This is a genomic window from Bacillus fungorum (assembly GCF_002746455.1).
Taxonomy (GTDB): domain Bacteria; phylum Bacillota; class Bacilli; order Bacillales; family Bacillaceae_G; genus Bacillus_A; species Bacillus_A fungorum.
This window is the reverse complement of record NZ_NWUW01000003.1, coordinates 173015-230685: the sequence shown is the minus strand read 5'-3', so window position 1 is coordinate 230685 and position 57671 is coordinate 173015. Positions and strand designations below refer to the sequence as shown.

At 34.6% G+C, this 57671-nt stretch carries 59 protein-coding genes, 8 pseudogenes and 1 riboswitch (2 of these 68 running past the window's edge); of the genes and pseudogenes, 16 read left to right on the top strand and 51 right to left on the bottom strand.

Translation table 11 applies throughout. The annotated features are described in order from the left end of the window. On the bottom strand, positions 1–315 hold the 5' end (the start) of the coding sequence (locus CO726_RS05835; protein WP_099683627.1) for an aspartate aminotransferase family protein. It extends 903 nt beyond the left edge of the window; 315 of the gene's 1218 nt are visible here — the first part of the coding sequence; the start codon lies at positions 313–315; its stop codon lies beyond the left edge, outside the window. Between the two features lie 271 nt (positions 316–586). Here CO726_RS05835 and CO726_RS05830 point away from each other — a divergent pair, with 271 nt between their 5' ends. Beyond that, on the top strand, positions 587–1966 hold the full coding sequence (locus CO726_RS05830; RefSeq protein WP_099683626.1) for a catalase: 1380 nt from the start codon (positions 587–589) through the stop codon (positions 1964–1966). 124 nt (positions 1967–2090) lie between these two features. Here CO726_RS05830 and CO726_RS05825 read toward each other — a convergent pair whose 3' ends face one another. The 7 genes and pseudogenes from CO726_RS05825 to CO726_RS05795 all read right to left on the bottom strand — a co-directional run bounded on the left by CO726_RS05825 (position 2091) and on the right by CO726_RS05795 (position 8181). Further along, positions 2091–2618 (bottom strand): hypothetical protein, encoded by a 528-nt coding sequence (locus CO726_RS05825; protein ID WP_099683625.1) that lies wholly within the window; start codon positions 2616–2618, stop codon positions 2091–2093. Between the two features lie 113 nt (positions 2619–2731). Beyond that, positions 2732–4395, bottom strand: a pseudogene (locus CO726_RS05820) (adenine deaminase C-terminal domain-containing protein). A 368-nt stretch (positions 4396–4763) separates the two neighbouring features. Continuing rightward, on the bottom strand, positions 4764–5930 hold the full coding sequence (locus CO726_RS05815; protein WP_099683624.1) for a serine hydrolase domain-containing protein: 1167 nt from the start codon (positions 5928–5930) through the stop codon (positions 4764–4766). Positions 5931–6372: 442 nt separating this feature from the next. Then, positions 6373–6618, bottom strand: a pseudogene (locus CO726_RS05810) (AAA family ATPase); the annotation flags it as partial. Positions 6619–6763: 145 nt separating this feature from the next. Then, positions 6764–7057 carry a putative quinol monooxygenase gene (locus CO726_RS05805; RefSeq protein WP_099683623.1) on the bottom strand — a complete coding sequence of 98 codons (294 nt, stop codon included), beginning with the start codon at positions 7055–7057 and terminating at the stop codon, positions 6764–6766. A 38-nt stretch (positions 7058–7095) separates the two neighbouring features. Beyond that, positions 7096–7734 carry a nitroreductase family protein gene (locus CO726_RS05800; protein ID WP_097915397.1) on the bottom strand — a complete coding sequence of 213 codons (639 nt, stop codon included), beginning with the start codon at positions 7732–7734 and terminating at the stop codon, positions 7096–7098. An 18-nt stretch (positions 7735–7752) separates the two neighbouring features. After that, positions 7753–8181 (bottom strand): MarR family winged helix-turn-helix transcriptional regulator, encoded by a 429-nt coding sequence (locus CO726_RS05795; protein ID WP_099683622.1) that lies wholly within the window; start codon positions 8179–8181, stop codon positions 7753–7755. A gap of 410 nt (positions 8182–8591) precedes the next feature. Here CO726_RS05795 and CO726_RS05785 point away from each other — a divergent pair, with 410 nt between their 5' ends. Then, the gene (locus CO726_RS05785; RefSeq protein ID WP_099683621.1) at positions 8592–10535 is read left to right on the top strand and encodes an elongation factor G; all 1944 of its coding nucleotides are present in this window, start codon (positions 8592–8594) and stop codon (positions 10533–10535) included. A gap of 46 nt (positions 10536–10581) precedes the next feature. Here CO726_RS05785 and CO726_RS05780 read toward each other — a convergent pair whose 3' ends face one another. The 6 genes from CO726_RS05780 to CO726_RS05755 form a co-directional block, all read right to left on the bottom strand. Then, on the bottom strand, positions 10582–11226 hold the full coding sequence (locus tag CO726_RS05780) for an alpha/beta hydrolase (RefSeq protein WP_099683620.1): 645 nt from the start codon (positions 11224–11226) through the stop codon (positions 10582–10584). Positions 11227–11247: 21 nt separating this feature from the next. Next, entirely contained in the window at positions 11248–11715 is a 468-nt protein-coding gene (locus CO726_RS05775; RefSeq protein WP_099683619.1) for an NUDIX hydrolase, read from the bottom strand. Between the two features lie 365 nt (positions 11716–12080). Beyond that, entirely contained in the window at positions 12081–12374 is a 294-nt protein-coding gene (locus CO726_RS05770; protein ID WP_099683618.1) for a YfzA family protein, read from the bottom strand. Positions 12375–12403: 29 nt separating this feature from the next. Beyond that, the gene (locus CO726_RS05765; protein ID WP_006927587.1) at positions 12404–13021 is read right to left on the bottom strand and encodes an ABC-2 transporter permease; all 618 of its coding nucleotides are present in this window, start codon (positions 13019–13021) and stop codon (positions 12404–12406) included. After that, positions 13009–13881, bottom strand: a complete 873-nt coding sequence (locus CO726_RS05760) for an ABC transporter ATP-binding protein (protein WP_099683617.1) — start codon at positions 13879–13881, stop codon at positions 13009–13011. Before CO726_RS05760 ends, CO726_RS05765 begins: the two co-directional genes overlap by 13 nt. Next, entirely contained in the window at positions 13869–14258 is a 390-nt protein-coding gene (locus CO726_RS05755; RefSeq protein WP_099683616.1) for a GntR family transcriptional regulator, read from the bottom strand. Before CO726_RS05755 ends, CO726_RS05760 begins: the two co-directional genes overlap by 13 nt. Before the next feature lie 302 nt (positions 14259–14560). Here CO726_RS05755 and CO726_RS33125 point away from each other — a divergent pair. Next, a pseudogene (locus tag CO726_RS33125) lies at positions 14561–14647 on the top strand (DUF4240 domain-containing protein); the annotation flags it as partial. Between the two features lie 66 nt (positions 14648–14713). Here CO726_RS33125 and CO726_RS05745 read toward each other — a convergent pair. From CO726_RS05745 to CO726_RS05735, 3 genes and pseudogenes are all read right to left on the bottom strand, one after another. Continuing rightward, positions 14714–15130: pseudogene (locus tag CO726_RS05745) on the bottom strand (SMI1/KNR4 family protein). Positions 15131–15176: 46 nt separating this feature from the next. Then, positions 15177–15713 (bottom strand): hypothetical protein, encoded by a 537-nt coding sequence (locus CO726_RS05740; RefSeq protein ID WP_099683615.1) that lies wholly within the window; start codon positions 15711–15713, stop codon positions 15177–15179. Positions 15714–15743: 30 nt separating this feature from the next. Then, positions 15744–16769: an SDR family oxidoreductase gene (locus tag CO726_RS05735; protein ID WP_099683614.1), complete on the bottom strand. Its 1026-nt coding sequence runs from the start codon at positions 16767–16769 to the stop codon at positions 15744–15746. Positions 16770–16996: 227 nt separating this feature from the next. Here CO726_RS05735 and CO726_RS05730 point away from each other — a divergent pair, with 227 nt between their 5' ends. After that, entirely contained in the window at positions 16997–17752 is a 756-nt protein-coding gene (locus tag CO726_RS05730) for a CPBP family intramembrane glutamic endopeptidase (protein WP_099683613.1), read from the top strand. 222 nt (positions 17753–17974) lie between these two features. Here the strand turns inward: CO726_RS05730 and CO726_RS05725 are convergent, their stop codons facing one another. From CO726_RS05725 to CO726_RS05710, 4 genes are read right to left on the bottom strand one after another with little or no spacing between them, the layout of a single operon-like run. Further along, positions 17975–18916, bottom strand: a complete 942-nt coding sequence (locus CO726_RS05725) for a serine hydrolase domain-containing protein (RefSeq protein WP_099683612.1) — start codon at positions 18914–18916, stop codon at positions 17975–17977. A 24-nt stretch (positions 18917–18940) separates the two neighbouring features. Then, positions 18941–19831, bottom strand: a complete 891-nt coding sequence (locus CO726_RS05720; protein ID WP_099683611.1) for an AraC family transcriptional regulator — start codon at positions 19829–19831, stop codon at positions 18941–18943. 48 nt (positions 19832–19879) lie between these two features. Next, the gene (locus CO726_RS05715) at positions 19880–20350 is read right to left on the bottom strand and encodes a GNAT family N-acetyltransferase (protein ID WP_099683610.1); all 471 of its coding nucleotides are present in this window, start codon (positions 20348–20350) and stop codon (positions 19880–19882) included. A gap of 17 nt (positions 20351–20367) precedes the next feature. Further along, positions 20368–20775 carry a DUF3980 domain-containing protein gene (locus tag CO726_RS05710; RefSeq protein WP_099683609.1) on the bottom strand — a complete coding sequence of 136 codons (408 nt, stop codon included), beginning with the start codon at positions 20773–20775 and terminating at the stop codon, positions 20368–20370. Between the two features lie 96 nt (positions 20776–20871). On the opposite strand from CO726_RS05710, the gene CO726_RS05705 reads away from it, so the two are divergent. Beyond that, positions 20872–21339, top strand: a complete 468-nt coding sequence (locus CO726_RS05705) for an NUDIX hydrolase (protein WP_099683608.1) — start codon at positions 20872–20874, stop codon at positions 21337–21339. An 18-nt stretch (positions 21340–21357) separates the two neighbouring features. Here the strand turns inward: CO726_RS05705 and CO726_RS05700 are convergent, their stop codons facing one another. After that, positions 21358–22269, bottom strand: coding sequence for a DMT family transporter (locus tag CO726_RS05700; RefSeq protein WP_099683607.1), 912 nt, complete (start codon positions 22267–22269; stop codon positions 21358–21360). Between the two features lie 125 nt (positions 22270–22394). Here CO726_RS05700 and pdxR point away from each other — a divergent pair, with 125 nt between their 5' ends. Further along, positions 22395–23837 carry a MocR-like pyridoxine biosynthesis transcription factor PdxR gene (gene pdxR / locus CO726_RS05695; RefSeq protein WP_099683606.1) on the top strand — a complete coding sequence of 481 codons (1443 nt, stop codon included), beginning with the start codon at positions 22395–22397 and terminating at the stop codon, positions 23835–23837. A 92-nt stretch (positions 23838–23929) separates the two neighbouring features. Here pdxR and CO726_RS05690 read toward each other — a convergent pair whose 3' ends face one another. Beyond that, complete coding sequence (locus CO726_RS05690) at positions 23930–24703, bottom strand: GNAT family N-acetyltransferase (protein WP_098759415.1); 774 nt, start codon at positions 24701–24703, stop codon at positions 23930–23932. A gap of 163 nt (positions 24704–24866) precedes the next feature. On the opposite strand from CO726_RS05690, the gene CO726_RS05685 reads away from it, so the two are divergent. Next, the gene (locus CO726_RS05685) at positions 24867–25307 is read left to right on the top strand and encodes a YaiI/YqxD family protein (RefSeq protein ID WP_000708761.1); all 441 of its coding nucleotides are present in this window, start codon (positions 24867–24869) and stop codon (positions 25305–25307) included. A gap of 84 nt (positions 25308–25391) precedes the next feature. On the opposite strand, the gene CO726_RS05680 is transcribed toward CO726_RS05685, so the two are convergent. The 6 genes and pseudogenes from CO726_RS05680 to CO726_RS05655 form a co-directional block, all read right to left on the bottom strand. Continuing rightward, positions 25392–25706 (bottom strand): DUF3892 domain-containing protein, encoded by a 315-nt coding sequence (locus CO726_RS05680; RefSeq protein ID WP_099683605.1) that lies wholly within the window; start codon positions 25704–25706, stop codon positions 25392–25394. A gap of 80 nt (positions 25707–25786) precedes the next feature. Next, positions 25787–26611 (bottom strand): DUF2785 domain-containing protein, encoded by an 825-nt coding sequence (locus tag CO726_RS05675; RefSeq protein WP_099683604.1) that lies wholly within the window; start codon positions 26609–26611, stop codon positions 25787–25789. Positions 26612–26737: 126 nt separating this feature from the next. Beyond that, positions 26738–27408, bottom strand: a pseudogene (locus CO726_RS05670) (hypothetical protein). 153 nt (positions 27409–27561) lie between these two features. Next, the gene (locus tag CO726_RS05665) at positions 27562–28305 is read right to left on the bottom strand and encodes a metallophosphoesterase family protein (RefSeq protein WP_099683603.1); all 744 of its coding nucleotides are present in this window, start codon (positions 28303–28305) and stop codon (positions 27562–27564) included. A gap of 13 nt (positions 28306–28318) precedes the next feature. Next, positions 28319–29257: an aminoglycoside phosphotransferase family protein gene (locus tag CO726_RS05660; RefSeq protein WP_099683602.1), complete on the bottom strand. Its 939-nt coding sequence runs from the start codon at positions 29255–29257 to the stop codon at positions 28319–28321. A gap of 14 nt (positions 29258–29271) precedes the next feature. Beyond that, a complete protein-coding gene (locus CO726_RS05655; RefSeq protein WP_099683601.1) occupies positions 29272–30069 on the bottom strand; it encodes a VOC family protein in 798 nt (265 codons plus the stop codon). Between the two features lie 98 nt (positions 30070–30167). Between CO726_RS05655 and CO726_RS05650 the strand changes: the two genes are divergently transcribed. Next, positions 30168–31178 carry a sulfite exporter TauE/SafE family protein gene (locus CO726_RS05650; protein ID WP_136699407.1) on the top strand — a complete coding sequence of 337 codons (1011 nt, stop codon included), beginning with the start codon at positions 30168–30170 and terminating at the stop codon, positions 31176–31178. A 39-nt stretch (positions 31179–31217) separates the two neighbouring features. Here the strand turns inward: CO726_RS05650 and CO726_RS05645 are convergent, their stop codons facing one another. After that, positions 31218–31667: a GNAT family N-acetyltransferase gene (locus CO726_RS05645; protein ID WP_099683599.1), complete on the bottom strand. Its 450-nt coding sequence runs from the start codon at positions 31665–31667 to the stop codon at positions 31218–31220. A gap of 322 nt (positions 31668–31989) precedes the next feature. Continuing rightward, positions 31990–32183, top strand: a riboswitch (Lysine riboswitch). Between the two features lie 112 nt (positions 32184–32295). On the opposite strand from CO726_RS05645, the gene CO726_RS05640 reads away from it, so the two are divergent. From CO726_RS05640 to CO726_RS05630, 3 genes and pseudogenes are all read left to right on the top strand, one after another. Then, positions 32296–33762, top strand: coding sequence for an amino acid permease (locus tag CO726_RS05640; RefSeq protein ID WP_099683598.1), 1467 nt, complete (start codon positions 32296–32298; stop codon positions 33760–33762). Between the two features lie 113 nt (positions 33763–33875). Then, complete coding sequence (locus CO726_RS05635; RefSeq protein WP_136699405.1) at positions 33876–34181, top strand: iron-sulfur cluster biosynthesis family protein; 306 nt, start codon at positions 33876–33878, stop codon at positions 34179–34181. 33 nt (positions 34182–34214) lie between these two features. Further along, positions 34215–34427, top strand: a pseudogene (locus CO726_RS05630) (hypothetical protein); the annotation flags it as partial. Between the two features lie 256 nt (positions 34428–34683). Here the strand turns inward: CO726_RS05630 and CO726_RS05625 are convergent. Then, positions 34684–35463 (bottom strand): MerR family transcriptional regulator, encoded by a 780-nt coding sequence (locus tag CO726_RS05625; RefSeq protein WP_099683596.1) that lies wholly within the window; start codon positions 35461–35463, stop codon positions 34684–34686. A gap of 361 nt (positions 35464–35824) precedes the next feature. On the opposite strand from CO726_RS05625, the gene CO726_RS05620 reads away from it, so the two are divergent. Next, positions 35825–36586, top strand: coding sequence for a class I SAM-dependent methyltransferase (locus CO726_RS05620; protein ID WP_099683595.1), 762 nt, complete (start codon positions 35825–35827; stop codon positions 36584–36586). Between the two features lie 52 nt (positions 36587–36638). Here CO726_RS05620 and CO726_RS05615 read toward each other — a convergent pair. Together CO726_RS05615 and CO726_RS05610 are read right to left on the bottom strand one after the other, a co-directional pair. Further along, positions 36639–37765 (bottom strand): annotated as a pseudogene (locus tag CO726_RS05615) (hypothetical protein). 105 nt (positions 37766–37870) lie between these two features. After that, the gene (locus tag CO726_RS05610; RefSeq protein WP_136699401.1) at positions 37871–38422 is read right to left on the bottom strand and encodes an NUDIX hydrolase; all 552 of its coding nucleotides are present in this window, start codon (positions 38420–38422) and stop codon (positions 37871–37873) included. 139 nt (positions 38423–38561) lie between these two features. On the opposite strand from CO726_RS05610, the pseudogene CO726_RS05600 reads away from it, so the two are divergent. Further along, a pseudogene (locus CO726_RS05600) lies at positions 38562–38768 on the top strand (CmcI family methyltransferase); the annotation flags it as partial. A gap of 35 nt (positions 38769–38803) precedes the next feature. Here CO726_RS05600 and lepB (CO726_RS05595) read toward each other — a convergent pair. Both lepB (CO726_RS05595) and CO726_RS05590 read right to left on the bottom strand, forming a co-directional pair. Beyond that, positions 38804–39325, bottom strand: coding sequence for a signal peptidase I (gene lepB, locus CO726_RS05595; protein ID WP_099683593.1), 522 nt, complete (start codon positions 39323–39325; stop codon positions 38804–38806). A gap of 82 nt (positions 39326–39407) precedes the next feature. After that, positions 39408–41561 (bottom strand): peptidoglycan D,D-transpeptidase FtsI family protein, encoded by a 2154-nt coding sequence (locus CO726_RS05590; RefSeq protein ID WP_099683592.1) that lies wholly within the window; start codon positions 41559–41561, stop codon positions 39408–39410. 291 nt (positions 41562–41852) lie between these two features. On the opposite strand from CO726_RS05590, the gene CO726_RS05585 reads away from it, so the two are divergent. Next, positions 41853–42434: a hypothetical protein gene (locus tag CO726_RS05585; protein WP_099683591.1), complete on the top strand. Its 582-nt coding sequence runs from the start codon at positions 41853–41855 to the stop codon at positions 42432–42434. 54 nt (positions 42435–42488) lie between these two features. Here the strand turns inward: CO726_RS05585 and CO726_RS05580 are convergent, their stop codons facing one another. The 8 genes from CO726_RS05580 to CO726_RS05545 all read right to left on the bottom strand — a co-directional run bounded on the left by CO726_RS05580 (position 42489) and on the right by CO726_RS05545 (position 48879). Then, complete coding sequence (locus tag CO726_RS05580) at positions 42489–43217, bottom strand: NAD-dependent protein deacylase (RefSeq protein WP_136699399.1); 729 nt, start codon at positions 43215–43217, stop codon at positions 42489–42491. Between the two features lie 75 nt (positions 43218–43292). Next, positions 43293–43940: a pyroglutamyl-peptidase I gene (gene pcp / locus CO726_RS05575; RefSeq protein WP_099683589.1), complete on the bottom strand. Its 648-nt coding sequence runs from the start codon at positions 43938–43940 to the stop codon at positions 43293–43295. A 15-nt stretch (positions 43941–43955) separates the two neighbouring features. Next, complete coding sequence (locus CO726_RS05570; RefSeq protein ID WP_099683588.1) at positions 43956–44918, bottom strand: DUF979 domain-containing protein; 963 nt, start codon at positions 44916–44918, stop codon at positions 43956–43958. Between the two features lies 1 nt (position 44919). Continuing rightward, positions 44920–45615, bottom strand: a complete 696-nt coding sequence (locus CO726_RS05565) for a DUF969 domain-containing protein (RefSeq protein WP_136699428.1) — start codon at positions 45613–45615, stop codon at positions 44920–44922. Positions 45616–45638: 23 nt separating this feature from the next. After that, positions 45639–46400 (bottom strand): 5-oxoprolinase subunit PxpA, encoded by a 762-nt coding sequence (gene pxpA, locus CO726_RS05560; RefSeq protein ID WP_099683586.1) that lies wholly within the window; start codon positions 46398–46400, stop codon positions 45639–45641. 18 nt (positions 46401–46418) lie between these two features. Then, complete coding sequence (locus tag CO726_RS05555; RefSeq protein WP_099683585.1) at positions 46419–47408, bottom strand: 5-oxoprolinase subunit C family protein; 990 nt, start codon at positions 47406–47408, stop codon at positions 46419–46421. Next, positions 47399–48112, bottom strand: a complete 714-nt coding sequence (gene pxpB, locus CO726_RS05550; protein WP_016134847.1) for a 5-oxoprolinase subunit PxpB — start codon at positions 48110–48112, stop codon at positions 47399–47401. The genes CO726_RS05555 and pxpB overlap by 10 nt, the downstream gene beginning before the upstream one ends. A 14-nt stretch (positions 48113–48126) precedes the next feature. Then, a complete protein-coding gene (locus CO726_RS05545; RefSeq protein ID WP_016134848.1) occupies positions 48127–48879 on the bottom strand; it encodes an IclR family transcriptional regulator in 753 nt (250 codons plus the stop codon). Positions 48880–49129: 250 nt separating this feature from the next. Here CO726_RS05545 and CO726_RS05540 point away from each other — a divergent pair, with 250 nt between their 5' ends. Beyond that, positions 49130–49540, top strand: coding sequence for a hypothetical protein (locus CO726_RS05540; RefSeq protein WP_099683584.1), 411 nt, complete (start codon positions 49130–49132; stop codon positions 49538–49540). A 197-nt stretch (positions 49541–49737) separates the two neighbouring features. Here the strand turns inward: CO726_RS05540 and CO726_RS05535 are convergent, their stop codons facing one another. From CO726_RS05535 to CO726_RS05510, 5 genes are all read right to left on the bottom strand, one after another. Then, on the bottom strand, positions 49738–50571 hold the full coding sequence (locus tag CO726_RS05535; RefSeq protein WP_099683583.1) for a DNA alkylation repair protein: 834 nt from the start codon (positions 50569–50571) through the stop codon (positions 49738–49740). A gap of 153 nt (positions 50572–50724) precedes the next feature. Further along, the gene (gene lepB / locus CO726_RS05530; RefSeq protein WP_099683582.1) at positions 50725–51276 is read right to left on the bottom strand and encodes a signal peptidase I; all 552 of its coding nucleotides are present in this window, start codon (positions 51274–51276) and stop codon (positions 50725–50727) included. A 171-nt stretch (positions 51277–51447) separates the two neighbouring features. Next, on the bottom strand, positions 51448–52125 hold the full coding sequence (locus CO726_RS05520) for a copper homeostasis protein CutC (protein ID WP_099683580.1): 678 nt from the start codon (positions 52123–52125) through the stop codon (positions 51448–51450). A 234-nt stretch (positions 52126–52359) separates the two neighbouring features. Beyond that, positions 52360–53490 (bottom strand): stage II sporulation protein P, encoded by a 1131-nt coding sequence (gene spoIIP, locus CO726_RS05515; protein WP_099683579.1) that lies wholly within the window; start codon positions 53488–53490, stop codon positions 52360–52362. A gap of 203 nt (positions 53491–53693) precedes the next feature. Further along, complete coding sequence (locus CO726_RS05510; RefSeq protein WP_099683578.1) at positions 53694–54398, bottom strand: ArsR/SmtB family transcription factor; 705 nt, start codon at positions 54396–54398, stop codon at positions 53694–53696. A 69-nt stretch (positions 54399–54467) separates the two neighbouring features. Here CO726_RS05510 and CO726_RS05505 point away from each other — a divergent pair, with 69 nt between their 5' ends. Next, on the top strand, positions 54468–54938 hold the full coding sequence (locus CO726_RS05505) for a DinB family protein (protein ID WP_099683577.1): 471 nt from the start codon (positions 54468–54470) through the stop codon (positions 54936–54938). A 216-nt stretch (positions 54939–55154) separates the two neighbouring features. Here CO726_RS05505 and CO726_RS05500 read toward each other — a convergent pair whose 3' ends face one another. The 3 genes from CO726_RS05500 to CO726_RS05490 all read right to left on the bottom strand — a co-directional run. Next, positions 55155–56303, bottom strand: a complete 1149-nt coding sequence (locus tag CO726_RS05500; RefSeq protein ID WP_099683576.1) for an acyl-CoA dehydrogenase family protein — start codon at positions 56301–56303, stop codon at positions 55155–55157. 154 nt (positions 56304–56457) lie between these two features. Continuing rightward, a complete protein-coding gene (locus tag CO726_RS05495) occupies positions 56458–57090 on the bottom strand; it encodes a YdcF family protein (protein WP_000662223.1) in 633 nt (210 codons plus the stop codon). Positions 57091–57420: 330 nt separating this feature from the next. Next, positions 57421–57671: the 3' end of a GNAT family N-acetyltransferase gene (locus CO726_RS05490; protein ID WP_099683575.1), read on the bottom strand. Its footprint extends 337 nt past the window's final position; the window shows 251 of its 588 coding nt (coding positions 338–588); the start codon falls outside the window, past its right edge; its stop codon occupies positions 57421–57423.

The following is a 57671-nucleotide window of genomic DNA, read 5'->3' as shown; positions in this document are numbered from 1 at the left end:
CGTACCAGAGTTTGTAAAAAAGACCTTTCCGTTTTTTAAAGAGCAATCAACTAATTTTTTTGCATACTCAATCGCAACTGGGTTTAAAAAATGAAACGGTAGATGCAACGATTTTGTAACTTGCTCCATTGTTGTTTGCACGATTTTAGGGTGATTATATCCTAAAACGTTCACTCCGACACCAGAAAATAAATCTACATACTCTTTACCATCCACATCATACAGTTTACACCCTTCTCCTCTTTCTATCGCAACCTTCGTACGACAATACGTAGACATCATATATTCTTTATCTAATTGAAACCAATCCGACATGTTAAATTCCTCCCAGTTATTTTTCCTGTTTTTTTATGTTCATTCTCTATAAAGTCATGTATAAATTCATTTTTAAGATTGAAATTTTAATAGTGATTTTCTTCCCGATATTCATTTTTCCATAATTTCTTCTATTTCAACAGGTCCACTACATACCCGTTTTTTTCATCTAGCGGTCTGTTACTACTTTGAACTTTCCATGTCATACATAATTTGGACTATAGAATCATATTTAGTAACAATCTACGAAAAAGATTTGGAGGCTATATAGATGGATGAAAACTATGATAAACAGGGGCAATCTTTACTAAGGAAAGGCTTTAATGAAACTGGCGAACGTAATGAAACAGCTATACTTCACTCTCAAACAGTTGGTTCACGCGGTCCTGTTCTTAAGCAAGATAGTGTGCTTCACGAGGCGTTACAAGAATTTATTCACGAAAAAATTTTAGAAAGACCTGTTCATGTAAAAGGATTTGGTGCGTTCGGTTATTTTCAAACAATCTATCCAATGTCTAAACATACTAGACTAAGTTTTTTACAACATTCTAATGAGAAAGTTCCTGTTATGGTTCGGTTCTCATTAGCTGTTAGTACGAAAGGAACACCTGATACTTCTAGAAATGTACGCGGTTTTTCTACAAAATTTTATACAAAAAAAGGTATTTTCGATCTATTATGTAATCACATTCCTGTCTTTTCTGTTCGCGATCCGATGCGTTTCCCTGAAACAATTCAAGCGTTGTCACCTTCACCTACAAATAACTTAATAGACCCTAATAGATTTTGGAGTTTTGTCGCTAAAGCACCTGAATCCATTCATTTCGTTGTCCGTTTGTACTCTGATAACGGTACGGCCAAAAGCCTTCGCCGCATTCCAGGACATAGTGTAAATACATATGTTTGGAGAAATGCAGAAGGTAATCGAAAGTATGTAAAGTATCATTGGTACCCATTTGAAGGTGTACAATTTATTACTAATGAGGAAGCAAATAAACTTGCTGCCGAAAACCCTAATTATAGCGGAAAAGATTTATATGATGCAATTGAGGCTGGTAAACCAGTGGAATATGGTTTATATGTCCAGCTTATGGACCCGAAAGATGAAGCGCATCTTTCTTATGACCCTTTAGACGATACAAAAGTATGGGATGAAAAGATGTATCCTCTTATACCAGTGGGCAAAATGATATTAAATAAAAATCCTGAAAATTATATGGAGCAAGTAGAAAAAGTCGCCTTCTCCCCTTCTAATTTACTAGACGGTGCAGAACTATCAGATGATAAAATGTTGCAAGGTCGCGCTAACATTTACAGTGATTCTCAAAGAAGAAGAATTGGACCTGAATTCCGAAAATTAACGATTAACCAACAACAAAATTGGACACCTGCTAATCAAATAACGAGCGGTGACGGAAGGTACGTTGAAGGTAAACTTGAAAGAACTTCTATTACGAAACAAGATGACTTTACCCAGGCTGGTGAATTTTATACGAAGTTAAAACCGATAGAAAAAGAACATCTGGCTGAAAACTTAGCTAGTGATTTGAAGGTTATATCCGATGATATTAGAACGGTAGTTTTGGGATATTTTCATAAAGTGTCTGCTGATTTGGTGAAGAGGATTGAGAGTGCGATTCAAAAACTTTAAGAATATAAAAAACGTCATTTTAAACATTAAAAATGACGTTTTTTTATGGTGAAATTACTAAGGATTTCTATCGCTTCATTTACAATGATTAACGAAATTTTTCTCCTTCAAAATTTCCTTTATTTCATTTTTGATTTTGGTACTCATTTCTCTTTTTCATATAATCTTTTTCACATTGCAACGGCTTGAATTTCACTTTTTTCCCTTTCTTCTTTTTTGTTTCTATAACGATCCATTCCCCTTTTTCAACGTCTAGTTTTAAGCGTTTCATTACATTAATATTATCTTTTTCTTTATAAAGTAAAAATGCTTCTTGCGCCCTCACAAATAAGCTAGGCTGCTCGCTAAATCCACCACTATCATAAATTTTAGTTAGCGAATTATAATAAGAATCATTTTCCTTTCCACCATACATCAAATGGGCAGCCTCCAGATCTCTTTTACTTACTTCCCAAAAACTATGTTCATCAATATTTAAATTAAATGTGGATTTAATGTCCTGTATTATATTCTTCACATGCTTTTCATCTCGAACTTTTCTTTCTTCGAGACAATCCGAAGATAACTCTGGTGCATCTGATTGGGAATGTACAACGTGTTGTATCGATACACACAGAATAAATACGCTTAAAATGTAAAATATTTTTTTCATATTTACATATCACCTCAAATGATTTAGATACTATATCATTTGAGGCTTACAATATTCTTATGCTAATAATAAGAAAGATCCTATAAAATAAAATTTTTATAGGATCTTTCCTTTTAATATTGCTTTATCAAATTTACCTGTGGGGCAACTGCCTTACTACGTTTCACGTCATATAACCCTATAGGTGTTACTCGTATAAAAGGCAAGTGCGTCGCAGAAAAGAATAAAATGGTAAATGTCGGATCGTTATAAGCATAGCCTCGCTCTTGTAGCAATTTCACCATCTTTTTCTCTTCCTGTATTAATTCACTCATTTTTAAATTAGACATAATCCCGAGCAATGGTAATGCTATTTCATGTAATACTTCATTCTTTTCAGCTATAACCATTCCCCCGCCAAGTTCTTTTATTCTATGAAAAGCTGTAAGCATATCTCCTTTACTCTTTCCAATAAGAATGATGTCACCGGTACCAGAATAAGAGCTAGCAAGCCCACCTAGTTCTTTCGCAAAACCTTTCACAACTGTATTCACTCGCCAACTGCCATCACGAGCAATCATCATAAGGAAACATTCATCATGATCTGTGGACAATTCATCACAGTCTATGTTGATTTCACTAGTATATGGTTTTGTAATAACGTTATTTAATAAGTGTATACCCTTTTTATTAGAGAAAGTCATATCCTCTTTTTCTATGGACCAATCTAATGATAATGGAGTTACTTTATATTTACTCCCGACTATATGTAATGCTTCATGTGTATTTACACCGTCACGCTTTACCCATTTCCCCTTTGCAATAACGCTCGTCGGTACTGGGTTTTCTTTACTCTCTAAAATATTGATATTAGCAATTCTACCTGTCCCAATCGAACCATGTATATGCTCCATATTATAATAACGAGCAATATTATAACTTGCCATATGATATGCCTCTATTACTGGAACACCTTGCTTTATAGCAGTAGTAATCATTACATTCGTCATTCCGTTTTCATAAAAGGACGGATGGAAGAGTTTCTAAGAGAAACAGTGTAACCTTGCATAAGACGAGTTAACGCTTCTTGACCCGTCATTGCTTCATGATCACAGTCTGTACCTAACAGTTTTAATTTTACTAACGTTGCTTCAGATGCTCCTGGGAAATGTCCTTCTACTTTTTTCTGTAATCGCTTTGTTTCCTGCACCCAATTTAACATTTCATCATCGCCATGTAATAATTTTGGCCATGCTGTTAGCTCTCCCCCTTGAAGAACAGCTTCATGCTGCAGCCACTCTATTATTTCTTCACTATTAAACAAAGTTTCCCCGTTTTGCAATTCAGTTTGTCCATCAAAACGACACCACCAATACATACTAGCTGGAATCTTTTTAAATTCATCTAATAAATGAAATGATTCTTCACGCTTTAATGTGAAAAATAGAGTTAAATTATCATTAATAAAAGTTGTTGTTCCAAATTGCATCGCATGATTCGCTAACGTCTCTGGATTATATAATTGATACGGATGTGCATGCGGTTCTATGTAACTAGGAACGACATACTTTTCATCACAATCAATAACTTCACATTCATGTAGTTGCGCCGGTAGCTTTTCTCCTACATATATAATACGGTCATCATAGATCCAAATATTTGCTTGCATCCATTCACGTATATAGGAATTTAAGTATGTTGCATTCTTTAATAATTTGTGTGGACTTCTTGTACCGTCTATTATTTCAACATGTTCTCGTAATTGCTTGTTACTCCATCTAAACTGATTTTGTCCCAATGTATTTCACTCCAAATCAATTTACTTTTTTATTAAAACAAAATAATTAACAAACTAAAGTATTATCCATTCATAACTCCCCTGTATAGCCCTATACCTCTCATTATATGGAACACTCCCAAAAATAACAATTTTCAAAATAAACAACACCTCTTTGTCCCACAACAAAAAGGATGTCATGCAACTGACATCCTTTTTATACTAAACTATAAGATTGAATTGCACTTTGAAATACACTTGTATCATATTTATGTTCTACATATACTTAATACCATATCATGAATGTTAATACTGTCCTTATTTGTGAAATTTAAAAAGCATCTCTTTTATTTACAACTATTGCAGGAACCCATTCGCTTTCTCTTCATCTATTTATTAAATTCAACTTGCATCATTTTATCAAACTGTGTAAGAATATTAACTGGACCTAAAGAGTTAACATTGACAGCAAATGTATGCTTGCCTCCCATTACTCCGCCAGCAAAAGTCATAAACCCAGGAATTGATCCGCCGTGCCCCCAAACTGAGACACCATTTGGAAGTTTAGTTTCATAGATTCCAAGACCATATCCATTACCAAGACCTTTCCCTTCTATAGGAACTGTAGTAAGCATTTCTTTTAGCTCGCGTTCTTTCAGTAACTTACCACCAAGTAAAGATGAAAAGAACTTATTTAAATCGTCCGCATTAGAAATCATATCTCCAGCTGCATTTGCTAAACTCGGATTATAATACGTCATGTCTTTCAACTCACTTGTTTCGTCAATTTTCATATACCCACGAGCATGATTCTTACCTGGAATAACTGGTGAATTCCCTGGTAAAAACGTATTTGCCAGATCCAAAGGCTCAATAATTCGCTTTTCAATTTCTTCCGCATAACTATTTCCAGTTATTTTTTCAATAAGCATTCCCAATATGACGTATCCTGTGTTTGAATACAACCAGTCTTTACCCGGCGAGAAATCTGGAGGCAGAGAAAGGCCTATTTTCACTATTTCTTCTGCTGTATACGTTTTTTTCGAATTCATAATATCAGCGTCTTTTGACTTTAAGTATTCAGCGATACCACTCGTATGATTCAAAAGTTGTCGTATCGTAATTTGATTGCCATCATACCCATTTCCTTGAATAATTCCCGGTAGCCACTTTTCAATTGGATCGTCAAGTTGCACACGATTTTCTCCTACTAATTGAAGAACAGTCGTAGCAGTAAAAGTCTTCGTCACACTTCCAATCCGAAAACGATAATCCGATTTCATTGGTTTCTTACTATTTAAATCCGCGACGCCCGCAGTATAGCTATTAGTTTTTCCGTTGCTAGATGTTTTAGCTAATACCCCTGGTGTTCCAAGCTGTACTGATTCCTGCATTACTTGTTTCCAACCATTCCGATTTTTTTGATCATTCACTTCTGACGGACTAGAAATATTTTGAGCTGACTCTGCTTTCACAGTAAAACCAGGTGTGAATATAGTAGTTCCCGCTAATAAAACTGCTAAACTTGTTAACTTAATTTGATTACGTGTTTTCATAAATATTTTCTCTCCTCTACCAATATTAGTACTTATAGTTTAAAAATAGAGAAATCAGATTCACTAAAAGTAAAACATCATTATTTAATTTGTCATTTCCTTCATAGTTATTGTTTTAGCAACACTACTTGGACTAAGGTACTCTGTAAAACTCTCCATTTTTTCATATGCATGTTCTCCTATGAAGTTAATTCATTTCCTTGAAATACTCTTCACATTTTTAATATATAAGTTATTTCTGTTCCCCCTTTCACACTACGCTATATCTCGATCATACAGAGTGAAATTCTCTTTTTTCTTACCTATTCCTTACAAATTGCTTACGTACAAAAACTTGTAGTATAAGGAGGAAATTAATTTCGAATACGTGTATTAACAAAAAGAAACACAGTGTTTTTACTTCTGTGTTTACAGTGTTCTTATTTTTTTGAGTTGTTACTATCACATTAAAATATTCAAGACCAATAACATCTCCAGGCAAAGTATCCGCTGTAAATTGTATTCTTTGAAATTTAGCGTCCACGCTTTTAGCCAAACTTTTCGCTAATGTTGTTTTTCCCGTCCCAGGTACATCTTCTAATAAAATATGCCCTTTTGCTATAAGAGCTATAGCTGCCAGTTCAATCGATTCATCTTTTCCTATAATAACCTTCGAAATATTGTTAGTAATTTTCTTTAGTGTGCTCATATATTTACCTCCCTCTTTTGTTTATTCAGAAAATTAAGAATTATCATTTTCCAAATTATAACACATTACAATAAAAGTAAATATATTCCTATCAAAATAAAAAAAGATACCCTTAGCAACAAGCTAAGGGTATCTTTTTACCATTTTATTTTACTAACTCTCCATTATAAACTTTTATATCAAGTGGAGCAGTTAAAAATTGTGGCGCTTTGCTAACGAAAGATGTGAAGTGTTCACTCGTATTATGACTCGCAACTGCTGCTTCATCTTTCCATACTTCTACCATCGTATAAACATTTTCTTTTTCTGTATCTTTATATAGATCATAAGATACATTTCCACTTTCTTCTCTTGAACCATGAAGTAGTGGCTGAATTTCTTCTAAAAATGCTTGTTGTTTCGCTGGATCTACTTGAAATATTGCGTGAATAATAATCATGGTGTTTCCCCTCTCATATTCCACTTATTTCTTTGAAATTACTTCCACTCAGCAACTTTTTCAATTGGAAGACGTACGGATTGGTAACCACTGTCAGCAGCTTTTCCGATTGAAATTAACATTACTGGTACGTGACGTTCTTTATCTAGTCCGAAAGCTTCTGCGATTTGATCTTTCTCAAAACCACCAATTGGGCAAGTGTCATAACCGTGAGCACGAGCTGCTAGCATAAATTGCATTGCTACAAGCCCACCGTCAATTAGTACTGTATCTTTCATTACTTCTGGTGTAACCATTGAGAAATAACCTGAAAGTTTTTTCATTTGATCTTCTTTTACTTCAGCTGGCATTAGTCCGCGTTCAACTGCTGTACCGTAAATTTCTTCTGCGTTATCAAAGTTGTTTAAATCGCCGAATACAGCGATCATTGCTGAAGATGTTTCTACTTGAGATTGATTGAACTTCGCAAGTGGTGCAAGTGTTGCTTTTGCTTCGTCACTTTCAATCACAAGGAACCTCCATGGTTGCATGTTTACTGATGATGGTGCAAGTGTTGCTTCTGTAAGAATTTCTGTCATTTCTTCTTTACTAATTTTTACTGTTGTGTCGTACTTACGAATTGAACGGCGTCCTGTTAAAATTTCGTTAAAGTTATTTGTTTTTACTGAGTTAGTCATAGTTGAATTCTCCCTTTTTTAAAGTTCTTTTATGTTTTCTTGAATGTGAATTAACATATTTAAAAGATTATCGCGTTCTTCCTCACTCAATCCTTTAAATGCAGATGCTGCAAAACGTTCTTTTTCCTCTTGAAACGCCTGAATTTTATTTCGTCCCTCTTCAGTAAGAGAAACTAACGTAATTCTGTTATCGGCTGGATTTTTCCGTCTTACAATCATTCCGTTTGCTTCTAGCTGCTTTAAATGCCTCGTAATCGCCGCATTATCAATATTCACTTCTTGTTGAAGTGCTTTTTGACTAATTTCACCTACTTCATATAACTGAAGTATAAGCTCTAATCGAGACTGGCTCATACCCGTACACCCTTCAAACTTCGAACTTACTTCTTTATTTAGAAAGTGTAATTTATATAAAATAATCGCTTCTTTTGAGCATGAACTTGTCAAATTACCCCTCCTTTACAATCAAAACAAAAATGTTTGATGTATCAATAGTTGATATGTCAATTAATATAATCTATATCGATTTAGATTGCAAGCTTTTTATTTTCATTTTTATCCCGCTTTAACGGGCAGTAAGACTCCCCTCTCAAAATTCTTGAAAACAAGGAAGTTAGGTGGGGGCTCCACTGCCCGTAAAAGCCCGATTGGTTCAACTAATAATCAGCGGATTAAAAAACGCCACTGATTAAAGTTTCACTTTATTTTTCCAAATTAAGGCGCTTTGCAGCGTTACAAAAAATGTAAATTACATTATAATAGTAATAATTTAAATGACTGGAGAGTGATTGTAATGCGGCAATACACAAATAGAAATGAGGAAATAAAAATGGAAAATGAAATGAGGATATTCACATATGACAACAATAAATATAGGGATTGTCGCGCACGTAGACGCTGGCAAGACGAGTTTGACTGAGCGTATTCTTTATGAAACGAATGTGATTAAAGAAATTGGCCGAGTAGATAGTGGCAATACGCAAACTGACTCAATGGAATTAGAAAGACAGCGCGGAATTACGATTAAAGCATCTGTCGTTTCTTTTTTTATTGATGATATAAAAGTAAATGTCATTGATACACCTGGACACGCTGATTTTATCGCTGAAGTGGAGCGATCATTCCGCGTTTTAGACGGTGCAATTTTAGTTATTTCTGCTGTAGAAGGTGTGCAAGCACAAACTAAGATTTTAATGCGGACATTACAGAAACTAAACATACCGACTATTTTATTTGTAAATAAAATTGATCGTAGTGGTGCAAATAGTGAAAAAGTTGTAAAGCAAATAAAAACGATTCTTTCAAATGAAGCATTCCCCTTCTACTCTGTCCAAAACGAAGGAACAAAGGAAGCTCGTATTATTGAATATAAATCATATGACAACTGTATAGAACGATTAGCACCTTATAATGAATCGTTACTTGAGTCATATGTAAATAACGAAATCGTAACGGACACACTATTAAGAGAAGAACTCATTAAACAAATAGCGCAAGCAAATGTGTATCCAATCTTTTTCGGTTCAGCAATAACAGGTATAGGAGTAACTGAACTGCTTGAAAAACTTCCGGCCCTAATTCCAGCTCATACATCGGCACAAGATGAAACATTATCCGGTGTTGTTTTTAAAATTGAACGTGAACCTTCTGGGGAAAAGATTGCATATGTAAGAGTTTTTTCTGGTAACTTACACGTTAGAAAATATGTTGATATACAGCGCGATCAGTCTCTACCACATAAGGAAAAGATTAAAAAAATGTGCATGTTTCATAGCGGAAATACTGTTCAATCTTCTATAGTTCCAAGCGGAGAATTTTGCAAAGTGTGGGGACTGAATGATATTAAAATTGGTAATATTATCGGTGAACGGACTGATTATATAAAAGACATTCACTTTGCCGAACCACAAATGGAAGCATCCATTGATGCAGTACCTAAAGAACGAATTCATGATTTATACGCTGCACTTATAGAATTATGTGAAGAAGATCCACTTATTAAAGTGTGGAAAGATGATGTTCATAATAAACTATATATTCGCCTTTTCGGTGAAGTACAAAAAGAAGTAATTGAAACAACACTTTTTGAGAAATATAATTTGCAGGTTACTTTTTCAAATACGCGAGTTGTATGTATGGAGAAACCAATTGGCGTAGGTAATAGCGTTGAAGTAATGGGCGAAAAAACAAATCCATTTTACGCAACAATCGGTTTTAAAATCGAACGTGGTGAACTTAACTCTGGCATAACATATAAATTAGGTGTTGAGCTTGGTTCACTACCTTTAGCATTTCATAAAGCGATTGAAGATACTGTATTTCAAACGTTAAAACAAGGTTTATACGGATGGAAAGTTACGGACATTTCTGTCACGTTAACACATACAGGTTATGCTAGTCCTGTTACAACAGCGAGTGACTTTAGAAACTTAACACCACTCGTTTTAATGGAAGCTTTAAAGCAAGCTGAAACATGTGTATATGAACCAGTAAACGAGTTTGAATTGACTGTACCGGAGCATGCAATTAGTACCGCGATGTATAAGCTCGCTGCCATTCCAGCAACTTTTGCAGAGCCTATATTCAATAATGATTCTTACCAGTTAACAGGATCATTACCTGTTGCGAAAACAGATAATTTTAAGCGCATGCTCCATTCATTTACAGAAGGAGAAGGTATATTTACAACGAAACCATCTGGTTACACAAAACTGAAGGCCCCCTTTCCTACTCGAAAACGTGTTGATTATAATCCGCTGAATCGGAAGGATTATTTACTTCATGTTTTGAAGGCTTATTAAAGTAAAAGAGGTGCAATTCGCACCTCTTTTTGCATGTATTGATAGGTTAGTTTGTCCTAACAACTTCTTTAAGTTTTTCTATTATTTTTGCTATCGCTTCAATTGAATTTTCTGTTTCATATTCCCCAACATTTACAGAATGATTTGCATTTTTAATAACATCGATCGTTAAATTCGTTTTATGTAACTGATCCATTTGATTTGCATTATAATGGTGATCGTTATCCCCAATTGCTAAAAGCCCTTCGTGACTACTATGTAAAATAGAATCAAAAATAGATTCAAAAGTTAGTAAAGGTGTAAGTACTATCATTTTTGACTGTAAAAATTCTTCTCTCTTCATTACATCATTTGCAATCGGTATTGTTCCGAGTGACTTCCCTAAAAACATCGTATGATTGTATTGCTCACCTTTTAATACTTCCTTCATTACAGGATTAATATCATCCATCATTACTTTCGTTAGTTCTTCTATTGGTTTATTCATTACTTGTTCGTCGTAGGAATAGTGAATATGTACAACATCAATTTTGTTTTCTAGCATTAACATCGTTGCATAATAGAATAACGGCTTATCATAATTATATCCTGAACCTGAGAACATAAAGCAAACTCTACTAGAACCTTTTTCGATATGTGTGTAATGAATTACTTTGTCATTTATATGTATCTCTTTTTTAGTCCCCTTCACCCTTTTCCCCTCCGAATACGTTTATTTTTGCAAAACAATATGTTCTGTATGAACTGCTATATCCTTTACTTTTTCTTTTATAAACGCAGGCTGTAAATTATATACCTCTAACTCTTCTACCGGCACCCACTTAAACAAATACGATCTACCCTCTTCTTCCAAAATATATTGATCCACTCCATCTGCAGGTAACTCATGTAGCTCTACTTCATAATAAAAACTAATCTCATGAAACTTTCGCTCAGAAAGTATAAAGAAATTTTCTACTGACCATATTAATCTCTTCACTTTAATAGGTACGTCTAGTTCTTCTGCCAGCTCCCGTTTTAACGCATCTTCACTATTTTCTAGCATTTTCACTCGTCCGCCCGGTACGTACCAAAAATCTTCACCGTCCCCTTGCAAAATAAGGATTTTATTATCATGTTTACAAATTGCTCCGACACGGTAATTAAAACATGTTTCCTCTACTTTAAACGTAAGATCCACACCCATTCCTCCTTACATATTTTTTAAATATCGAACCATTACAAAACTAATATGTATGTGCTGTACAAATAAGATTACTAAATTTCTCTAGTTCGTTCAATAATTTCCGAACTTTCCAAAAACGATACACATCATTTGTCATCACAAGTATAAATACATATGTCACAATTACTGCGCACACTTTGGAAGCATTATGGGGGACGAATGCATCTCTACCAATATACAAAACTGAAAAATCAAATAATTCTCAAAAAATCATTGTAACAGATAAAGTGAAACATCAATAAATGGAGTTTTTATCCTTTCCCTGTTGTTTTTAAATATAGTTAAGACATTATAAAAAAAACGCAAGGTCAACTTATGTGCTAATTAATTCTTTTTCTAGAAAAAGCGTCTTTTATTGCACTTGTTACTACATTTAGGAATAATAAAATAGCCATAACTGCCGTTAGTACATTAAATTGCTTTGTTTTATAAGGAGCGAACCATTCCGTAAAGAACTCTGAATTAACGAGACGATCCCCAACTCCTCCTTCCTTGAAGTTCGGTATCCACGAATTCATATCAAGGATGAGAAAAATTAGTTGCATAACGAAAAATGCTCCAATAGTTTTCAGGCAATTTCGTATTCGACTAGGACGCTCTTTTTTTGATGTCATTTAAACCATCCTCCTTTTAGAACTTGCTATTAAAGAGCCTTGTTCTGATAGATACGAATAGATAATATCCATGAAACCCCATAGCACCCCACTGCTATGACAGCAAATAAAAGAAATAACTTCAAATCTGAAATCTCTTTTAAAAAGGTCAGTACGCCATTAGCATATTTATTTAATAAATATGGAGTATTTCGCATTAAATATATAACTCCAATAGATAAAAATATAAAAACTGGTACAAGTGTTTTCACTTTAAATGCAACAAAAAATGGGATGTAAAATGCTGTTATCAGCATGACTGCCAAGAAGCCTAGTATGTAACTTTCTAAGGAAAGTTGAAATTCCATGCTGTCTAAAATAAAATATTTTCCAACTAAACAAAATGGGATGATTACTATTGTAAAAAGTAAGGTTCCAACGTATTTTGAACTTATAATTTCCTTCCTAGTATACGGTAATGAGTTTACTAAAATATTAGCATTATCTTTATCATCAGATTGATATGTGTTAATTACAAAAACGGCACTACAAATGATTATGACATATGCTACATCCATGCCGGCCCACAAATAGGTAACTAGAAATAAGAGATAAGCAGGCAAGAAAGTTTTTTGTAAAATCAAATCCTTTTTAATTAAATTAAGCATCTTGAATCCCCCTTTTTCATGAAATACATAATATCCTCTAAACTTGGTTTTTCAATCACCACATCCTTATCAAATAAGTTTTCGATAGAATGTGCATTTTCAATCAATCCCTCGAAACCTGTATTTGCCTTACGTACAGAAATAAATTCACGCTCAGTATCAAACTTTAACAAATCTAGTGGTCCTTTGACTAAAACATAATCCTCTGCAATGGCATAAATATCTTTTGTAAAAATATGCTTCCCATTTTGAATAAATGTAATATAATCGGCAATGCGGTCTAAATCCGTTGTAATATGTGATGAGAAAAAGATAGTTTTCTCTCCATCCTGCATAATATTTTGTAGAACATCCAATAATTCTCTTCTGAATACAGGATCAAGTCCAGATGTAGGTTCATCCATAATAATTAGTTCAGCATGATGTGAAAGGGCAATTGCGAGAGAGGCTTTCATTTTCATTCCTTTGGAGAATGTTTTCATTTTTTTATTTAATGATAATTCGAACAGATCTTTATAATATGTAAATTGGTTAAAATCCCACTTTTTATAAGCAGGCGCAATAATTTTAGTAATTTCCTTTAATGTGAGTTCAGCATAAAACACATTATCGTCATAAACGAAGCCGATTCTTTCTTTAATTCGTTTCGCATCAGTCGAATAGTTCATGCCAAATAAGGAGACGTTTCCACTATCCGGGTTTATTAGATTCATAATCATTTTAATCGTTGTAGATTTACCTGATCCATTTCCTCCAATAAAACCCGTAACAAATCCTTTTTTTACTTCCATCGAAAAATTGTTTATTTGAAACCCTTTAAAAGATTTACTGACATTTTGAAGTTCTATTACGTTTTCCAAGAGTTTTCCTCCTCGTATAAAATTGTAAGCATTTCTTTTAGCTCATTTAAAGAAACATCCATTTGCTTAGCATTTTGAATCGCTTCACATAACTTTTCTTCAACTGTTTTTAATTTTTCTTCTTTCATAGTTTCAATGTTTTGTTCTGCTACAAAGGACCCTCTTCCAACAATTGAATTAATAAAACCGTCTTTTTCCAGTTCTTCATATGCTCTTTTCGTTGTAATAATACTTACTCGTAAATCTTTTGCTAACTGACGCATTGAAGGAAGGGCATCTCCTTGTTTTAAATCACCTAGTAAAATAAGTTTTTTTATTTGGAGTCCAATTTGTTCGTAAATGGGTTCCTTTGAAGTGTTATTAATAATGATTTGCATGCAAATACCTCTTTTAAAAAATATTGTATATATACTTTATATACAATATATACTATTGCACATTTTAAATCAACAGAAAATTCCCAAAATATAGTCACAAACACAATCTAATAATGTAATTAATACAACTTATTTATACGGGCCTTTCTTGTATTAGCCGAATTTTGAGGTGGAGGTCTTGCTACTAGCTAATACACGATAAAGACTTCGTTGTGTTTTACAGAAAAATTGGCACAACTGATAGTGTGAAAGAGAAAGAGTTTGAAATAGAAGAAAAATTTGAGGAAGTTGATATCAAGTTAGACTAGGATGAGGATGACGAAGAAGGACTGAAAAATATGTTTTCTAAGCTGTGGGAAATGTACGGGGAAGAACCAATTGAGTTATAAATTTACATACGAAAAACACCTTGTTTCTTTAGTAACAAGGCGTTTTTTCTTAATACTATGTTTAAATTAAATTGTTATCTTTCCGCTCTCCCACCACTCCATAAAAATTTCTAACGAAGGAGCAATCCACGTTCTACTATCATTTTCATGGTTCCATACTTATATATCATCGCTTTGCACTATCCCATTCAAAATGGAATAGCCAAACAAATCACCATTTCCGCCATCAGCAAAAAATAATAAACAGTCAAAAGGCATATATAAATCCTTGAAATCAACTATATTTCTCATATTCATATTTTCAGTATTAATTTTTGAAGCATCCCAAATAAAGTCTCCGTATTCACCTGCTATACCGTTTGTTTCCTGTAATAATTGATATAAATCATTCGGTAACTCCACCTGCAAATTTTTTTGAACTTCGGCGTGTGCATCCTTTGTAGCTGGATTTTTTAAACTTAAGTTTGATGAAATACTGCGAATGGTGTTTTTTCCACATAATCTTTTCTCCTCCTATAATTCTTCATGTTCAATCAAGTTTATACCAATAATCAAATTGGGTATGTACTTGTATCACATATGTTATCATCTCTGGATCATTTGGTTGTTTTTCCTTCTTTATATCTCTAATAGCATATTCACTTACATAACGAGTATCTCCCGTCTTATCTCGGTAATAATTTCCCTTTTCGGTTTCTACTACCGTACTATCATCTTTAAAATAGAGCTGAATTTCTACACCGACCACGTTAGAATTTGGATACTTTAACTTCCCTATTTTTTGATAAAATGAGATTACTTCTGCCTTCGATTGCTTCGTTTCTATAACTCGATTCGCTACCACTTCCCAATAACCGCCATTCCCTATTTCAATCCAATTTTTCTCATCCGCTTCATAATCTTTAATCACTTTACTATCCAAAGGCATCGGCAATTGAAAAAATTCAGAAGAAAAGGAACGAGAGATATACCACGTACTATTTCTTACGAGAATGACAGTTAGCAAGAGCATTATCACAGTTGAAATTATCGTTCTTTTTCTAACCTTTTTTAATTGACCTATCATATTTCTATCCATTCCTATTATCTATAAAAACTATCCATTCCACTTTTCTAACAATTCTTTCTCTCTCTCGCCTGAAATACCTGTTTTTAATTTCCATTCGTCCGTACTCTCCATCCACTCATACACATCTGTAACTGTCTCTTCTATTCTTCTAAAAGTAAGCCCTTCATTAACCGCACTTTCAATACAAATAGAAAACCCGCCTCTCCACGGCTTCGTCTCACCATCTAATGGGAAAGTTTCTGGAATCCACAAAGGCATTTCTGTCCAAGGCTGCACATTATGTTCACTCATAAACGATTCGTCTACCCAAACAAATTCAGCATCGCTATTCGTAACCTTTTTACACGTATTTAATAGCTCTTCCATCGTCAATTTATCATTCGGACCTGTTATATTGAATGTACCTGCTTTATTATTTTCTGCCATGTTGAGTCCAAAGCACGCGACATCTTTTATATCAACCATCTGCACTGGACGGTCTTTTCTTCCTGGAACTAACACTTTACCTCCTTTTGCTACACGCTGAATCCAGTATGTTAGTCGATCTGTATAATCAAACATTCCCGAAAGAAGTCCTGCTCTTACGTGTAAAACACGCCCCGGCCAATACTTCTCTGCCTCTTTTTCACATAATACTTTAAGCGCACCATAATGCTCATAAGGAGATATTTCACCATTCTCTACAGCCATTATCTGATCACTCGTTGGTTCAGGTTGTAATATATAGTCTTCTTTTATGTCATGCGGAATCCAGTCTTTATATACGGAAAGACTTGAGATGAATATATAATGCTTTATATGATTTTTTAATATTTCTCCAACATTCCGAATATGATGCGGAGAAAAGCCACACGTGTCTATGACAACATCCCACTTTCGATTCTCTAAGCTTAATACATTACCATTTCTGTCACCGATTAAATGTTCCACTACAGGGAAAATCTCTTTGTTTGTTCCACGATTAAATACTGTAACCTCGTGCCCCCTGTTCAAAACTTCTTCTACAAATGCTCTTCCTAAAAATCGTGTACCGCCTAGTATTAGAATTTTCATGGTTCTCCCCCATTCGTGATAAAAAATCTATTCTTTTGTTTAACGATTTTTTGTTGTGAAAAGTTACGGGGGATAATTTATTTTTTTCTACAAGTTCAATATATGCAATTTCGACACTTTTTCTATCTTAAAAACAATAATATGGAAATATTCATTCTGTCGATTTCCATTTCATATATAATTAAAATATCGGATATTCGATTAACCACTTTTACATACTTAGGCAGGTGAAAAATATTAATAAACAAATAGTTTATCATTCAACATTATGTACTTATTTTCTCACATCACTTGTATATATCCTCTTGTTGAACATAGAAAATGGCCGTAATTATTTAGGGTTTACAATGGTTATTCCGCTTTTAGCAGTTATTTTATATCAAAAATTATTTAAGAAACAAAAAATAGTTCATACATTTGGAATTTCACGTCCAAAAATAAAAACACTAATTTTCTCCATATTATTTCCACTACTTCTAGGACTATGTCTCCATTTTTATTTTCATATTTATAATATAAAGTTCTTATATCATCATTGGAATGAATTAGGATTTCTCTTGCTCATTGGTCTGACAATTGGATCTTTATCTGCACTATTAGAAGAGATTATATGGCGAGGGAATTTTCATTACTATTTACGAAAAAAATATTCATTTATGCAAACAGCTATTATTATAGCTTCGCTTTGGTCTTCATGGCATTTACCAATAGCAATCTTTTTTAAAAATTATGAGTTGCCGCTTGTAGGAATATTAAGCTATCTCTCTTTATTATTTATATTATCTATAATTTTAACGTACACGAGAGAATTTGGCGGTTCTGTAATATCACCTGCAATTTTACATGGTATGTTTAATGTATTTTATTTAACAGATGTAGCGCAAAACAAGTGGGATGCTAGCCTAATAGAATTAATTAAATTTACCTTACTAACAATCGTGCTAGGCATGATGTATCTTATACATCACAAAGTTAGAAAATAGTTAAAAAACCAAAGAAAAAAGGTGTTTCTTCTTTTAATTGAAAGCACCTTTTATAGATTATAAAGTACTTCAACACCTTGCAATTATTTAAAAATCGTATAGGTGTTGAAGTTTTATAACCTTAGTTGCACAACTTTGTTATCACAACACTTTTTTCTATCATGAAAAACAAAACAAGTTTAACTAAACCCTTTAATTCTCACTTCCATAAAAATAACCACATTAATCTTTTAAATAAGGAAGTATGCACTCTTTAATTAACTCCCATCTATCCCCCGCATTTGGTATAACCTCAGAAGCAATCACCACTACCAATTCTCTCTCTGGAATACAACAAACCATATTCCCACCATCACCCCTTGCACAGTACGAAAAGATTCCATCTTCTTCTCGTAACCACCATAAGTAACCATATTGATTTTGGTTCATTGTTGTTGATTCTTTTATCCATGATTTTGCTAATATTTGTTTTCCATTATAAACACCTTCATTCAAATACAGCTGTCCAAACTTAGCCATATCTTTAACTGTTAACGTTAGTCCCCAGCCGCCCGTCGAAATACCATTTGGATCATGAACCCATCCCTTTACATCTTTTCCGAATAAGTCATCAAATCCAAATGCTTTCATATTGTAGTTTGGAATTTCTCTCATGCCGAGTGGTTGAAATAAGTACTCATTCGCAAACTCACGCGCACTTTTTCCTGTTGCACTCGTAATAATTGCTGATAGTACATGCGCTCCTGCAGATGAGTATTTAAAAGATCCGATTTCTCCGCCGTTCCCCATTCTATTAAGTGTATACTGTACCCAATCCTCTTGTGTACATAGTTCTTCTAACGGTTCCTGCCAGTCTACAAAAGGATATGGTGCTGTCATTGTAAGGAGGTGTCGCACTGTTACTTCAGACGCCTTAAGTTTATATTCAGGGAAAAACTCTATTACTTTTTGATCAACGCTTTTTATATAGCCTTTATCTATACATATCCCAATTAGCGCAGAGATTATCGTTTTTGTGACTGATGCTATATGAAATGCATCATCTGTACCGTGACCGTTATAATATTTTTCAAAAATAATATTACCTTTCCGTACTACTAACATACCATTAATATTTTCACATTCTTCTTTTATAATCTGATCTAACTTTTCAGCGGTTTTCATTATTCCTTCCCCTTTAACCTATAATTAAAAAGGTTCGATAGGTACATATATATCAACTATATGTTTATTTTCTGGGTGCTGCTTTGGATCATTTTTATACATTTCAAAAGGATAAGAATCTCTCGGCTTATATCCGCTATTTGGAAGCCACTCACCGTATAAGAAATCCCATGCTCCTTTATATTCATCTTGACGTATTTCAAAATGACCTACCGCATATTTCCCTGAAGGTATAACCATTATTCCTATGTCGTTCGTTTCTACTGCGGATTCATCTGGAATTGTTATACATAAACTTGTTCTTAAATGATAGTCCTCAGTAAATTCATGATGGTCATGGTAAATGGTTAATACTTTCGTATCCTCAAATACATGATAGTTTTGCATTGTTGCGTAACGAAATAATTTCTCTATCATTTTTGGAAAATCCATAGTTAACTCTTCATATGTACCGATATGTCTTATGTATGCGACGTTCATATCGTTAGCTGTTACAATTTCAATATCTCCTCGAACCTTCTTACATCCATTGTATTGAGAAGTTTCACCCACGTCTTTGCAATTCTTGCTATTGTGGTTTCGATATTGAGATGGACTTACATTGTAATAATTTTTAAATGTTCGGGAGAAAACTGCTGAATCTGTGAAACCAAAATGGTAAGCGATATCCGTAATCGTCATATCCGAACGGTATGTAAGTAGATTTGTTGCCCTTTCTAACTTTAATCGGTTTACATACCGTGATAATGGCTCGTCTACTATGCCTTTAAAAATACGATGAAAATGAAACTTTGAAAATCCTGCTACATCCGCTAGCTCTTCAATTGAAAGTGAATCATTTATGTTTGATTCTATATAATCTTGCACTTTATAAATGCTTCGTATGTATTCATTTCTACTTTGTTTACTCTCCATATTATTATCTCCTCACAACGAAAAGGCTAACTTCTCGCTAGCCTACTTTTACACATATTTAAAAAATAATACTCTACTCCCGCCATTCCCATCATAATTTGTATGTACCGATACACCCTCTATCTCATCATCCCCAGACTCAATTTGAAAGCCAATCTCCCTATGAAACTGTATCGATTTTTTATTAACTGGTGATGTGATTGCTTTTACAACTTTACGGTTATTTGCACGAGCGACATCAAAGAAATATGAATACAACGTCGATGCGATTCCCCTTCTTCTATACTTCGGATTTACTCCGATAAAATGAACGTACGCTTCCTCTTTATGCGTTTGCGAAAAGAATCCGCATAAGAAACCTAATGTTTCTCCTTCTTCTTCAAGAATAAAACTCGTTTCTTGAAAGTGAACGAAAAACAATTTTGGCAACATGGCAGCCATGTCTCTCCCGCCCCACCAATCATTTAAAACAGAATGAATCTTTACATAATCTTCCCCTTGAATGTTTCTTACTCGCATACGTTTCTCCCTCTCACTCACTTCATTTTTTCATAAATTTTAATGACTGTTTCTACTAATAGGATGAATACCCAAATCCCACAAAATATGAGAACCGACTGGAATATCGAACCTAGTATAGCAAAGCCTATTAAACCTAATTCTGATCCTGAAATTGATAATTCATCAAACTCCAGATTATGTATAAATGGCCCAGCTGAAAAAGCCATTAAAATAGATCCTATTAAATAAATAACACTCATTATTTTTAATATTTTTATAGAAAGATACGAAGTTTGTTCTTTCTCCACTTGTGATAATTCGATTTCTTCGCTCTCAATTCCTTTTTGCAAACAGTCCTCACATAGAAAATCTTCCTTAATTTTTTTACCACCGTGCACCGTACCTGTAATTTCTTTACAGCGCGAACACTTTCGGTTTATCATTTTGTTATCACTCCAACCTCGTAAGATTATACTTATATAATTCTATTTTCACCTTATTATTCCTTTTATGTATTTTATAGAGAGGTGACGTATTTTATGATATCTAAACTTACTTTTGGTTATAAAAAGCCTACTGAGCAATATGTATTAAGACCTAGTTGTTATGCGATTATTTTTCATTCATCTTCTTCAAAGATTGCTGTTATCCAAAAAGGAGACCGTTATTTTTTACCTGGTGGCGGTATGGAAGGTAATGAAACAAAAGAAGAATGTTTACATCGTGAATTACTAGAGGAATTAGGATGGGCAATTGAAATTGATCAGTATATCGGTAATGCAATGCGGTATTTTTATGCTGAAAAGGAAGATACATATTATTTAAATGATGGGTTCTTTTACATTGCGAACATGGTGCAGAAACAAACTGAAAACTGTGAGGAAAATCATATTTTAAAATGGATGTCTCCATTACATGCTGTAGAGCTTCTCATTCACGATCATCAAAAATGGGCTGTTGAACAAGCGCTTTTATTACGAAACAAAAAAGGATCTCCTTCTATATGAAAGAGATCCTTTTTACAGTTAACTTACTTTTTTCAAATTGAGAGCTGGCTTTTTGATTCCGCCTTTTTTTACAACATATAAACCGATGAAGATAATAAGCCCTCCAACGAGTTGCATCATATTGATTTGCTCTCCAATTGTTACTGCCGCAAAGATAACTGCGAACAACGGTACAAGATACATATAAACCATTACTTTCGTTGAGCCTATTTGACTTATGCCGACATACCACATTGCTAGCCCAAAGATAGTCGCAAAGACGATTGAATATGCAAGTGATCCCCAGCTTGACATATCTACTGGCCACGTTAATGTATTTACGTTAAATAAACAGTAAATAACGAGAGGTACAATTCCAATTAAAGTGGACCATGATGTGACTCTCATTGCGGAGTATTTTGTAATGAGAGGCTGTGCTAAAATTGGATACCATCCCCATGCAATTGCTGCGACTAATCCAATTATATTTCCAAGCCATGCATACTCGTAAGTAACTCCTCCTGTATGACCTGTTAATAGAACAAATGCTGCACCAATAAATGCTACTATTGAACCAATTTGTACTTTCATCGAAAAACGTTCTTGTTTGTGCAATACTGCTAATATCCCTGTAAAAATAGGTGACATCGCAATTAATAATGAGGCGTTCGTTGCTGAAGTATATTTCACAGATAGCATAAACATCGTTTGATACATTGTCGTTCCAACGATGCCGACTGCTACTAATCGTAACCAATCTTTTCTTTCAATACGTAATGAGCGTTCCATCATAAAAGTAATAAGTAATAATATCGGTGATGCTACTAAAAATCGTAAACTATTAAATTGAATAGATGACATAAATGCCACGCCATATTTTCCTATTGTATAATTTGCTCCCCATACTAATGCAACTGATACTAGGAGCCATTCCATTTGCCATCGTTTCATCCGAATCTCCCCTTCCATATTTAGCATAGTAAAATTGGCTGGATATAACACCGTCCAATTGGCTGTTTTTTTACCCAGCCAATTTGCTATACTAGATTTATATAAGAGATACGGAGGCGTTTTTTATGGAATGGAAGCTAGATAGTGACAGTAAAATCCCTATTTATCAGCAAGTTGTTGACTTTATTGAAAAACGTATTACATACGGAGAACTTCCGCCAGGTAGCTTCCTCCCTTCAGAACGGAAATTAGCTACACAGTTAAATGTAAACCGAAGTACGGTAACGACTGCTTATAACGAATTACGTGCTATGGGCATTATAGAGAGTACGACTGGTAAAGGCACACGCGTGAGTACACATATGTGGGGCGTTTCTCCAACATTAACGCCGAACTGGAGAAGTTTTGTAGAAGGTGGTACATTTTTACCAAACTTACCGTTACTTCGCCATATTCGGGCAGAAGTACAACAAAATGAAAATATTATTGATTTCGCAAACGGAGAGCTCGGTTGTAACCTCTATCCTCACGATCAACTACAAACGATTTTACGAGAACAACCGTTAACGCATTCATTAAGTTACGATCATCCACAAGGCTATCTCCCGCTAAGACAAGCGGTTGTAAAATATATGAAGGAATATTTAAAAGTTGAAGCGACTGAACAATCCATTATGATTACATCTGGCGCACAGCAAGCACTTCATCTTATCGTGCAATGTCTATTAAATCCAGGTGATGCAGTCGCTTTCGAAAGTCCTTCACACTGTTATTCCTTACCGTTATTCCAATCCGCAGGTATTCGTATTTTTCCGTTACCTGTCGATGAACATGGTATTAATCCGGATGATGTGCAAGAATTATATAGAAAGCATCGTATTAAAATGATCTTTTTAAATCCAAACTTCCAAAATCCTACGGGAACAATGCTTCGTCCAAACCGTAGAAAAAAGCTGTTATCACTTTGCGCAGACTTACGAATTGCGATTGTGGAAGATGATCCGTCCAGTTTACTTACGCTAGAAAAGAAACAACCTTGCCCTACTTTGAAATCAATAGATGAAAACGGAACAGTTATTTATGTACATTCTTTATCAAAAATGATTGCACCAGGATTACGAGTCGGTTGGCTTGTCGCCCCGCAGTCTGTCGTAGAGCGATTATCAGACGCACGGCACCAAATGGAATTAGGAATGAGTATTTTCCCGCAGTGGCTTATGCAGCAATTTTTCGAAACCGTACCATTTCAGTCTCATATCGTACCGTTACGAAAACAACTAGCAGAAAAAAGAGACGTTATCGTTCGCGCCTTAAATGAGCAACTTCACGATAAAATCTCTTTTTCAAACCCGACTGGTGGTATATACATATGGGGAAAATTAAAAGAACCGATAAACGAAAAACAACTCATTATGCAAAGCTTAAAACAAGAAATCGCCTTTATGCCAGGTAGTATTTTCGGTGCGAAAGATGGTTATATTCGTTTATCTTATGGAAAAGTGAATATTAATCAAATTGAGGAAGGTATTTCTCGTTTGCGTGAGGCTATTTTAGTTTGTGGGAAATAAGTAGCATCCTTACATATCGCCAATAGAATTCAATTAATTTCTAACTAAGTACATAAACTAAAAACCACTTTAGTTTATGTACTTGTATTGGTTCATTTTTTTATTTCAATAAAATATGTATCATAAGATTCTTTAAAAGTGTAGCCTAGCTTTTTTGCTAGTTCAACAGATTCAGAATTTGCTCCATCCCAACTAGGATATTTCCCTCTATCTAAACAATCTAATATAAGTGCAGATGCTACAATCTTAGCTAAACCTTTTCTTCTATGTTCAGGATGACTCGCAATTTCAATCTCGATTCCATCATCAAATATACTAAATGATGTTGCAGCCGAAACAACTTGTTCTTTATTTAAAACGGCATACCCTACGCCCCTATCAATAAAATCATCAATTGAATCAAACTGACTAGTAAAATCTTCTGAGAGTGCATGAAATGAAGAAGACTTTGCTATATCTTTATCGATTTTTTTCATTTCGTAATCTTGGGGTAATGTAGACAATATATCCCGTATGTATTCTTTATCTAAATCGCCGGGGTTCTTATTAAATCTAAACCTTTGAAACTTCTCAATTGATCCTTTGTGAACAGTCTCTATCCGTTTTTTCCATTCATCCGAATCAACAATGGCAAGAGTAAAATCAGGTAGATTATATAGTAATTCTTCCGCCTCTTCTGCGCTTGGATTCCCGGCGTAAAACACAAAAATCCCTACAGTTATTTGAGCAACAGTTGGATTTTCAGGATTGTCTACCCACGCACTTCCCATATGCCCTTGGAGATAGGAAAGTACAATAGTACTATCGAAATTCCCAAACATCTCAACTAACTTTTCCCTTACATTGTTATCTGCTTTATAAATCATCCAACTCCCTATTTCTGAAAATTATTATTATTCAACCAATTATATATTAGCATATATTTTTAAATATATACAATTTTTGTAAGTTAAAATACAAAATCCTCGTTTGACAAAACCTAAATCTACCATTATCATCAACACGAACCTAGTTATAGGAGTGATAAAAATGAAAATTTACGTTGATGCAGATGCTTGTCCTGTAAAAGATGTAATTATTTTTGAAGCTACGAATGCAGAAATCCCTGTAACCCTAGTTACTAGCTTTTCTCATTATTCTAATGCGGAACAACCAAAAGGTGTGGAAACAATTTATGTTGATTCCGGAGCAGATGCTGCAGATTACCGAATTATGCAGTTAGCAAAAAAAGAAGATTTAATCGTAACACAAGATTACGGTCTTGCTTCGCTCGCTTTAGCAAAAGGCTGTATCGTACTACACCATAAAGGCTATAAGTATACGAATGATAACATTGAACAATTGTTACAAACACGATATTTAAGTGCAATGGTTCGAAAAAGTGGTAAACGTACAAAGGGACCGAAACCATTTACAGCAGAAGATAAAGAGAAATTTAGAGCGCTCTTTAAAAGTATGATTGCATTATAAAAATGAAACTTCTATTTGTAGGGAAAGCTTTATAAAAAAGAAGAGAATATCGGCATGAACATTCTCTTCTTGAGGTTTACCCGTTTAAAATGAAGGTAAATTATCTAAGTTATTTTCTCTTATTCCATCAGGTTCACTACGTATAATATCTCTACCATACTTATGAAATACGTCCACATGAGCTAACTTCCCTGATTTTGCTTCACTAAGAGCAGTCATATAATCTAACTCTCTCCCGCTACTTGTTTTAAACGCTATTAAATCACCATCATCATTTTTACGAACGGCAACAATTTGTTCTGCTCCTGAATTGACTTCATGGTCTACTTCAAATTGAGCTTGCTCTTCTCCTTGATGTAAGTAATCATTATACACTTTTTCAAAATCTTTTTTGTCCATTAAACTCACCTCCAACACATTTTATTAGTATGGTTGGAAGGTGTTGATTTTATGTGCTTTTCTCTTAGCAAAATGTAATTTTAATACCTACGCAAATCCTTCAAAGTCTCTAGTATATCATCTGTAAAGGCTGTACTACCCTCTGTCTCTAAAACTCTAAAGTATAAACTTCTTAAGAAAGCTCTAATATTTTGTACTAAAATATCATACTGAGGATGCGGGATGTCTTCAACAATTGCTATACTATGTAACCAGTTGCTCCACTCTTCCTCAGTTAAAAGATTTTGGTTACGTAACGACATAATTGGCGCTACTAATCTCTCATCTTCAAAGTGAATGTATACGTAGTCATGTAAGCGAACCTTCTGACGAACAGCAGCTAATATTGCATATGCAAACTCACGATTTTGTATTGTACGCGCTAAAGCATCAAGTGCATCCGCTGCATGTGCAGTAGAGTGTGCCCAGCCTTTTCCTTCTACGTAGCCTCTTACATCTTCTTCTAAATATACATATTCCAGCACTTGTTCTGCTACACTGTACAGTTGTTCTTCGGATAACAACGGTTCTCTTTCATGAACAGATAAAATAAGTGGTGGAATTAATACGGAGAATGCACGTTTAAAAACAGAGTCTGTGCCCTTTTCACCAATTTTATAAAATAAATAATCAGGACTAATTGCTTGTAACATTAACCCTCGTAATTCTTTTTGTCTAAATACATCATTTGTAATCCATGTGTGAAGCGTACTATAAATTAAATCATCACGTAATTCAGCATCAGGTGATCCGATATAATCTAGCATCCACTGCGCATATGGATATGCATCTACGTCTTCTGGTACAGCGTAATTATTATTTTTAATTTGTAGTAGTTCCTCTTTTAATTCTAGTACTTCATTCATTCTATTCCCTGTCCCCTTTTTACGTTTTTTTGCCTTATCTCCCGTTTTTCACTTCCTAAAATTAATTTAATTATACGAGAATTATAACTATTAATAAAAGGCTATACATATAATTTTGATTGTGTATTACTTCCGCTCATGAAATATAACTTCTGGATTTGCTAAATCACTATTCCGAAATACAACATCCGCACACTCTTTCGGATTATGCTCGTCTATATACATTTTACAAGCTGCATGATACCTGTTCAAAAACATCTTCTCTGCTTCTTCATAACTTCCAAAAGCCTCAGTCTCGCGCTTAGCACCACGTTTTCTCGCAATCTCAAAATCTGTATCTACAAAGATTTTGTAATCGAATAAATGCTCAACGTCTTTTTTTAATAGAAACGTTCCATCCGCTATTAATATCATATTTTGCGTGGCTACTAGTGGCTCATTATGTACAGGCATATCCGTTATTAAGTTATGAGAAATCGTTTCATACTGTAAATTCCCGTTAGGTCCTAAAGGCTTTAATAATCTTTCTTTGCAAGCTGTATAATCGTGTGCATCTTCATAATACCCTCTTGCAGATTCTTTACCTTGTGCATAGCGAATCAATTTTGGATTATGAAAATCGTCAATGCTGGCGCGTGTTACTAGTAGTCCTCGTTTTTTATTTCTTCCGCTAGTTCGTTTGCGAATGTTGTTTTTCCTGATGCTGTAATACCACTTACTCCAACTCTTATTGGATGGGTTAAGTTTAGTTTTAAAATATGATCTACAATTTCTTTAATTCGTTGTTTTCGATTCATGATATTCCCCCCTACATTTAGTTTACATAATATAATTACAAGTAACAACCCGTGTTACTATTTGTCGGTAAGTCGATATCCTTTGTCGAATCGTCGATATATTTGAAGTTATGATAGATATATTTGAAAAATCGTTGATATATTATTATTAGCTTACTTTCCCTTAAACCCTCTATACAATGCAGTCCTTAACTCTTGTTTGTATTCCTCGATTTCAGGCATTTCTAGTTCTTCAGCTAACTGAATTGCCAATTCAATATCATACGGTACGCGTACGAGTTGAATGGAAAAGCTCGCTGCTTCTTTTTCGTTGTAAGTTCCTTCAAATATTAAATAAGAAGCTTGTGTAATTTCAAGAGGATTTCCTACGCTACCAGCATTACATAGTGTTTTCCCTCTAAAGTTTTGAACGAACGCTTGGTGAACGTCACCGTAGCAAACGACATCTGGTTTTCTTTCCCCTTCTATATTTTCCGTCAGATCGCTATTTTCGAACATACTAACTCGCTCTTCTCTTGAAGCATGCGGTTGAATTCTTTCATATAAACTTCTCGGTGAAGCGTGGAACATACGAATGAGTTTACCGCTCATAAAGAATTCGATTGAAAATGGTAAACTTCTTAAATAATCATTTTGTTCTTCTGATAATTGTTTTTGATGCCATTTTAACGCTTCAAATTCAGTCGGTTTTGTAATAAAATCATCCCAATTTCCCATTACGACTACTTCACATTCTTTACGAATGATTTCAATTGCTTCACTGGAATGAGGACCTTTTCCAACTAAATCTCCAAGACAAATAATGCGCTCAATTCCTCTTAATTTAATATCTTTCAGTACAGAATCTAATGCTGGAATATTTCCGTGAATATCTGAAATTACTGCTATTTTATCCAAATGAATCCCTCCGTTATTTATTGTTTATTATATCTATATGATGTGATTGGTACCATTTTGGAATATAGGATGAAAATTGATTATGATCTTCTAAAATTCCCTTTAACCTTTCCTTCATATCATCTACTAAATGCGGCGTGCTTCGGTTTGTCCATACGATATCCGCTGGGAATGTCATTGCTGCATATAATGAGTACAGTTCCCAAAAATGAAGCGATGGTTCGCCTTCGCAATAACCGTGAACTTGTCCAACCGCAAATGGTTTGCTTATTCTTGTAGTAAAAATCGCGACATTATAAAAATCGTGTATTGGATCGCCAAAATCATATCCACCAAAATCGATAACGATAAATTCCTTATTATGAATCATACTATTTGCTGGATGGAAGTCATCGTGTAAAAATGTGATTGGACGATTTTTTAATAAGTCTTTATGATTTTCTACAAAGGTTAATACTGGCTTCAAATTTAGAAAATCCACTTCGTAATCTGCTAATACCTCTATGTATCTTTCGTATTTATTCCATCTAGATGTTTCCCATTTACTACTTGCGCTTTCTTTTTCTATCGAGTGAATCCTCTTTAATACTTCTCCAGCTTTTCTTCCTGCATTATACTGTTCCTCCACCGATAGCTTCCCTAAACCTTCTTGACCATTTACACCTTGGGCCCATTCAAATACTTGAACACATTTATTTAATTCCTCAAGTTTTATAAAATGAATTAATTTGGGCGTTGGAATATGTAATGACTCTAATTGTTTCATATACGTATATTCTTCTTGTTTACGTTCAAAATGAACAGCATCACATACTTTCACAAAATATGTTACTCTATTTTCTAATTCTATTTTATATTTCTCTTCATGTGAAAAACCTTTTGAAATAGCTGTACACTTTACAATACGAGGCCATTCTAGTTTTCTCTCTATCTCTCTAAGCATTTCTTCCAAGCCATTCACCTCTATTAATATATGTACAAACTACCTAACACTTCATGCTCTCGTTTATTTTCTCCTTTAAATTCTACTGCAAATGGATATTCACCACAATTCTTCAAACGTTCTAGTACTAACCCCTCTCCAATTGGTTCGCAAAACTGTACATGAATGTCACCAAACGATACGCTTTGACACTTGGCATTCCATTTTTCATTTTTTACGACTGAGCTTGCAGTTAGCTCCATTGTTTCTTTCCATTTCCGCACCGTTTCTCGAACATTTTTTACTGCGTAATGGATTGTTTTAATTTGTTTTACTTTGTTTTTATGTTCAGTAATCGTCCCAATGTTGCGTAAATCGTTTCTTCTTTCTTCGTCCGTTTCATTCCACTGTATAAAGAAAGGTAATTTCGGTCCGTTCTCTTCTTGCTTTACAAATAACATTTTCCATTGTAAAAGGCGGCCATCTTTTCTCATACGTTTCCCTTCAAATGGTCCTATCGTATGCAAACCATGCTTACTAAACTTTACTGCTAGCTCTTCAATTGCATCTGTTCGAATTGCGATTTGTAGCATACCTTCTCCATCTTGTAATTTCACTACCGTTTCTTGTACTAACGGATTGTCTGCTTTTTTCGCTTTTTCTTCATGGTGAACCGCTAAAAATTCTATATATGATAAATCAAAATAACATAAACTATTCCAAGTACCCCAGTTCGTATGCTCTCCCCCTAGTGCAGTATGAAACCCACGATCCTGCATTTGTTTTGCCGCTTCTTCCGGTGTACAATGCACTACGTGAACAAGATGATCAAATCGTAACATGTCTTTCTCCCCTTTCTCTCCATCCTTTTATTGTATATTTTATTTTTCTTTCATTCAATTCAAAAAACTTTAAAACCTAGTTGATTTATACGATTAATATGTATTATAATGAAACAAATTTAATTATTGCTGATTGGAAAAACCAAAGGCACTTTTCTCATACAGGAAAGGTGCCTTTTTCATTTATTATTACAGGGGGATTATTTATGCAGAAATTAATTGTCTTTGCTATTATTGGATTTTTCGCTCAATTAATCGATGGAGCGCTTGGAATGGCGTACGGGGTAACATCTACCTCGCTTTTACTAATGTTTGGTATCGCACCAGCCGTCGCTTCCGCTTCTGTTCACTTAGCTGAAGTCGTTACAACCGCGGCTTCTGGTGCATCTCACATCAAATTTGGAAACGTTGATAAATATACCGTTTCCAGGCTTACATTACCGGGAGCAATTGGTGCATTTGTTGGGGCATGTTTTTTAAGTAATTTACCTGGTGATATAATTAAACCGTACATTTCCGTCTTTTTATTTACTTTAGGAGTTTATATTTTATTACGATTCATCATTCAAAAACAAATTGTCACTTCAAATAAACGTATGTCTGCCAAACAGCTTGTTCCGCTTGGCTTATTCGCTGGATTCGTTGATTCAACTGGTGGTGGTGGCTGGGGTCCAATTACGACACCTGTACTTTTAGCAAGAGGAAACGAAGCTAGAAAAGTTATCGGATCTGTAGATACGAGTGAGTTTCCTGTTTCACTCGCTGCAACAATCGGATTTTTCATTTCACTTGGCTGGGAACAAGTAAGCTGGGTTTGGGTATTTTCTCTCATGCTAGGTGGTATTGTGGCGGCACCAATCGCTGCATGGCTAGTACGCATTGTTCCTTCTCATTTACTTGGCGTATTAGTTGGTGGCCTTATTATCTTTACAAATATTCGTACACTGCTTACTACATTTAAAGTGGATCCAACTATTATTTCGCTTTCTTACGTGGCAGTTGGTCTTGTCGTTATTATTTCTATTTTCATTGCTGTTCGTAATCATTCCAATCGCTCTAACGCATCGACAGCTGGATATCCGAATGATCAAAAACAAATGCTACCTTAACGATAAAAATACCGCCCGATATACTTCGAGCGGTATTTTTTATTTTTCTATTTTCCAATTAATCATTGTTTCTGTAGTACCCATTCTCTTCATATGTAATTTCTCTAATACACGAATCGAGCTTTCGTTTTCAAGAAGTGTCTCCGCAATAATCATTTCTACCTCTCCAGTTTGAAAAGCCCAGTTTATTAATTCTCTTACAGCTTCTGTCGCATACCCTTTATTCCAATATTTCTCAATAAATCCGTAACCCACTTCTACTGTATGTTCCTCATTTGGTTTTCCTTTAAACCCTATATCACCTAGAACGACATCATCTTCTTTTCGAATGACATACCAGGCGCCCCAAGGTAATAAAGTCGCATCCTGTTTTACATTTTCTACATGCCCTACAATATGTGGTCCACTATTATATCCTTGCTCGTTAGCAACGTGAATACTCTCTTCCGTGCACGGCATTATATAGAGCCTTTCTGTTTCTAATTTCATTTTGATTTCCCCTTTTTTACTTAAACGTTACTCTAATTATAACAAAAAATATGACCTTATTATGAATGTCGAATTATATTTTCTGAATTTTCTTTTAATTTTTGAAGGGTTTTTCAATATTTTTTGCGAAACATTTGTATAACAATTTTTTCTTTGCTTATTGTTACATAATAGTAGGTTCGGGTGGAGTTTTGCAAGCGTTTCCTAAACAATAACCGATATTTTTTGACTTTTCCTAACAAAATATCTTGCAATATATTCAGAAAGTCATTACAATTGCCATATATTAAAAATCTTAGCAATATATAAATCCTCATCAATCCGATGAGGTAGAGGTTGCGACTTTTAAGAGTAAAACGGACGAGACACAGAGAATGTCAGCTGACTCCGTTTGAAAGGAAAAGTTGCCGAAGTTTATATTTCTTCTCTGGAAATATGAGCTGGGGCTGTCTCCGAAAGGAACAGAACTGTCACGTTTACAAAATTACCGTGTAAACGTGGGGTGCTATCTTAACGGAAGGGTATGATGGGGTGGTTATTTGTGAAACGTTCCGCCAAATTCCTTTGGCGGTTTTTTGTATTTTTCTCCCCCGCTCCTTCCTATCTTACAAGAAAAGGAGTGTTGAACATGAATAGCGCAACGAATCAAACTACCTCTAAAACAGAAACTACAAAAGGAAAAGGTGAATTAAGACGTGGTCTAAAATCAAGGCACCTTACGATGATTTCTCTCGGTGGTACAATTGGTACCGGACTATTTCTTGCCAGCGGTGGTGTCATCCATACAGCTGGACCTGGTGGTGCGTTAGTTGCATACGCCGCAATTGGAATTATGGTTTACTTTTTAATGACAAGCTTAGCTGAACTCGCAGCTTACATGCCTGTTACTGGATCTTTTAGTACGTACGCAACAAAGTTTGTTGATCCATCACTTGGCTTTGCACTTGGATGGAACTATTGGTATAACTGGGCAATTACTATTGCTGCTGAACTAGCGGCTGTAACATTAATTATGAAATTTTGGTTCCCAGATACCCCTTCCCTCATTTGGAGCGGATTATGTTTAGCTATTATTTTCCTTTTAAACTACTTATCTGTTAAAGGGTTTGGTGAATCTGAATATTGGTTCGCACTTATTAAAGTAGTTACTATTATTATCTTTTTAATTGTCGGCTTTATGATGATTTTCGGAATTATGGGTGGCGAAACTGTTGGCTTCAAAAACTTCACAGTTGCAGATGCACCATTTAACGGCGGTATCATGGCAATTATAGGTGTATTTATGGCAGCTGGTTTCTCATTCCAAGGAACTGAATTGCTTGGGGTAGCTGCTGGTGAAACTTCTGATCCAGAACGTAATATTCCGAAAGCAATTCGTTCAATCTTTTGGCGTATTCTTTTATTCTATATCCTTGCGATTCTCGTTATCGGTTTATTAATTCCTTATACAACTGAAAGCCTTGCCGCAAGTGATGTAACAGTAAGTCCATTTACACTTATTTTTGAAAAAGCGGGCGTTGCCTTTGCTGCTTCTGTTATGAACGCTGTTATTTTAACGGCAGTACTATCTGCTGGTAACTCTGGTATGTATGCATCAACTCGTATGCTTTGGGATTTAGCTCGCCAAGGAAAAGCACCAAAGTTTCTTGGTAAATTAGATAGCCGCGGTGTACCTGTTAACGCGTTAATCGTAACATCAATTGTCGGTAGTATCGCTTTCATTGCTTCTTTATTCGGTGACGGTGTTGTATACATTTGGTTATTAAATGCATCAGGAATGTCTGGTTTTATCGCTTGGGTCGGAATCGCAATTAGTCATTACCGTTTCCGTAAAGCATATATTGCACAAGGAAAAGATTTAAAAGACTTACCATATAGAGCAAAATGGTTCCCGTTCGGACCACTCTTCGCATTTACACTTTGCGTCATCGTAATTTCAGGTCAAAACTACGGCGCATTTATGGGTGAATCAATCGATTGGAACGGTGTACTCGTTTCTTACATCGGTTTACCACTTTTCCTAGTATTATGGTTAGGATATAAATTTACAAAGAAAACAAAAGTCATTCCACTTGATAAATGTGAACTAAAATAAAGTGAAACGAGCAAACAAATTTGTTTGCTCGTTTTTTATTACAAACCTCTTTACTTCCCTATTTCTTCTGTTTTTGCAATAATAAAGGAAATATATATAAAGGTTGGGATTCCATGAACATTCGCATTACTGATGAAGCAAAAGCAGCTATACATAGACTAGAACGTGAAGATAAAAAAAGCGTTCGCATTAGAGGAACAATGACAAACTCTTGTAGTATTTTCGTTGATGTCGATTTAATTTGGGATACATATATTGCAGATGATGTTGTATACGAAGATGCAGACCTTATCGTACAAATGGATTCATTTACGAAAGATTACACTGGTGATACGGTAAAACTTGATTATAAGACGACAGGTTTTAGTATTACGACTCCGAGTGAGACTTTAGTTTATGGATTGTCGATTAAAAAATAAAAATTGCTTTTATTTGACCACTAAGGTGAAAAAATGGGTAAATATGTTCCGTTAAAATTTTTATTTAGCGAAGAATTAGCAGAGAAAATAGCTGATTCTATTTGTAAACACGATCCTAATTTTTCTAAAAGAATCTTTGTGGATTCTGTAACATATAAAGTTAAAAATTTAGAGTTAAAACAACGTATTGAGGTAATTGCAGATGAATTACACAATGCTTTACAAAAAGATTTTAATGCAGCAATTACGAGATAACAAACTTTCTGTTAACCCTTGGATTATAAAATATGGGTTAAGAACGGTAATAAAGAATGATACTTTACCAAAGGATTTTTATTTTTGAGTATTTTAAACAAAAAACGCTTATGCTTCCAACATGAAGTATAAGCGTTTTTTTCTTCTGAATAAAGCAATAACAAACATATTTCCCCCAATATTCCCCTTCTTCAATGAAAGGTCTACAGCATTATTTCGATGAAGTTAAACCACCTACAATTGCTCATTAAATCTCCCCCTCTTCCATTTCTACTTGTTTCATATAATATTCCATCGCTTGATTAAGCCATTTTTGTTCATCTTCTGCGAAAGGCGAAGGTATCATATTTTCAAGCTCTTGCATATCCAGTTCTTCCACACTGGTATTAGCTAACTTTTGTATCAAATCTTCATTAAGAAATGAAAAGGACTCTTCTATATATTCCTTAATCATCTCTTGTACTTTCGAATCCTCTACTGGTTTACCATATAATTGTTTAACCTTGTTAGACAATTGAATAAACGTTTTATCCAAGGCAGCTTTATCTTCTTCTGGTTTCTTTGATAATTCTTCCACGATATCCGTTAACTCATGACGTTTCATCCATTCTTTGTATGTATGTTCTGTATTCATACCGTAAATAAGACTAAATAATACAGTACTATCTACCTCTTCTTCCTCTTCAACTAACTTCATTACTCTTTTAATTGCTTGTATTGATTGCTCAATTTGCTCTTGTTCTCTTTCTAACACTTGTAAATGGAGAGACAAACTTTCATTCAAATCAACGCTAAAACTTGTTTCGTGTAACAAATTAGCGACTTTATCTAGACTATAGCCTAGAAATTTTAGACTTAAAATTTTTTGTAAGGTTATAATATCTTGATACTTATAAATGCGGTGCCCTGAAGAAGGATTCTTTTCTGGTTGTAATAACCCGATTTCATCATAGTAATGCAAAGTAGGAATTGATATTCCCGTTTTTTTTGAGAATTCTCCAATAGAAAACTTTTTATCCTTATTCATCTAAATCCCCCTATTAAAAGTATAAATTCATTATAAAACCTAAAGTAACTAGAGGTTCAAGGCGAAATCTAAAAAAATTCAAAAATGTTGAAGTGCATATAATCAATATGTATTGCACTATCCCATGTAATGGCCCAATTACTGAATAGGATAAATGGCAGTTTTCAAACAACTACCTTCCCTCATAAATTCAAAGGACTTTCACTTACTTATCCCGAATATATAAATAATCATTCTCGTAAGGGGCGAATTTATATGAATCTATTCGAACACGAAACATAAAACCGTTCCACTTTAATAAGAGGTCCTCCCTTTTTCTTTTCTCATCATTTCATTCATTAAAAAATAGGAGGACAAAATTATGAAACGTGATCCATTATTTTTAACTTTATTAGAAAGTGCAAATACACATTTTAGCGGTTGGGATTTTTCTTTCATTTCAGAGACGGGTCGAATGAAGAGCGAGCCTTTATCTTGGTCATACGGCAGCACTGCTTTCCAGCTTATGCAGCATGCAGAATCAATGCTAGATATGGGAACTGGCGGCGGAGAGTTTCTATCTATGTTACAACCTTTCCCGTCAAATATTTATGCGACTGAGGGTTATGCTCCAAATGTGCCAATTGCTCGAAAGAAATTAGAGCCTTTAGGGGTTACCGTTGTAGAAGTGACCGATGATACTGCATTACCATTTCAAAATGAGCAGTTTGATTTCATTATGAATCAACATGAATCCTATTCTGCTTCTGAGGTAAATAGAATACTTTCTCCAAATGGCATTTTTCTTACACAACAAGTTGGCGGTCTTGATTGCGCTGAACTTAATGAGCAATTAGGCACACCACTAAATAGCGAATTTACAAGTTGGTCTCTTGAAACTGCATGTAGTACGTTAATGGAAAATGGATTTACTATCTTAGAAGCAAAAGAAGAGTTCCCTTTTCAACGTTTTTATGATATTGGCGCTATCGTCTATTATTTAAAAGCGATTCCGTGGCAAATTCCTGATTTTACTGTCGAAGGTTACTTTGAGGAATTATATCGTATACATGAAATCATCTTGCAAAAAGGGTATTTTGATGTGAAGCAACATCGCTTTATGATTAAGGCGATTCACAGCTAGCAAAAAGGAGGTGGCAAAACCACCTCCTTTTTGCTCCGTTTACGTATGTTCTCTACTCTTTCACAATAAGAAAAGTTATATCATCCCACTTCTTATCTAATTGTAAGTAGTCTTTTCAATACTAGCCCCTGTTAACAGATCATATCCTTCAATCTCAGCTACCAATTGTTTCGTTTTACTCTTTGGATTCATATCTTTGTATAAGACGTATAACTTGTTACCATGTACTTGTATATCAGAAATCCCTTTGTCCTCTCTAGTGATTTTTGTATTTTTGTCACTTTGTAATGAATATGTACGTATGATGTTTAAATTCTCATCTAACTCTTTGATTTTCTCATCATTATTTAAAATATACACCTTATTATCAATCACCTGTACTAGAACAGGTATGAATTGCTTTTCATCTAATATTGTTTCTTTTTCTACTACTCTAGTCTTCGTATTTACCATAATTAATTTAGGTGGTAACTTTTGATTTACATTATCACTTAGTACGAATAATAATTTATCTTTATACTTTTGAAAAATTATTTTTTGAGCAGTTGGTGCAAAATACACATTTTCATTAGGAATTTCAAATTCGTTTGTTTTTTCATTTGTAGCCAAATCTATTTCTGAAATATATACTTTGTCTAGCGTTTGTGAAAATGCGTATATATGATTCTCAATAATATGCGCATCTTGAATCGTTCCCTTTAGTTCTACACTTTCTTGTCTTTTGTCACTATCTTTCCAATATACAAGTTCACTTGTATATCCCTTCTTTTCGTCTACCAATCCAATGTTCACATCATAATATACATATCCTTGCTCTGCATGAATGAAATATGCCCCTGCGTTTACATCTTGTAATTCTTTAGGTCTATTGATCCCTTGTACCTTACCTGTCTTATTAATGGCATAATGATTGTTGTTTCTATTCGATGAGAAGTAGTACCCCTCCCCATCTTTTGCATTACTCATTATACTTTGGCCATCCACTTCTATTTTACTAATCTCATTTCCTTTCTTATCATATGCATATATGTAACCACCTTTTTTCATTGCATTTGAATAGGAAACGAGATAATCTGCTTTTTGAATATTTTTAAGTTCTTTATCATTTTGAGAACAGGCTCCAAAAAGGAACATCGTACATATAACGATTATGACCAATGCATTGTATTTCTGAAACATATAATCACCTCGCATATATAACGAGAGCAATCAGCATTTTTATACTGATTGCTCTATTAAAATATTCTCTACTAGATTATAAGATTGATTGTTTTCGTATTTTTTCTATTGAGAAATGTGTTGTTTTTCATACCACTTGTTCGCATCATCTTCTGTCAAAAATGAAGTTGTGTAATTAATAATATTCCGGTTATCATATGTAAATATATGCTCTAATTTATTTTCTTCTTTTAATATTATTGGTAAGTACCTTGGTAAATTGCTAACTACACCTCTATTGTCACTATCTAATATCCAATCAATTTCTTTCCATTCTAACAATCCTTCCGCCGTACTTAATGGCGTGTCCATATGTACTCCATCTGGCAGATCAGCAAAGAATACATACATTCCTTCACTACCCCAAGGCTCGTCCTTACTTTTAAAAACCACATTCCCTTTATACGTTACACTTGGAAAATCTATGCCTGTTTCCTCAAGCGTTTCTCTAATTATTCCTTCATATGGCGTTTCATTATCTTCTATTTTCCCTCCGACACCATTCCACATCCCCATATTCGGCTTTTTATTTCTATTTAATAGCAGTATTTTATCGCTTTTTCTAATAAAACAAATTGTGTACTTGTACATACGATCATTTCCTTTCATTTTCCACATGAGTTATTTGGCTTATTTTCAAGTAAAAACACTCGCCTTACAATTCCTTACCACATAGTATATAGTGCAACTTTCATGTGTAAACACTTTACGTCAAACGAGAGAATCCTTTTTAGAAAGGAGAATTTAAACTCGATAATATAAATCTATTGTCACTACTGGAAGTTATATGATTGTAGAAGATACCTCTATTAATGGAAATCCGCTTCTTCCCGATTGGGGTCCTGGCCCGATGGAAGCTGTGGATGAGTTTTTAGCTAAAAACAATAACTTCATAATCGATGAATCTAAGCATAAGTTTTTCATATCGTTTAATCCAAAAGGTTTTTTAAAGAAAATAAAGTGAAACGTTAATAAGTGGGGGTTTTGCACATCCCCCACTTATTCTATGATTTTCATTTTTGAAAAAGGATAATACACAAATTCCACCTTGCCAATTATGTTATCTTCTTCAATATATCCTAAACCGTTTCGGCTATCTCTACTAAGTTCACGATTATCGCCCATTACAAATAACTTATTTGGCGGAATTTTTGTCTTTTGAAAGTTATAAAACACTTGCGTATTATTGAATAAATCTTTATTTGTATACGGCTCTTCTTGCTTTGTATCATTAACATATACTGTTCCATTCGTTATGTTAATTACGTCACCAGGAAGTCCTATTACTCGTTTCACATAATATTTCGACTCATCCTCTTCCTTTATAATGACTATTTCTCCGTGCTGTAAATTAGAAAAATGTACGGCTGCTTTATTTACAAATACGTAGTCTTCCTCAAATAAAGTCGGTTGCATCGATTTCCCTTCCACTTTACATAAAGTAAAAGAATGATAGGCTATTACCAAAACAAACACAAAGAATATGTATTTCCCCCAACCTCTCTTAATCTCCTGTTTCATATCCATTCCCACCTTATTCAAACGCTTTTTAATTCAAAAAATATATCACTGCACAATATGTCTCAATGCAGTGATACTTTTTTTACTGGGCCTTTTTCGGCTGTTCTACTGGGACTGGATTTCCATTTACTCTTTTCGCTTTCAAGTCAAAATACGCATCCAAAATCTCTTTACCAATCGCGGAATTAATTCCGGATTTATCATCATTCACCCATGGTACAACAACTGAAAAAGCTACTTCCGGATCAGCATCATATGGTGCATAACCGGCAAGAGTTAAATTATAACATTTTTTTCGGTTATAGTTTTCATCTCTTCCAATATCACTTTCTCCGCCATACACTGTCTCTGCTGTTCCTGTTTTTCCAGCTGGTTTATACGGTAATCCTTTAAACGTTCCAGCACCTGTTCCATCAGTTTCTTGAAATACTCTTCTAAACCCTTCTTTTACATGATTAATGTACGAAGTATCCATATCCACTCGATTTAAAATAACAGGCTCTATCGAACGAATAACTTTTCCAACATCCTCTGGTCTATTTGGTTGTTCTCTTACTTCTTGTACAATTTGCGGTTTCATTCGGTAGCCACCATTTGCAATTGTTGAAACGTATTGAGCAAGTTGAAGTGGCGTATATGTATCGTACTGTCCAATCGCATAATCAAGTAAAAAACCAGGTATGTTATCCGTTCTACCCATTTGACCAATCGATTCATTCGGCAAGTCAATACCAGTCGGTACACCTAAGCCAAATTGTCTAAAATAGTAGCGCATTGTATTAAATGTCTCTTGTCTAATGTCTAACGGATTATTTGGCACATAATTTATACCCGCCATTTTTAATGCAGTATTAAACATATAAACGTTTGATGAAACTTGTAAAGCTCTTAAATCATCAATATCACCAAATTCTTTCCACGATTTCTTTGGCTTAGAACTTCCTTTAAAATACATTGGTGCATCAAAGAAATGCGTATACGGCTTAATAGTTTCAGTTTGATATCCAGCTAATAACGTAGCCCCTTTTACAGTTGACCCTAATTCATAAGAACTTGTCATCGTTCCTAATGCGTAATCTTCTATTTGCATCCCGCCATCTTTATTTACAATTTTCTTTCCTGCCATCGATAAAATTTGACCGTTTTTCGGGTTCATCATTACAACGAACGCACGATCCATCATCGGCTCTGCAGAATGGAATGCTCGTAAATTCTTCTCAAGGCTTTCCTCTACTTTTTTCTGTAAATCCATGTCCACGGTTAACATTAAATTATTTCCACTTTTTCCTTCAGTCACTTTTTCAGTTCGAATAATATTCCCTGTTTTATCTGTAATATTTCTAGTCTGTTCTTTCGTTCCATGTAATGCATCTTCGTATTGTTTTTCGATGTAACTCTTACCAATACGATCATTTCTGTTATAATCACGGACTAAGTAATAATCTAATTGTTCTCTTGGCAATCCTTCATTTTCAGTAGACACGCTCCCAAGGATAGAACGAAGTATTTTATCATTTGGGTATTCACGTTCCCAATCGACTGTCGTATCTACTCCTGGCAAGCTTGCCAATCTTTCACTAACGATCGCATATTCATTTTGACTTACATCTTTTTTAACGATTTGCGGCGTCATTTTATATCCCGCATTCATTCTACTTTTAATTGCTAGTACTTCTAGATCCTCTTTTGAAAGTTCACTTAATTCTTCTTGTGTAATTCTTTCCCTGCGTAACTCTTCTACTTTTTTATCTAATTCTTTCCCTTCTATCTCTTGCTTCCTAAATGTATTTTCATCTTCCTTCGTTACTTTTGCTGCTGCCCGCTTTTCATTTAACTGCATCCAAAAATCTTTTTTATCTGTTTCTGTTAACTTATTTATATCTTCTGGCGACATTTCAATTAGCTGCGCTAAACTTCTTGCCACTTGTAAAACTTCTTTCGAGTCTACTCCTTTCATTTTCGTATACGTAACGGTTCGTAACGGTTTATTATTTACAATCACATGCCCTTGCCGATCAAACATTTTCCCCCTAGGAACAGGAGTGCTTACCGTTACATCTTCTTTTTTGTTCACTTCATTTCTATACGTTTCTCCATCAATGATTTGTACTTTACCTAATTGAATTATAATAGCTGAAAATAAAAGAAAGACGATAAAAAATAGTACATTCAACCGAAATGGAATATGAGTCTTTTTCTTTTTCGATTGTTTCTTCTGCTCCTTTTTCTGTCTCATTTCGCTCCCTCGCTTCATTCTATTAACATTTCTACATGGAACCATTATGTATCAAATTTATTTATATGATATATATAGAATTTTATATTAATTACAAAAGAAATAAAAGATTTAATTTTCAGTATTTTCATTTTCACTCCCTATTTATTACCATTCCCCTTATTCAGTAATAACATGAATGGTATTCTAAAAGAAAGATTTTAAGTAATTGGATTTTTGTACCATTCACTTTCATTTCTTTGTATACTTAAGAAATAAATCAATAAAAGACATTACTAAGGAGAAAATGAAATGACAGATTCATTTACAATACATACTAATACGTCATATTGTTTAAACTTTATGATTTATATTCAAAATATTTATCTCAACCAAAAAGAGAAAAAAGAAAGTTTGCGGTTTCCTTACATAGCAAGAAAATTTAATTTCACTAATGACTTTGAAGCGAATTTCAAAGAATTATGGCATACACTTCGCAAACAAATTGCTAACGACAAATATGATTCACAAATTTTTCATGAGGAAAATCATATCTTTTATGAGAAGCTTTTTGACACTCATTTATGTAATGAGAAATCCTTTAAAGAGTTAATATGTAGTTTTAAAGTATGGTGGACTAGCATAGTAGGTCAGCTTTCATTAGAACATTCTGTAGATAAGTATGTGCAACAACTTTATAACGATTTAGTTTTATACTTAAAACAAAACCAAATAGAGCCTTTACAACAGCTACACATTAGCTTACTTTATGACGATTGTGTATTCGCTAAAGATAATATTACTTCTTACTCTGCCATTTTACCTACGCAACACTTTCTTATGAATTATAGAGATGTGGTTACTACATTATCGACATGTTTTCATGTGGCTTAAAACAGCGATTACTCAAATAAAAAACTGAGGTAGATACCTCAGTTTTTTGATAATTTATTTCATTGAAGATAACCCTTCAACAAATTCACCAATCTTATTTTGAAAAACATAATCAAAGTTATATTCCTGTCCTGTTAACTCTTCATTTACTAAAATTGTCGTTGCTCCTACTTCTCTCTTTGCAATTTGCGGGAATGAAGCAACAGGTTGCACTTTTAATGAAGTTCCCATAACGATAAGCACATCTGTTTCATATAAACGTTTTATCGCATTTTGATATTGCGGCAGTGTATCTCCGTATAAAACAACGTCTGGATTTAAAATAAAATTACACTTCCCGCAGCGCGGCACCTCATGATCAATCATATACTGCAAATCATATCCCGCTTTACACTTCGGACAATGTGCTGTTTGAAGTGTTCCGTGTAAATCAATGACATGCTTACTACCGCCTACTTGATGTAAACCGTCAATATTTTGCGTTAAAATCGTAATATCTTTCCCTTGTTCTTCTAACTCAGCTAAAAAGCGATGCCCATGATTTGGTTTATATTGATGAAACGTATTAATTTGAAATATTTCTTTATAATGCTTCCAAAATTCTTTGGGACTTCTGTTATAGTATCCTCTTGACAAGTACATTTCCACATTCGCATCAGCGTACAATCCATTTGCTGAACGAAAATCTGGGATACCACTTTCTGTACTTGCACCAGCGCCTGTTAATACTGTAATTTTCTTCTCTTTTTCTAAAATTGAACGAATTTCTTCATATTGCTGCACAAAAATCACCTCTATGTATATTGCTATACTTATTATACCAGTTGTTTACAGGAGGTGTTGGATGATTCGGTTTATTTAATGCGTCGTGCCACCAATTTCTACAATATCTACCTCAACTGTCATCGTTACCTCAATTGCCAATTCTATCCCTTTACTAATAGTAGAAAGTGACATACTCGGTTGCCCTGGATAATTGCTCGCTTGTTCTGGTAAGAACGGTATATGAACAAATCCTCCTTTTATTTTCTTATCATGTTTCTCTAGTTCATGCATGAGACCATAGAATAAATGATTACAAACGAATGTACCTGCTGATTGTGAAACAGAAGCTGGTATGCCTTCTTCTTGAAGTCTTTTTACAATTGCTTTCATCGGAAGCGTAGACCAATAGGCAGCTGGTCCTTCTTCTACAACTGGTACATCTACCGGCTGATTCCCTTCATTGTCAGCAATTCTTGCATCATCAATATTAATTGCGACACGCTCTATCGTAATATCTGGTCTGCCCCCAGCTTGTCCGATACACATAATTATTTCTGGGTTTAGTTCTTTTATATACTCTTTTAACACGCTTATTGATTTATGAAATACAGTTGGTACTTGTTTACTAATAATCTTGTATTCTCCCACTGTTTTTTCATGTAAACTTTTTGCGACTTCCCAAGCTGGATTAATGCTTTCTCCGCCAAACGGATCGAACCCTGTTAATAATACTGTTTTCATAGTTTTCCCTCCTAATTAGAAACGATATACTAGGCCGTACATAATAAACATATTGATAATAAAGATTGAAAGAGCAATTGGTATTTGTGCTTTAATAACCGCATTTTTATCCTTTAGCTCTAAAAGCATCGCAGGTACAATATTAAAGTTTGCTGCCATTGGAGTAAGCAGCGTTCCGCAATATCCAGCAAACATACCAAGAGCTGCCATAATCGCTGGATTCCCGCCGTGCATTTGTACAATTAAAGGTAAGCCAATTCCACCAGTAATAACAGCAAACGCTGCGAATGCATTTCCCATTACGACTGTGAAAAGCATCATTCCTAAACAATATGCCATAACAGCAACGAACGGATATTCAGTCGGTAATACTTGACCGACTAAATCAGAAACAACTTGTCCAACGCCAGATTTTGCGAAAATACCGCCAAGTGCTGCTAACATTTGTGGTAAAATAACAGCCCATCCGACTGCCTGTAGTAATCTACTTCCTTCTTGAACAGGCGTTGTTATTTTCGACTTTGTAATACGCATTGCTGCAACGAATGCGAGCAATGCACCTAATGCTAATGCAACTAACGTTACTTTATCCGGATCAACAAGAGAAATATTTCCCCATTTAATTTTCCCTAACGTCAACGTACCGATAATTGTAAAAATAGGTATTAATAGTGCAGGCATAAAAATTTTATTTTTTAATTTCTCAGCATGTTTTACACGTTCTTGTACTGGAACTTCTTTTTCCTCTGATTTTGTTACTTTATTTAGTGAAGCTAACACGACCATAGCGATCACTATACAGCCAACGTAAAACGAAGGAATTACATTTCCGAATAAAAATGTAACTGCAAACAATGCCCAAAATAAACTAGAGCCGAATCGGTTTGGATGTTCACGATCGAATGCGATACGAACAGCGATAAAGGCAACAATTATACCTAATACGTAATAGATTGTATCCATAGTTATGATGTTCATATTAGATTACCTCCTTCTCTTCTTTTTCTTTTGATTCCATCGTTTTCGCTATATATGTATCAAACCTTCTAAATCTAATCCAGCTTACAATCAGTGCAGATATTGCAGTTGGAATACCCCATAGTGCCATATCCCATACACCGACATGCATACCTACTGAATCGAAGAATCCTTTCATTAATAAAATGGCACCAGTTGCGATAAAAATGTCTTCTCCGAAAAACCAAGCAGTGTTCTCCGCAGCTGCTGCGTTTGCTTTAATCTTCTCTCTTAATTTTTCAGGCAGTTTACCGTATTTACCTTGCGCAGCCCCTTCTGCCATCGGCGCAACAAGCGGTCTTACTGTTTGTGCATGACCACCGATATTCAGTCCAAGTGCTGCTGATGATTCTCTTATCGTAAAATATGACATTAATACTCTTCCAGTTGTTGCACCCTTAGATTTTGTTATAAGTGCTTCTGCTCTTTCTTTTAAACCGTAACGCTCTAAAATTCCGATTACCGGTAAAGTTAGTATAATCGGCATAGACATATATCTATTTTCTATGAAAAATTTACCGAACATGCTGATAACATCATAAAAGCTTAATCCTGAAACCATACCAGTAACAACACCAGCAACCATAACGACTAACAGTGTATTTAATCTAAATAAAAAGCCCACTGCAACTAATAATATCCCGATTAATTTCACCAATTCCAACACTTCCCCTCATTTTTTTATTTCGGTGCACAAATAGAAACGCCATTAAGTTTGAATGTTCTGTATATTCTTCCTGCAAATTGGACTGCTTTCTCTCCGTCACCGTGTAAACAAATCGTTTGCGCCTGAACTGCTACTTTCTCGCCATTCACCGAATTTACATAACCTTCTTTCACCATTTGAAGCACTTGTTTTATCGCTTCATCTTCATTTTTTATAAGTGCATTTTCTTCCGTACGACTTGTTAACGTCCCATCTTGCTGATACGTACGATCAGCAAAAGCTTCTTGTACGAGAGTTATATTGTATTTTTCCGCGGCCTGTATAAACGCCTCGCTATTTGCTAATCCGTAAAGTGATAGACTTGGATTAATATGATAAATTGCCTTTACTATTGCATCTGCAATTTCTGGATCAGTTGCCGCCATATTATATAGAGCTCCGTGCGGTTTCACATGATGCATCTTGCCGCCAGCTACTTTCACAAACCCGTCTAATGCACCAATTTGATATAAAACATAATCGTATACTTCACCTGCTGAAACGTTCATGTTCCTTCTACCAAATCCAATTAAATCTGGAAATCCAGGGTGCGCGCCAATTGCTATGTTATGCTGCAGAGCTTTTTCAACCGTTTGCCTCATAACAACCGGATCACCCGCATGAAAACCGCAAGCAACGTTTATAGAGGAAACGAACGGAAGAATCTCGTCATCATTCCCCATTTTATAAGCTCCAAAACTTTCTCCTAAATCACAGTTTAAATCGATTGTAGTCACAATGTTTCCCTCCTAATTTCAATTTCGTAAAGCGATGAATTTTTTTAATAGATTTATATTTACTTCTTGTTCTATATACAATTGTTCCGCTTCTTCAAGCGTAATTTTCTCAAATGAAACATAATCCCCCGGTTTTAACTGGGCAAGAAGAGGTAGATCTACTGAAATGATATTTCCTATTCTCGGATAGCCACCTGTCGTTTGCCTATCTGCCATTAATATAATCGGCTGTCCACCGTTTGGAACTTGAATCGTTCCAAATGTAACGGGACTCGATAAAATCTCTTTTTCTTCAATCCTATTTAAAACTTCTCCCTCAACCCTATAGCCCATACGATCAGCGTAATTAGATACCTTATATTCTTTCGTAAAAAACGCCTTTTTACTTTCCTCTTTAAATTGATCATATTCAAAATCAGTTATGACACGAAGCTTAGGATCCTTCTTATATTTTGGTCGTACGCTGCTGCTAATTGCCCATTTCGTTTTCATTCGCTCATCCTTTTGTAAGTCTTGAATGAAACGATTCGCCATTTCTGAGTGCGTACCAAGTTGAAAATAATCCCCTTTTTTCAGCATTCTTCCTTCCATACCACCAATCGCAGCACGTATGTAAGTACTTTTGCTTCCCATTGTACGATCAATATGTATACCACCTGCAAAAGTCACATACGTTCTGCAACCGCTTTTCACTTTTCCAAAGCAAAGCATGCTACCTTCTTCCGCTAAAATAGGACGCCATAATGGAATACGCTCCCCATTTAGTAGCGGTTCCATATCCGCACCACCAATCGCAAGTAACGTCGTTTTCTTTATTAACATTTTCGGTCCCATAATCGTCATTTCGAGTCCCGCTTCATTCTCTTCATTACCAACTAACATATTGATCATCCGAAGTGCACTTTGATCCATAGCCCCGCCAACAGGTACGCCGTATTGTTGATAATGAGATCGCCCTAAATCTTGGACTGTTGTAAACATTCCTGCATGCAAAACCTCTACATCCATTCCTTAGCCCCCTCAAGTGATACGTACTCTTCTTTCGTTATTGGAATAAATCGTAAATACATACCGCTTTGGATATAAGTTGGTGTTTCTTCTTCCGGATTAAATAAGGAGATTGGTGTTCGGCCAATAATATTCCATCCACCTGGTGTTTCAAGCGGATAAATACCTGTTTGATTACCGCCAATACCTACTGAACCAGGAGAGATTTGCAGCCGTGGTGTTTCTTTTCTAGGTGTTTCTAGCTCTTTTGATAGTCCTCCTAAGTACGGGAACCCTGGTGTAAAACCTAGCATATACACAAAATATGTTGTTTCACTATGTATTCGAATCACATCTTCTACTTGCAAACCGTGATAATGTGCAACCTCTTCTAAATCAGGTCCATATTCTTCCCCGTAACAAACTGGTATAGAAATCTGTTTCACATCTCGGTTCAATTCTTCTTTATACGAATCACACAGCTCTTTTATATATTGGCAAACGTAATTATATAACCCTTCACTTCTCTCATTTCGCTTCCATACTTCGTATACATTGTAGTAGACCGCTAAGGAAGTAAACGACGGAACGCATTCAATCATTCCTGTAAACGGATGTTGCTGTAGTGCTTGAAATAGTCGTTGCACTTTTTCGTATACATCCATCCCCATTTCTTCACCAAATGTAACAATAATTGCTTGATCCCCTAATGCAGAAAATTTCATCCTACTCCCTCTTTCTATGCCAAAAAGCCGAGTTCTTTCGAAATGCGATGTGCTGTTTCTTTCACCTTCGCGATAAAATATGAAATATTACTTTCGCTATACTCAATTGCTAATCCCGAAATACTAATACCTGCTACAACCGTTCCATCGCTTGCAAAAATAGGCGCTGCTATAGCCGCAGTATGATTTTCTAACTCAGAGTAGCTAATGGTATGTCCTTCCTTTTTCGCCATTTGTAACACTTCTAGCAATTGCTTCTTATCCACGATTGTTCCATCTGCAAACTGCTTTAAATCCGTTTCCTCTATGTATTTCCGTTTCTCTTCCTCAGAGAAATACGATAGTAAAATTCTTGGACAAGCACCGGCATAAAGTGGAGCTCGTCTTCCAACCGCCGTATACACACGTACCGGCTGAACGCCTTCCATCTTTTCCACATAAATCGCGTCATTACCATCTTGAATAATTAAATTAACTGCCTGCCCTAAACTATCCCTAAGCTCTTTCATATATGGAATCGCAATATTTCTTACTGATAACCTTTGTGAAACAAGTTGACCAAATCGTAAAAAAACAACTCCTAAACGATATCTTCCCTTCTCGTTTTTTTGTAAAAACTCCATTTCTTCTAACGAGCCAATTAAACGATAAACAGATGTTTTCGGCATACTCGTAAGCTGAACCATCTCTGTTAAACTTAGCTCTTCATGCTCATAAAACAATTCCAAAATATCCATTGTCTTAACTGCCGTTTTATTTATACTCATTCTATCTCCCTCTTGTTCCGAATTTCGGAACTTGAATTCCGTTTTTCGAAACAAACATATAATTTAAAATTATAAAATATTCTTTCAATTCTATCAATATTTTTTTCAATTACTTAATCTTTATGTTTTGTCGGTAATTTAAAATAAGCGTAAATAATTATATACATTTGTAAATTTTCACATTAAACTATTACATTTCAATATTTTTCAATTATTATATACATAATACGAAATATAAGGAGTGTTTCTTTTGAAAAAGTTGCTAGTGATTCCTGCTATTATGCTATCTTTTTGTATAGGTTATAATGTGACATTTGCTACAAACGAAGATACTAAGCTAGACTCTCAAATTGAACAACGTGCCATAACTAACGAAGACGTTGCATTTTTCGGATCAACCACTTATAATTTCAACTATTTTAATGGAGATAACTTAAGCGTTCTTGTACAAAATACTGGTGATTCTCCTTTTAGTTATACTTTATATAACGCTAAAGGTGCTTGGATGATTGACGGAACTTTAAAACCAGGGGAACAAGCGATAAGTGAATTTAGTATAAATTGGAGTGATTGGCTTCCTGACGGTGAATATAAAATTTTTTTTAGAAATAGAGACGGTTCACTTTCCAAAGTACATGTTGCTACAAAACTATTTGAATAAAAGTTACAATAAAAAAGTACGGAAGTTTAGATTTGAAATAAAATTTGATCACCTTTCATTAATAACACTGATATAAAAGAAAATATAAAGAGCATGTATTGATCAATACATGCTCTTCTCATAGTTATTCAAAGTATTCTTTTTTTTAACATGATTGATTGTTCCTTCGTAGAACTAACAAGTCTATTAGTTACATATTACTTATTTTTCAAAATCGTTCTTTTAGCTTTTTTAATAATTCTACTAGTTGATTTTATGTCAGTATCCTTTTCCCATTCTTCACACAGGTTCATTACCCAATCCGGTTTCGTTTTACTTGCATCATTTAACCAGTTTCCAACCGAATCTTGTACATATTTTGATGGATCTGATTTAAGTAAATTAAGAATGGGAAGTGCTTTTTCAGGTTCTTGTTTTAATATTTCAATATGTTTACTCCATACACCTCGAGGACGAATAGATTCTACAGAGAACCTGCGAATATTCTCATCTTCACTTTTTGCCCATTCTACTAACAATTCCACACTTTCTTCTATATTTTGTGAAAGATCTTCTCTAATTGACATCCAAGCAATTTCTCGAACACCAAAATGATGATCCGCCGCAAAAGGTCGAATATACGTTAATGTATCTTTTAATGTGTTATTTGACTTTTTATTCATAAACGCTGCCCAACATCGTACACTATCTGAAATATGCTTAGATAATTTTAACAGTACGTCTTCCTTGTTTCCTTCATTCTCTTTGATTATAATTTCATCCAGTAAAGTTCCTGTTATTCGTATGACTTTCATTCCTGTTTCAACGTTCTGTTTTTCTAATTCACCTACTATATATTCCAAACTATTCTTGAGTCCTATTGAAGGTAAGACATTTTTAAGTAGTTCAATATGATTTATAGCTAGCCATTCTGTTAGATTAACACTTTCTACTTTCCCTTGCTGTAGTAACTGTAAGACCTCTTTAGGAATTTCGTTTACTTTCCTGGCTCCTTTCCTGTTTAAGATAACTTTTGATTCTTTCGTTGTCATCTTAATTCCCTCCTTTCAATATTATCTTCAAATAAACAGAGGCCATTTTGAAAAATAATAATCAAAATGACCTCTGTCTTTCTTAAATGAACATTCAGTTTCACAAAAAATGTGATTTAAATCCACCGGAAGAATATTTCTCCCATACTTACTTTATAGCGCTCTTACTTGTTTCAACGGCCAGAAAACTGCTTGTCCTTTTCCGACAATTTCATCTTCTGAAATAAATCCAAACATACGACCATCTTTCGAAACTTCACGATTATCCCCTAAAACAAACACTTGGCCTGCTGGCACTTTCGTTTTTCCTGTGATTTGTTCTAACGTAAAGTCTGGAGTTAATACACGGCCTGCTGCTTTTTCTTTAAACTCTTTTAAATATGGTTCTTCCATCGCTTTGCCGTTTACATATAAAACATCATTTTTATACTCAACTGTATCGCCTGGTAAACCGATTACTCGTTTTACTAAATCGTATCCTTCTTTTCCGTGGAAGACGATAATATCAAAGCGTTCTAATCCACTTATACTGTAACCAATCTTATTGACGAGAACTCGTTCGTTATTTTCTAAAGTGGGCATCATCGATTCGCCTTGTACTAATGACGGTGTAAATAAAACACCGCGAATAATTGCGATTAATACAAGGGTAAATGCTATCGTTTTAGCCCATGAGAATAATTCTTTCTTCGTATTTTCCTTCATCGTTTCTCCTCTTTCTTAAGTGCTTATTTTATCCCGCTTTAACGGGCAGTAAGACCCCCACCTCAAAATTCAACGAAAGCAAAGAAGCTAGATATGGATCAACTACCCGTAAAAGCCCGATTGGTTCAACTAATAATCAGCGGGGGAAGAACACCCCCACTGATTAAAGTTTCACTTTATTATTTGAACTAATTCTTGTACTAAATTAGGATCAATTTCAGCAAAACATGATTTCCCTTCTCTTACTGCTGTACCGACATGAGCTTGCGAAATTCCAGTTTCATCTAGCAATCGCTTTATATTTTCTTTCGTCACGCCAGCTCCAGCAACAAGTTGAATTTGACCATCGCTTACCTTTTGCATATCTGTAAGCACCGGAATATTATCAACTATACTTCCTTGTCCGCCTGAAGTTAAAACGTGAGTCACTTTATGAAATTTCGTTAAAGTTCTCATCGCTTCTACTGGATTTTCTGTATCATCTATTGCTCGGTGATATGTTACATTTATTCCATCTACCACAGATAATAAATCCGCTAGTTTCTCTTCATCTACTTCATTTCGTTCGTTTAATACGCCTAATACAATACCCGCTGCACCTAAATTTTGCGCAACGACAATGTCTTCTTTCATCATTTCAATTTCTTCTTCCGTATAGGTAAAAGACTTCGCATGCGGACGAATCATAACGTGAATCGGTATATGTACTGCTTCTACTGCTTTTTTAATAAATGCATAACTCGGCGTTAAACCGCCTTCTGTATAAGATGAAATTAATTCAATTCGCTTCCCACCTGCTCGTTCAATTCGTTTCACATCTTCTAAACATGTTGCAATAACCTCTAGCATGAGATGACCTCTTTTCGTGCTTTTTTCTTATTATACAGTAGGTGAAATAAGAAGCATAGCATTCTCCTATAAAACGATAAAAAGAAGAATGAAAAGAAAGATTTTTTCATTTGATAACATTTATTAGTAATGTTATATTTTTTATATTCTACAAAAAAAAGAGTAACCCCCTAGAACCTCGGACTAGGTGTCACTCCTTTTCATTTTACAAAACACTAAGTTTTCCCTTTACATTTAGTTATTTTTCTTTGTTACTTCATTATAATAATGGCTAAATGCTTCTACTAATGCATCAACGGAAGCATACAATTCTTCTGGTGTATTATCTACCCCTCCCATTTCAATAAGTAATGCATTTGGAGAAAGGTCTTGATTATATACTCCGTTACCGCTTTTACGATCTTTAATAAAAATCCCTCGGCTTAAACCGTAATATTTTTCATCTAAATATGAATTAATTGCTGTTACTATTTTTTTATTTTTTTCATAGTTAGGATTTTCTCGCCCTAAAATAAAATAGAGCCGAGCATAATTCTTTCCATTAATATTTTTTGTTGTAATATTTTTTCGTGCATCATCTCTATGAAGGTCCATTGGAAACATAATATTTTTATCTTGCGCTAATTTATCTTGTAATATTTGACGAGATCCTTTGTAGGATTGGGCCCAGTTTAAATTTTTATTTCGCAGAAAATCCCTCATATTTGTCGTATCATGTGAAACCCCTATTCCTTTTTCTTCTAACTTTTGTTTTAAATAGTTTCCAACAAACGTAATATTCACTTCATTATTTGTACTAGAGGCATCATTAGGTTTAGTAGCACCTGGAATGAGAGGAATAAACGACTCCCAACTATGTGTATGATAAATAAAAACTTTATTTTCACCGTTATTTTGTGTATTTGCATTGTTTTCTTTCTCACTCTTTGGGTGTTTAACAGCAGTACCTTTATCTTTAATATTCTCTAAAGGAATACTGGATTCTTCAGGAATGTTCGTATAATCTGTTCCTTCCCCTGCAATTAATATTTCCGAATAAAATTGATTCATATTTGGAAGTTCTCGGGTTAATAAACTTCGAAGGTCATTTACATTAATATTTGTAGAAAGTGACAGTAAAAAAGATTCCAAAGACGCTCGTCCTTTTTCTTTATGAAATTCTTCTGCAAAATAACGATTTTCACTGCCTATCATATACATAAGGCCTTTAGTAGAATTCGTTCCTAATAATTGATTCATATAAAATGATTTAAATACGCTGGAATTACTAGAAATGAAGAATGAAGTGAGGATACATATAATAGTGAATAAAATACATATCACTACATATCTTACATTTAATACTTTCAGTTTAATTTTATTCATTTTATATCTCCCTTCATTTACTATATTCTTACGCATAATTTTCAAGTAATATGATTAATAATTTAATAGAACTTCCTCAACTACTATGTTTTCATTTCACCTCTTCCCATAAAGCGATTGAGGTTAAATTTGCCGTGTGCAAATATCATCTAAGATTTTAAAAAAAATTAAATAACCTGAGTCTATATAACTATAGACTCAGGTTATTTAATTTCTTCATTTTCCATGTCAATGCCTAATTGGTCTTTCAATAACTTCTTACCTTTTCTTGTAAGATGGACAGCCCGATTCTTATCCGTTTTTGTAATCCATTCCTGTTCAAAAAATAGTTTTGCTATTGCAGATCCTAACCAACCAGAAATATGGTAGCGTCTTTCACTCCAATCAAGACAAGGTTTTGCAAATACCCTCCTCTTTATTTCTGCCGCTTCAATATTTATTCCAAAATTCAGAAACCACTTTTCACCTTGTTCCGTTACAATGTATTCTCCTTCCTCTAAAATGATAAATTCCTTATCTAGCAATTTTTCAGCTATCTCTACACCGAGTTTGCCTGCAAGATGATCATAGCAAGTTCGAGCATAACGAACTTGTTTTAGTTGATCCGATTGTTTTAAAGAACGAACTTGGACTGTTGGTGCGATTGTTCCTAACTTTTCAAGCACTTCTGCTACCTCTTGATTAGCAAGTCGATAGTAACGATGTCTACCATGTTGTTCAACTTTAAGTAGATTCCCCTCTACTAATTTAGAAAGATGAGAACTAATTGTTGGATGTGACACTCTTGCCATATAAGCCAATTCACTAGCAGGTAGTGCTTGATTATTCATTAAACAATCTAAGATGATTGCTCTTGTAGGTTCAGCAATGAGTTTAGCTATATATGAGATATTCGGGTATACATTCATATTTCGATGATACCCTAACTATTAAATTGATACAATTATTTTAAGTTTAATAGTAAAGGAGAATGTATTATGAATGCAATTGATCTTAGTATATTAAATTTGAAAGAAACGAGAAGGCGCTCAGAAAAATTATGGAATTCTCTTCCCGATAATTTTCTTAATTGGAAGCCTGATCATGAGGCTATGTCCTTTGGTGAAATGATTCGTCACGTATGGAGCTCAACTTTTTACTATCATATGATTTTAAAAAACAACGGCTCAATAAACGACATACACATCCCGTATAATGACGAGCCAATTACTTGTGTAAAAAAAGAGATTGAGTTGGCACAATCATACTTTACTGACTTCATAGAATATGTTCAATCGATAAACATAGCCGAACTAGATTCAAGACTTATTGATCGCAGTGATGTTGGCTATCAAAGATATTTAGGCGATATGCTTTTACGAATTGCCTATCATGATGCGGTCCATGCAGGTCAATTTTTACAATATTTGCGAATGGTAGATTTGGAAAGACCATTGATTTGGGATTAAATTCAGTAATTATTTACAAAGGTTCCAAACTGGCATTACGATAAGAATTTTTCAACAAGAAACAATCACAAAACCATGATAACCATTTATATTAAAAACCTACATCTCAACTTGGTACGTTCCTGCACATAAAAAGCACGCGTTCGATTACTAATCAAACACGTGCTTTCAAAACAACTATATTGTACATAAACAATAAAATTCAAGTTAAAAAACCTACGAACGAAACGCCGCATCCGCCAGCATAGATAGTGTTGCATCATCCATCGGCGGATTGTGTAGTCCTGCTCTGACGTTTAAATAGTAACGATGAAGCGGATTTTTTTCTGATAAACTTTTTGCTCCTACGATGCGCATTGATTTATCCACTATGGATATCGCCGCATTTGTTACGGCGTATTTCACTGCTGCTAGCTCTGCTTGCAGTGAAAGTTTATCTTCTGCCTCATCGTATTTTTTCGCAATTTGATATAAAAAGACGCGAGCTTGCATAAGCTCGAGTTCTAATTCTCCAACTAACCTTCTAACATTCGGCAATAAACTAATAGAATGATTTAAACTATTCGGCTTGTATGATCCCGCAAACTGAACTGCATAATTTCTTGCTGATTGTGCAATTCCTAAATAACATGCTGGTATATGTAGCAACCAGCCGATACCCTTTTGATTCACTTTCCCGCCTAATACATCCGTAAAAAAGCGGTTTTCTATCTCTACATTTTGTAAGACAAGGTCGTGACTAGCAGTCCCTCTCATCGCGACGCTATCCCACGTTTCTTCAATGGATACACCGAGCGTATTTCTCGGAATAACAAACTCACCAACTTCTTCTCGGCCTTCAATACTTGCTGAAATAATAAAATAATCAAGTATTGGCGCCATCGTTGTAAAAGTTTTTCTTCCATTTATAACCCACTTCTCGCCTTGTTGAACCGCTATTGTTTCTGGTTTACCGCCACGCGTTGGACTCCCTGTTTTCGGCTCTGTTGCTGCCCGATTAAAGAGCGCACCATTACGCACCTCTTCGCAAAACCATTTGAACATCTCACCATTCCAAGAGCGATTTTCCGCTAGCTCTTTCACAATGCCAAGATGCCATCCAATCGATAATGCAGTAGCTCCGCAGCCTTCTGCGATTTTCTCTTGAAATAAAACAAAGTCATATAAAGAAATTGCACTACCACCAAATTCCTTCGGTAACGTTAATTTCGTATACCCGATACCTTTCAAATCATTCATATTTTCATGCGGAAATGATCCTAATTCACTTAGTTGATGCTCTCTTTCCATGAACTTCGGAATCAATTTATTTATTTGTTCAATAATGAAAGATTGTTCTTCTGTTTCAACAAATGAGAGTGCCATACTATAATCTCCTTTATGTTCGATTCTTCAACCGCTCACTTTTTTATTATGATTATATGAAGCTACCTCTCTATTGTTTCACTATTCCGATAAAAATACAATGTTTTTGACTAATAAGAAAAGTTCCTATTTAAAGGTAGTTCCTTTTCTTATATTAATCTCCCTTTAATGCCTTTAACGGCAAAGAGGTTACATATCCAATGTACGAGAATAATTCTTTAAAGAAGAATGGTATTTCTGTATCTAGCGTTTTATATGCTGATGTCGGCGTCGGTGAAGCATACGCTTCAATATTAATATGTTTTGCGATTCTCATTGCGCGTTTCATATGAAGTGGATCACTTACAATCGTGTATGTGCGTATTCCGTTCTCTATTCCAACTTCCTTCGCATTCTTTAAATTTTCTTCAGTGAAAAGGGATTTTGTTTCAATTAAAATATCTTCCTCTTTTACACCTTGTTTCATTGCATATACTCTTGCAGTACGCGCTTCCTCAAGCTCTGCCTCGAACTTTGTACCACCTGTAAAAATAATCTTTTTAATATTTCCATTCTTATATAAAGAAATCGCATGATTAATTCTTTCTTTAAATACAGGAGATGGTTTTCCATTCCAAGAAGCTGCTCCTAGTACGATACCAGCATCCGTTTTCACGCTATCATCTGTTTTAAAACGATAACTCCAAATATCGTAAGCTGCATAACTTACATATAATATAGCAGAACAAATCATTAGTAAAAACACTTGAAAGATTCGTCTTTTCTTACTCTTCTTATTTTCTTTCATTTGTAATTGCCTCCGTACATCATCCATACTTCTATAAAAAAACATTTATATCAAATCGTTTTGTTTGAGTTTATTTAAAAGAAGGAACTTTACTTGTTATTTATGTATAAAAGGGTTTTCATTTAAAATTGAGGATTATCAATTCATTTTTCATTTGCGGTTTTCATTACATGTTTTAAATTCATAAGTTTATTACCATACAACTACATTGTAACGAATTTTTTATCAGAAGGGAACGATGAAACAAAAGGAATTAAAATAAAGTAGCATTTTGTAAGAAAAAAGGTATATTTTTCTGCATCACGAACAATATACCTTTCAAAACACGAATTATAGCTTTTCTTTATACAACTCTAATTTTTCTAACAATTGTTCTTTTACGCCTGACCATTCACTCGAGATAATACTGTACACAACTGCATCTCTCACATGACCGTTTGGCAATTTTCTTTCATTTCTAAGCACGCCCTCTTTTACTGCACCTAATCTTTCAATTGCTCGTTGTGCTTTTTCATTTCTTGCATCCGTCTTAATTTGCACCCTGAGCATATGCAGTTTTTCAAAAGCATACTGAAGAAGCA

Coding starts and splice junctions, on each gene's coding strand:
- CO726_RS05830 (WP_099683626.1), top strand. CDS start 587: ATGGATGAAAACTATGATAAACAGGGGCAATCTTTACTAAGGAAAGGC.
- CO726_RS05825 (WP_099683625.1), bottom strand. CDS start 2,618: ATGAAAAAAATATTTTACATTTTAAGCGTATTTATTCTGTGTGTATCG.
- CO726_RS05815 (WP_099683624.1), bottom strand. CDS start 5,930: ATGAAAACACGTAATCAAATTAAGTTAACAAGTTTAGCAGTTTTATTA.
- CO726_RS05805 (WP_099683623.1), bottom strand. CDS start 7,057: ATGATTATTATTCACGCAATATTTCAAGTAGATCCAGCGAAACAACAA.
- CO726_RS05800 (WP_097915397.1), bottom strand. CDS start 7,734: ATGACTAACTCAGTAAAAACAAATAACTTTAACGAAATTTTAACAGGA.
- CO726_RS05785 (WP_099683621.1), top strand. CDS start 8,592: ATGACAACAATAAATATAGGGATTGTCGCGCACGTAGACGCTGGCAAG.
- CO726_RS05770 (WP_099683618.1), bottom strand. CDS start 12,374: ATGACATCAAAAAAAGAGCGTCCTAGTCGAATACGAAATTGCCTGAAA.
- CO726_RS05765 (WP_006927587.1), bottom strand. CDS start 13,021: ATGCTTAATTTAATTAAAAAGGATTTGATTTTACAAAAAACTTTCTTG.
- CO726_RS05755 (WP_099683616.1), bottom strand. CDS start 14,258: ATGCAAATCATTATTAATAACACTTCAAAGGAACCCATTTACGAACAA.
- CO726_RS05740 (WP_099683615.1), bottom strand. CDS start 15,713: ATGATAGGTCAATTAAAAAAGGTTAGAAAAAGAACGATAATTTCAACT.
- CO726_RS05735 (WP_099683614.1), bottom strand. CDS start 16,769: ATGAAAATTCTAATACTAGGCGGTACACGATTTTTAGGAAGAGCATTT.
- CO726_RS05725 (WP_099683612.1), bottom strand. CDS start 18,916: ATGAAAACCGCTGAAAAGTTAGATCAGATTATAAAAGAAGAATGTGAA.
- CO726_RS05720 (WP_099683611.1), bottom strand. CDS start 19,831: ATGGAGAGTAAACAAAGTAGAAATGAATACATACGAAGCATTTATAAA.
- CO726_RS05715 (WP_099683610.1), bottom strand. CDS start 20,350: ATGCGAGTAAGAAACATTCAAGGGGAAGATTATGTAAAGATTCATTCT.
- CO726_RS05710 (WP_099683609.1), bottom strand. CDS start 20,775: ATGATAAACCGAAAGTGTTCGCGCTGTAAAGAAATTACAGGTACGGTG.
- CO726_RS05705 (WP_099683608.1), top strand. CDS start 20,872: ATGATATCTAAACTTACTTTTGGTTATAAAAAGCCTACTGAGCAATAT.
- CO726_RS05700 (WP_099683607.1), bottom strand. CDS start 22,269: ATGAAACGATGGCAAATGGAATGGCTCCTAGTATCAGTTGCATTAGTA.
- pdxR (WP_099683606.1), top strand. CDS start 22,395: ATGGAATGGAAGCTAGATAGTGACAGTAAAATCCCTATTTATCAGCAA.
- CO726_RS05690 (WP_098759415.1), bottom strand. CDS start 24,703: ATGATTTATAAAGCAGATAACAATGTAAGGGAAAAGTTAGTTGAGATG.
- CO726_RS05685 (WP_000708761.1), top strand. CDS start 24,867: ATGAAAATTTACGTTGATGCAGATGCTTGTCCTGTAAAAGATGTAATT.
- CO726_RS05680 (WP_099683605.1), bottom strand. CDS start 25,706: ATGGACAAAAAAGATTTTGAAAAAGTGTATAATGATTACTTACATCAA.
- CO726_RS05675 (WP_099683604.1), bottom strand. CDS start 26,611: ATGAATGAAGTACTAGAATTAAAAGAGGAACTACTACAAATTAAAAAT.
- CO726_RS05655 (WP_099683601.1), bottom strand. CDS start 30,069: ATGTTACGATTTGATCATCTTGTTCACGTAGTGCATTGTACACCGGAA.
- CO726_RS05650 (WP_136699407.1), top strand. CDS start 30,168: ATGTATTATAATGAAACAAATTTAATTATTGCTGATTGGAAAAACCAA.
- CO726_RS05645 (WP_099683599.1), bottom strand. CDS start 31,667: ATGAAATTAGAAACAGAAAGGCTCTATATAATGCCGTGCACGGAAGAG.
- CO726_RS05640 (WP_099683598.1), top strand. CDS start 32,296: ATGAATAGCGCAACGAATCAAACTACCTCTAAAACAGAAACTACAAAA.
- CO726_RS05635 (WP_136699405.1), top strand. CDS start 33,876: ATGAACATTCGCATTACTGATGAAGCAAAAGCAGCTATACATAGACTA.
- CO726_RS05625 (WP_099683596.1), bottom strand. CDS start 35,463: ATGAATAAGGATAAAAAGTTTTCTATTGGAGAATTCTCAAAAAAAACG.
- CO726_RS05620 (WP_099683595.1), top strand. CDS start 35,825: ATGAAACGTGATCCATTATTTTTAACTTTATTAGAAAGTGCAAATACA.
- CO726_RS05610 (WP_136699401.1), bottom strand. CDS start 38,422: ATGTGGAAAATGAAAGGAAATGATCGTATGTACAAGTACACAATTTGT.
- lepB (WP_099683593.1), bottom strand. CDS start 39,325: ATGAAACAGGAGATTAAGAGAGGTTGGGGGAAATACATATTCTTTGTG.
- CO726_RS05590 (WP_099683592.1), bottom strand. CDS start 41,561: ATGAGACAGAAAAAGGAGCAGAAGAAACAATCGAAAAAGAAAAAGACT.
- CO726_RS05585 (WP_099683591.1), top strand. CDS start 41,853: ATGACAGATTCATTTACAATACATACTAATACGTCATATTGTTTAAAC.
- pcp (WP_099683589.1), bottom strand. CDS start 43,940: ATGAAAACAGTATTATTAACAGGGTTCGATCCGTTTGGCGGAGAAAGC.
- CO726_RS05570 (WP_099683588.1), bottom strand. CDS start 44,918: ATGAACATCATAACTATGGATACAATCTATTACGTATTAGGTATAATT.
- CO726_RS05555 (WP_099683585.1), bottom strand. CDS start 47,408: ATGGATGTAGAGGTTTTGCATGCAGGAATGTTTACAACAGTCCAAGAT.
- pxpB (WP_016134847.1), bottom strand. CDS start 48,112: ATGAAATTTTCTGCATTAGGGGATCAAGCAATTATTGTTACATTTGGT.
- CO726_RS05545 (WP_016134848.1), bottom strand. CDS start 48,879: ATGAGTATAAATAAAACGGCAGTTAAGACAATGGATATTTTGGAATTG.
- CO726_RS05535 (WP_099683583.1), bottom strand. CDS start 50,571: ATGACAACGAAAGAATCAAAAGTTATCTTAAACAGGAAAGGAGCCAGG.
- lepB (WP_099683582.1), bottom strand. CDS start 51,276: ATGAAGGAAAATACGAAGAAAGAATTATTCTCATGGGCTAAAACGATA.
- CO726_RS05520 (WP_099683580.1), bottom strand. CDS start 52,125: ATGCTAGAGGTTATTGCAACATGTTTAGAAGATGTGAAACGAATTGAA.
- spoIIP (WP_099683579.1), bottom strand. CDS start 53,490: ATGAATAAAATTAAACTGAAAGTATTAAATGTAAGATATGTAGTGATA.
- CO726_RS05510 (WP_099683578.1), bottom strand. CDS start 54,398: ATGAATGTATACCCGAATATCTCATATATAGCTAAACTCATTGCTGAA.
- CO726_RS05505 (WP_099683577.1), top strand. CDS start 54,468: ATGAATGCAATTGATCTTAGTATATTAAATTTGAAAGAAACGAGAAGG.
- CO726_RS05500 (WP_099683576.1), bottom strand. CDS start 56,303: ATGGCACTCTCATTTGTTGAAACAGAAGAACAATCTTTCATTATTGAA.
- CO726_RS05495 (WP_000662223.1), bottom strand. CDS start 57,090: ATGAAAGAAAATAAGAAGAGTAAGAAAAGACGAATCTTTCAAGTGTTT.